At 70.3% G+C, this 53,544-nt stretch carries 42 protein-coding genes (1 of these 42 only partly in view); 17 read left to right on the top strand and 25 right to left on the bottom strand.

Going from position 1 to position 53,544, the window contains the following annotated elements; translation table 11 throughout:
- The 4 genes from tilS to E4F61_RS02840 form a co-directional block, all read right to left on the bottom strand.
- Positions 1–1,176, bottom strand: a 1,176-nt coding sequence (gene tilS, locus E4F61_RS02855; protein WP_133478150.1) for a tRNA lysidine(34) synthetase TilS, incomplete at its 3' end; no start/stop codon positions are given.
- A 108-nt stretch (positions 1,177–1,284) separates the two neighbouring features.
- Entirely contained in the window at positions 1,285–2,244 is a 960-nt protein-coding gene (locus E4F61_RS02850) for an acetyl-CoA carboxylase carboxyltransferase subunit alpha (protein WP_133478148.1), read from the bottom strand.
- An 83-nt stretch (positions 2,245–2,327) separates the two neighbouring features.
- The gene (gene dnaE, locus E4F61_RS02845) at positions 2,328–5,855 is read right to left on the bottom strand and encodes a DNA polymerase III subunit alpha (RefSeq protein WP_133478146.1); all 3,528 of its coding nucleotides are present in this window, start codon (positions 5,853–5,855) and stop codon (positions 2,328–2,330) included.
- A 94-nt stretch (positions 5,856–5,949) separates the two neighbouring features.
- Positions 5,950–6,585, bottom strand: a complete 636-nt coding sequence (locus E4F61_RS02840) for a hypothetical protein (protein WP_133478144.1) — start codon at positions 6,583–6,585, stop codon at positions 5,950–5,952.
- 141 nt (positions 6,586–6,726) lie between these two features.
- Here E4F61_RS02840 and E4F61_RS02835 point away from each other — a divergent pair, with 141 nt between their 5' ends.
- Together E4F61_RS02835 and E4F61_RS02830 are read left to right on the top strand one after the other, a co-directional pair.
- Positions 6,727–8,853: a tetratricopeptide repeat protein gene (locus E4F61_RS02835; protein WP_133478142.1), complete on the top strand. Its 2,127-nt coding sequence runs from the start codon at positions 6,727–6,729 to the stop codon at positions 8,851–8,853.
- On the top strand, positions 8,850–9,269 hold the full coding sequence (locus tag E4F61_RS02830) for a hypothetical protein (RefSeq protein ID WP_133478140.1): 420 nt from the start codon (positions 8,850–8,852) through the stop codon (positions 9,267–9,269). The genes E4F61_RS02835 and E4F61_RS02830 overlap by 4 nt, the downstream gene beginning before the upstream one ends.
- On the opposite strand, the gene E4F61_RS02825 is transcribed toward E4F61_RS02830, so the two are convergent.
- The 13 genes from E4F61_RS02825 to pyrH form a co-directional block, all read right to left on the bottom strand.
- Positions 9,234–9,884: a ribonuclease HII gene (locus E4F61_RS02825; RefSeq protein ID WP_133478138.1), complete on the bottom strand. Its 651-nt coding sequence runs from the start codon at positions 9,882–9,884 to the stop codon at positions 9,234–9,236. The genes E4F61_RS02830 and E4F61_RS02825 overlap by 36 nt on opposite strands.
- Positions 9,877–11,085, bottom strand: coding sequence for a lipid-A-disaccharide synthase (lpxB, locus tag E4F61_RS02820; protein ID WP_133478136.1), 1,209 nt, complete (start codon positions 11,083–11,085; stop codon positions 9,877–9,879). The genes E4F61_RS02825 and lpxB overlap by 8 nt, the downstream gene beginning before the upstream one ends.
- Positions 11,086–11,143: 58 nt before the next feature.
- Positions 11,144–11,929 (bottom strand): acyl-ACP--UDP-N-acetylglucosamine O-acyltransferase, encoded by a 786-nt coding sequence (gene lpxA / locus E4F61_RS02815; RefSeq protein WP_133478134.1) that lies wholly within the window; start codon positions 11,927–11,929, stop codon positions 11,144–11,146.
- Positions 11,930–11,931: 2 nt separating this feature from the next.
- Positions 11,932–12,399, bottom strand: a complete 468-nt coding sequence (gene fabZ / locus E4F61_RS02810; RefSeq protein WP_133478132.1) for a 3-hydroxyacyl-ACP dehydratase FabZ — start codon at positions 12,397–12,399, stop codon at positions 11,932–11,934.
- Between the two features lie 66 nt (positions 12,400–12,465).
- Positions 12,466–13,485, bottom strand: coding sequence for a UDP-3-O-(3-hydroxymyristoyl)glucosamine N-acyltransferase (lpxD, locus tag E4F61_RS02805; RefSeq protein ID WP_133478130.1), 1,020 nt, complete (start codon positions 13,483–13,485; stop codon positions 12,466–12,468).
- Between the two features lie 7 nt (positions 13,486–13,492).
- Positions 13,493–15,961 carry an outer membrane protein assembly factor BamA gene (gene bamA / locus E4F61_RS02800; protein WP_133478128.1) on the bottom strand — a complete coding sequence of 823 codons (2,469 nt, stop codon included), beginning with the start codon at positions 15,959–15,961 and terminating at the stop codon, positions 13,493–13,495.
- Positions 15,962–16,045: 84 nt separating this feature from the next.
- Positions 16,046–17,404 (bottom strand): RIP metalloprotease RseP, encoded by a 1,359-nt coding sequence (gene rseP / locus E4F61_RS02795; protein ID WP_133478126.1) that lies wholly within the window; start codon positions 17,402–17,404, stop codon positions 16,046–16,048.
- 121 nt (positions 17,405–17,525) lie between these two features.
- Positions 17,526–18,710, bottom strand: coding sequence for a 1-deoxy-D-xylulose-5-phosphate reductoisomerase (locus tag E4F61_RS02790; RefSeq protein ID WP_133478124.1), 1,185 nt, complete (start codon positions 18,708–18,710; stop codon positions 17,526–17,528).
- Positions 18,710–19,546: a phosphatidate cytidylyltransferase gene (locus E4F61_RS02785; protein ID WP_133478122.1), complete on the bottom strand. Its 837-nt coding sequence runs from the start codon at positions 19,544–19,546 to the stop codon at positions 18,710–18,712. The genes E4F61_RS02790 and E4F61_RS02785 overlap by 1 nt, the downstream gene beginning before the upstream one ends.
- On the bottom strand, positions 19,543–20,304 hold the full coding sequence (gene uppS / locus E4F61_RS02780) for a polyprenyl diphosphate synthase (RefSeq protein WP_425480096.1): 762 nt from the start codon (positions 20,302–20,304) through the stop codon (positions 19,543–19,545). The genes E4F61_RS02785 and uppS overlap by 4 nt, the downstream gene beginning before the upstream one ends.
- A gap of 66 nt (positions 20,305–20,370) precedes the next feature.
- Complete coding sequence (gene frr / locus E4F61_RS02775; RefSeq protein WP_133478121.1) at positions 20,371–20,928, bottom strand: ribosome recycling factor; 558 nt, start codon at positions 20,926–20,928, stop codon at positions 20,371–20,373.
- Between the two features lie 66 nt (positions 20,929–20,994).
- Positions 20,995–21,900, bottom strand: a complete 906-nt coding sequence (locus E4F61_RS02770; protein WP_133478119.1) for a cation diffusion facilitator family transporter — start codon at positions 21,898–21,900, stop codon at positions 20,995–20,997.
- A gap of 3 nt (positions 21,901–21,903) precedes the next feature.
- Positions 21,904–22,626: a UMP kinase gene (gene pyrH / locus E4F61_RS02765; protein WP_133478117.1), complete on the bottom strand. Its 723-nt coding sequence runs from the start codon at positions 22,624–22,626 to the stop codon at positions 21,904–21,906.
- Between the two features lie 230 nt (positions 22,627–22,856).
- Here pyrH and E4F61_RS02760 point away from each other — a divergent pair, with 230 nt between their 5' ends.
- The 3 genes from E4F61_RS02760 (at position 22,857) to E4F61_RS02750 (ending at position 29,049) form a co-directional block, all read left to right on the top strand.
- Positions 22,857–25,862 carry a TonB-dependent receptor gene (locus E4F61_RS02760; RefSeq protein ID WP_133478115.1) on the top strand — a complete coding sequence of 1,002 codons (3,006 nt, stop codon included), beginning with the start codon at positions 22,857–22,859 and terminating at the stop codon, positions 25,860–25,862.
- Positions 25,863–25,945: 83 nt separating this feature from the next.
- Positions 25,946–27,493, top strand: coding sequence for a tetratricopeptide repeat-containing sulfotransferase family protein (locus E4F61_RS02755; RefSeq protein ID WP_133478113.1), 1,548 nt, complete (start codon positions 25,946–25,948; stop codon positions 27,491–27,493).
- Complete coding sequence (locus tag E4F61_RS02750; RefSeq protein WP_162301376.1) at positions 27,490–29,049, top strand: tetratricopeptide repeat-containing sulfotransferase family protein; 1,560 nt, start codon at positions 27,490–27,492, stop codon at positions 29,047–29,049. The genes E4F61_RS02755 and E4F61_RS02750 overlap by 4 nt, the downstream gene beginning before the upstream one ends.
- Before the next feature lie 64 nt (positions 29,050–29,113).
- Here the strand turns inward: E4F61_RS02750 and tsf are convergent, their stop codons facing one another.
- Positions 29,114–29,983 (bottom strand): translation elongation factor Ts, encoded by an 870-nt coding sequence (tsf, locus tag E4F61_RS02745; protein ID WP_133478108.1) that lies wholly within the window; start codon positions 29,981–29,983, stop codon positions 29,114–29,116.
- A gap of 132 nt (positions 29,984–30,115) precedes the next feature.
- Positions 30,116–30,943: a 30S ribosomal protein S2 gene (gene rpsB / locus E4F61_RS02740; RefSeq protein ID WP_133478106.1), complete on the bottom strand. Its 828-nt coding sequence runs from the start codon at positions 30,941–30,943 to the stop codon at positions 30,116–30,118.
- 406 nt (positions 30,944–31,349) lie between these two features.
- Here rpsB and map point away from each other — a divergent pair, with 406 nt between their 5' ends.
- From map to E4F61_RS02705, 7 genes are all read left to right on the top strand, one after another.
- Positions 31,350–32,126, top strand: a complete 777-nt coding sequence (gene map / locus E4F61_RS02735; protein ID WP_133478104.1) for a type I methionyl aminopeptidase — start codon at positions 31,350–31,352, stop codon at positions 32,124–32,126.
- Positions 32,123–34,783: a [protein-PII] uridylyltransferase gene (gene glnD, locus E4F61_RS02730; protein WP_133478102.1), complete on the top strand. Its 2,661-nt coding sequence runs from the start codon at positions 32,123–32,125 to the stop codon at positions 34,781–34,783. Before map ends, glnD begins: the two co-directional genes overlap by 4 nt.
- The gene (gene dapD, locus E4F61_RS02725; RefSeq protein ID WP_133478100.1) at positions 34,780–35,703 is read left to right on the top strand and encodes a 2,3,4,5-tetrahydropyridine-2,6-dicarboxylate N-succinyltransferase; all 924 of its coding nucleotides are present in this window, start codon (positions 34,780–34,782) and stop codon (positions 35,701–35,703) included. The genes glnD and dapD overlap by 4 nt, the downstream gene beginning before the upstream one ends.
- A 1-nt stretch (position 35,704) precedes the next feature.
- The gene (locus E4F61_RS02720; RefSeq protein ID WP_133478098.1) at positions 35,705–36,064 is read left to right on the top strand and encodes a Spx/MgsR family RNA polymerase-binding regulatory protein; all 360 of its coding nucleotides are present in this window, start codon (positions 35,705–35,707) and stop codon (positions 36,062–36,064) included.
- 15 nt (positions 36,065–36,079) lie between these two features.
- Complete coding sequence (dapE, locus tag E4F61_RS02715) at positions 36,080–37,213, top strand: succinyl-diaminopimelate desuccinylase (protein ID WP_133478096.1); 1,134 nt, start codon at positions 36,080–36,082, stop codon at positions 37,211–37,213.
- Positions 37,214–37,253: 40 nt separating this feature from the next.
- Entirely contained in the window at positions 37,254–38,393 is a 1,140-nt protein-coding gene (xth, locus tag E4F61_RS02710) for an exodeoxyribonuclease III (RefSeq protein ID WP_133478094.1), read from the top strand.
- Between the two features lie 431 nt (positions 38,394–38,824).
- Positions 38,825–40,489 carry a M28 family metallopeptidase gene (locus tag E4F61_RS02705; RefSeq protein ID WP_133478092.1) on the top strand — a complete coding sequence of 555 codons (1,665 nt, stop codon included), beginning with the start codon at positions 38,825–38,827 and terminating at the stop codon, positions 40,487–40,489.
- An 85-nt stretch (positions 40,490–40,574) separates the two neighbouring features.
- Here E4F61_RS02705 and E4F61_RS02700 read toward each other — a convergent pair whose 3' ends face one another.
- Positions 40,575–41,219, bottom strand: coding sequence for a hypothetical protein (locus E4F61_RS02700; RefSeq protein WP_133478090.1), 645 nt, complete (start codon positions 41,217–41,219; stop codon positions 40,575–40,577).
- A gap of 133 nt (positions 41,220–41,352) precedes the next feature.
- Positions 41,353–43,578 carry a M3 family metallopeptidase gene (locus tag E4F61_RS02695; protein WP_133478088.1) on the bottom strand — a complete coding sequence of 742 codons (2,226 nt, stop codon included), beginning with the start codon at positions 43,576–43,578 and terminating at the stop codon, positions 41,353–41,355.
- Positions 43,579–43,735: 157 nt separating this feature from the next.
- Between E4F61_RS02695 and E4F61_RS02690 the strand changes: the two genes are divergently transcribed.
- Together E4F61_RS02690 and E4F61_RS02685 are read left to right on the top strand one after the other, a co-directional pair.
- A complete protein-coding gene (locus E4F61_RS02690; RefSeq protein WP_133478086.1) occupies positions 43,736–44,158 on the top strand; it encodes a CBS domain-containing protein in 423 nt (140 codons plus the stop codon).
- Positions 44,159–44,304: 146 nt separating this feature from the next.
- On the top strand, positions 44,305–46,344 hold the full coding sequence (locus tag E4F61_RS02685) for an amidohydrolase family protein (RefSeq protein ID WP_133478084.1): 2,040 nt from the start codon (positions 44,305–44,307) through the stop codon (positions 46,342–46,344).
- Between the two features lie 30 nt (positions 46,345–46,374).
- Here E4F61_RS02685 and E4F61_RS02680 read toward each other — a convergent pair whose 3' ends face one another.
- Positions 46,375–47,556, bottom strand: coding sequence for an acyltransferase family protein (locus E4F61_RS02680; protein WP_133478082.1), 1,182 nt, complete (start codon positions 47,554–47,556; stop codon positions 46,375–46,377).
- 153 nt (positions 47,557–47,709) lie between these two features.
- On the opposite strand from E4F61_RS02680, the gene E4F61_RS02675 reads away from it, so the two are divergent.
- The gene (locus E4F61_RS02675) at positions 47,710–48,597 is read left to right on the top strand and encodes a LytTR family DNA-binding domain-containing protein (protein ID WP_133478080.1); all 888 of its coding nucleotides are present in this window, start codon (positions 47,710–47,712) and stop codon (positions 48,595–48,597) included.
- A gap of 27 nt (positions 48,598–48,624) precedes the next feature.
- On the opposite strand, the gene E4F61_RS14600 is transcribed toward E4F61_RS02675, so the two are convergent.
- Positions 48,625–48,789, bottom strand: a complete 165-nt coding sequence (locus E4F61_RS14600; RefSeq protein ID WP_162301375.1) for a hypothetical protein — start codon at positions 48,787–48,789, stop codon at positions 48,625–48,627.
- A 166-nt stretch (positions 48,790–48,955) separates the two neighbouring features.
- Between E4F61_RS14600 and E4F61_RS02670 the strand changes: the two genes are divergently transcribed.
- Both E4F61_RS02670 and E4F61_RS02665 read left to right on the top strand, forming a co-directional pair.
- Positions 48,956–49,471, top strand: a complete 516-nt coding sequence (locus E4F61_RS02670) for a hypothetical protein (protein ID WP_133478078.1) — start codon at positions 48,956–48,958, stop codon at positions 49,469–49,471.
- 69 nt (positions 49,472–49,540) lie between these two features.
- Positions 49,541–51,538, top strand: a complete 1,998-nt coding sequence (locus tag E4F61_RS02665) for a GGDEF domain-containing protein (protein ID WP_133478076.1) — start codon at positions 49,541–49,543, stop codon at positions 51,536–51,538.
- Here the strand turns inward: E4F61_RS02665 and E4F61_RS02660 are convergent, their stop codons facing one another.
- Both E4F61_RS02660 and E4F61_RS02655 read right to left on the bottom strand, forming a co-directional pair.
- On the bottom strand, positions 51,539–52,333 hold the full coding sequence (locus E4F61_RS02660; protein ID WP_133478074.1) for a ferredoxin--NADP reductase: 795 nt from the start codon (positions 52,331–52,333) through the stop codon (positions 51,539–51,541).
- A 33-nt stretch (positions 52,334–52,366) separates the two neighbouring features.
- A protein-coding gene (locus E4F61_RS02655) for an App1 family protein phosphatidate phosphatase (RefSeq protein ID WP_133478072.1) crosses the window boundary here: on the bottom strand, positions 52,367–53,544 show its 3' portion. It continues 10 nt past the right edge of the window; 1,178 of the gene's 1,188 nt are visible here — the last part of the coding sequence; its start codon lies beyond the right edge, outside the window — the gene reads right to left on this strand; its stop codon occupies positions 52,367–52,369.

The following is a 53,544-nucleotide window of genomic DNA, read 5'->3' as shown; positions in this document are numbered from 1 at the left end:
CTCGCGCAGCCAGGGCGGCACGCCCGCGGACTGCAACGCATGCTTCAGGGAATGCGTGCGCTCGCGGCCCGGCAGGCGGATCCGCTCCCCGCCGGCACGCGCGCGCACTCGCGTGCCCGGCGGCAGCGCGACGGCGGGTGAGACCTCGAGCCGGCCGCCGTCCGGCAGCGCGAGCGGCGTGAGCCCGTTCCACGCGAGGTCGAGCGACGCCCCGAGCGGACGCAGTACGCGTCCGCCGTGCAGCCGGCCCCGCCAGGCCCGGATCGTGGCGCCGTGCCAGTCGAAGCGCGCGCCGGCGTCGTCGCGCAGTCCAGCCAGCATCGCCTCCACCGCACGGACGCCCTGCGCCGGCAGCGGCGCCAACCCGAGGCCCGCCACCCACAGGCGCAGCACGCGCGCGCGACGCGCGGGCGTGGCCTCCCGCAGCGTCGCGGCGTCGAGGTCGCCTTCGACCGTGCGCGCGGCGCGAAGCAGCGCGTCGTCGTCGTGAGCCAGCAGGTCCGCCGCATCGGCGCAGAGCTGCGCGCTGCGGGCCAGCGCGGCGTCGGCATGCGGCCAGCGCTCGCGCAGCAGCGGAAGCACGCGGGCGCGCAGGAAGTTTCGATCGAAGCGCGTGTCGACGTTCGAGGGGTCCTCGACCCACTCGAGGCGGTGTGCGCCGGCGTAGTGCGCGAGCCGCGCGCGGGGCGTCGCGAGCAGCGGCCGCCACAGCCAGCCGTGCCCGAACGCGCGCCAGTCGCGCATCGCACGCAGGCCGTCGGGGCCGGACGCGCGGAGCGCGCGCATCAGGAAGGTTTCGGCCTGGTCGTCGCGATGGTGCGCGAGCGCGAGGATGTCGCCGCGGTCAAGCGCCGACGCCAGCGCGGCATGGCGCGCGCGCCGGGCGGCGGCTTCGGGCCCGTCGCCGGCCGGCTCGACGCATACGCGGATCGACCGCAACGGCACGTCGAGAGATGCACAGAGCCGCTCGCACCGGGCCTGCCAATCGTCGGCATCCGCATGCAGCCCGTGGTGCACATGGACGGCCCGCAGGCCGCGATCGCGCGCGGCGGGAAGCGAGGCCAGCGCATGCAGCAGCACCGACGAGTCGAGCCCGCCGCTGAGCCCGACGACGAACGCCCCCGGCGTCGACGCGAGCAGCGAGAGATCGAGTTCGAGTTCGACGGGCGACGCCATGCGCGCATGCTAAGTCAGCGCGGGCGCGGTGATCCGCGTCGCGCTACCGCGGGGCCGAAAGCTGCGTGATCGACGCGGTGAGCAGGCGCCCGGCCCGCGGGCCGGGCCTCAGGCCGCTTCGTACGCGCCGTAGCCGCGCAGGCGTTCGTAACGGCGCTGCACCAGCTGGTCGGCCGGCAGCGCTTCGAGCGCGTCGAGCTCGTTGAGCAGCACGGTGCGCAGGCGCCTGGCCATCCGCCGCGGGCTGCGATGCGCGCCGCCGGTGGGCTCGCGCACGACCTTGTCGACCAGGCCGAGCGAATGCAGGCGGCGCGCGGTGAGTCCGAGCTGCTCGGCCGCATCCTTGGCCTTGTCCGCCGACTTCCACAGGATCGACGCGCAGCCTTCCGGCGAAATCACCGAGTAGGTGCTGTATTCGAGCATGAGCGTGCGGTCGCCCACACCAATCGCGAGCGCGCCGCCGGAACCGCCTTCGCCGATCACCGTGCAGACGATCGGCGTCTTCAGCTCCGCCATTTCCATCAGGTTGCGCGCGATCGCTTCCGACTGGCCGCGTTCCTCGGCGCCGACGCCCGGATATGCGCCCGGCGTGTCGATGAAGGTGAGCAGCGGCAGGCCGAAGCGCTCGGCCATCTTCATCAGGCGCAGCGCCTTGCGATAGCCCTCGGGGCGCGGCATGCCGAAGTTGCGGCGCACCTTGGACTTGGTGTCGCGGCCCTTCTGGTGGCCGATGATCATCACGCTGCGGCCGGCGATGCGGCCGATGCCGCCGACGATGGCCGCGTCGTCCGAATACGCGCGGTCGCCGTGCAGTTCGTGGAACTCGTCGCACATCGTTTCGATGTAGTCGAGCGTGTACGGACGCTGCGGATGGCGCGCCAGCTGCGACACCTGCCAGGGCGAGAGGTCGCGGAAGATCTGCGCGGTCCGCCTGCGCGCCTTGTCCTGCAGGGCCCGGATTTCGGGGGCGGCGTCGAGGGAATTTCCGTCGCTCGCCTGGCGCAGTTCGGCGATCTTCGCTTCAAGATCGGCGATGGGCTGCTCGAAATCGAGGTAGTTCGGGTTCATGCGCGACCGGCAGGGTGAAAGGCGGGCAGTGTAGCCGGTGACGGCCGGAATCCGCCCGTCGCCGGCGTATGGTGCCGCCGCGGTCAGTGCGCCCAGGGCTTGGACAGGGCCGGCTTGACGGCCAGCACGCCCGGTGTCGCGCGCAGGGTCTCCAGCAGTTCCTGGTCGACGCGTACGGCGTTCGGGCCGTCCAGCTCGACCATGCCGGCGGCGCCGTCCAGCAACAGGTGCAGGCGCAGCGGCGTGGACCCCGGCCGCCGGGCCGCGAGTAGGGCCTCGACGCGCTGCAGGGTGCCGGGCTGACGGAGGTCGAGCCGGATCGAGAGCTTCTGCGCATGCCTACCGCAGACCTGCGCGAAGTCCCAGCAACGCTGCGCCTTGAGCGCGAAGCCGCCGGAGAACGCGTCCTCGCGGAGACCGCCCTGGATGACCAGCAACCGGTCGCGGCCGATCAGCGACGCGTGCTCCGCATAGGTCTCGGCGAAGAAGGCGCATTCGAGCCGGCCGCGGCCGTCCTCGATCTGCACGAAGACCTGGGAGTCGCCCTTCTTGCGGAAGCCGACGACGAGGCCGGCGACCGTCGTCTCGAGTTCCTGGCGCCAGCCGCCGCGGCCGCCGGTATCCGGGCGCGAGGCCCAGATGCGATCGAGGTCGCCGAGGTCGAAGCCGACCAGTCCGTGCACGTCCTCGCGGTACGGATCGAACGGATGGCCGCTGAGGTAGTGCCCGAGCGTGTCGCGCTCGGCCTCGAGCAGGCGCGCCAGCGGCCATTCGTCGCTGTGCGGCAGGTCGAGGTGCAGCGCGGGAGCGGCGGTGTCGACGCCGCCGAACAGCGAGGCCTGGCCCGCCGCGAGTTCCTTCGATAGCTGGTCGGTCGCGCGTAAGACCTCCGGAACCTGCAGCATCAGGCTCGCGCGGTTCCGGCCGAGCGCATCGAGCGCGCCGGCCTGCGCGAGCGCTTCAAGCGAGCGGCGATTGAGCCGGTTGCCATCGACGCGCTGGCAGAGATCGAGCAGGTCCTTGAACGGGCCGGCGCGACGCGCTTCGACGATCGCCTCGCAGACGCCGCGCCCCACGCCTTTCACCGCGCCGAGGCCGTAGCGGATGGTCGACGGCGTGCGCGCCTCGAACATGTACGAGGACTCGTTGACGTCGGGACGCATCACCTCGAGGCCCATGACGCGCGCCTCGTCGAGGAAGCCCGTCACCTTGTCGGTGTTGTCCATGTCCGAGGACAGCACCGCGGCCATGAACTCGGCCGGGTAGTGCGCCTTGAGCCACGCCGTCTGGTACGAGACCAGCGCATACGCGGCCGCGTGCGACTTGTTGAAGCCGTAGCCCGCGAACTTCTCGAGCAGGTCGAAGATCGGGCCGGACACCTTCGGCTCGATGCCGTGGTGCTCCTTCGCACCGGCCTCGAACTTGACGCGCTCCTTTGCCATCTCCTCGGGCTTCTTCTTGCCCATCGCGCGGCGCAGCAGGTCCGCGCCGCCCAGCGAATAGCCGGCCAGGATCTGCGCGGTCTGCATGACCTGCTCCTGGTAGACCACGACGCCGTAGGTCGGCGCGAGCACCGGCTCCAGCAGCGGATGCGGATACACCACTTCCTGGCGGCCGTGCTTGCGCTCGATGAAGTCCGGGATCAGGTCCATGGGGCCCGGGCGGTACAGCGAGACCAGCGCGATGAGGTCGTCGAAGCGGTCGGGCTGCGCGCGCTTGAGCAGCTCGCGCATGCCGCGCGATTCGAACTGGAACACCGCGACGGTATCGCCGCGCGCGAACACCTCGTAGGCCTTCGGATCGTCGAGCGGCAGCGCGATGATCTCGAGCGGCTCCTCGCCCGTCGATGCGCGGCGCGCATTGATCGCCTTGACCGCCCAGTCGATGATCGTGAGCGTGCGCAGGCCGAGGAAGTCGAACTTCACCAGGCCGACGGCTTCCACGTCGTCCTTGTCGAACTGCGTGACCGGATTCCTGCCTCGGCCACCCTCGTCGTGTTCGGCGAACAGTGGGCAGAAGTCGCTCAGCGGCGACGGCGCGATGACCACGCCGCCCGCGTGCTTGCCGGCGTTGCGCGTGAGGTCTTCAAGCTGCAGCGCGAGGTCGACGAGGTCGCGAACGTCGTCCTCGGCGTTGTAGCGGGTGATGAAGTCGCCGATCGCGCGCTCGGGATCCTTCTTCGCGCGATCGCTGCGGCCCAGCACGTCCTCCAGCGAGAGCGGGTCGGCCGGTATCAGCGGGATCAGCTTGGAGATCGAATCGACGAAGCCGTAGCCGTGGCCCAGCACGCGGCCGCAGTCGCGCACCACCGCCTTCGCCGACATGGTGCCGTAGGTGATGATCTGCGACACGCGGTCGCGGCCGTACTTGCGCGCGACGTAGTCGATGACCTCGTCGCGGCGGTCCATGCAGAAGTCGATGTCGAAGTCGGGCATCGACACGCGTTCGGGATTGAGGAAGCGCTCGAACAGCAGGTCGTAGGGCAGGGGATCGAGGTCGGTGATGCCCAGCGCCCAGGCGACCAGCGAACCGGCACCCGAACCGCGGCCGGGTCCGACCGGAATGCCCTGCTGCTTACCCCAGTTGATGAAGTCCGCGACGATCAGGAAGTAGCCGGGGAAGCCCATCTTGATGATGACGTCGAGCTCGCGCTCCAGGCGCTGCGCGTAGTCGTCCTGCGTGCGCCCGCCCGACGGCGGCGCCTTCTCCAGCCGCTTCGCGAGCCCCTCGCGCGCGGTGCCGCGCAGCCAGGATTCGATCGTGTGATCGCTCGGCACCGGAAACGCCGGCAGCGCGTACTCGCCGAGCTTCATCTCGACGTTGCAGCGCAGCGCGAGCGAATGCGCGTTGTCGATCGCGTCCGGCACGTCGCAGAACAGCTCGTCCATGTCGTCGCAGGCCTTCAGGAACTGCTGCGGCGCGTACTCGCGCGGCCGCTTGGGATCGTCCAGCACGCGGCCGGTGGAAATGCAGACGCGGGCCTCGTGCGCCTCGAAGCCGTCCTCGTCGAGGAAGCGGACATCATTGGTGGCGACGACCGGGATGTCGCGCAGCGAGGCGGCGTGCAGCGCGAACGAGTTGAACGGCTCCTCGCCCTTGCGGCCGCTGCGCACGAGCTCGAGGTGCAGGCGGTCGTCGAAGACCTCCTTCCAGTCGACGAGCCAGGCCTCGGCGAGGTCGTGCCGCGCGCCGGCGGCGAGCTGGCCGGCCAGGCTGTCGCGCCCGGCGAGTGCGAACAGGCCGCCGTTGTCCTCGCGCAGCCAATCGGGGCGGAGCGCCACGCCGTCGTTGCGATGGCCTTCCATCCACATGCGCGTGAGCAGGCGCGACAGGGTCAGGTAGCCCTGCCGGTCGCGGCAGAGCAGCGTCATCCGCGAGGGCGTCTCGTTGCCGTCGGCCAGCGCGACGTCGGCGCCGAGGATGGGCTTGATCCCGGCGCCTTCGCAGGCCTTGTAGAACTTGACGGCTGCGAACAGGTTGTTGATGTCGGTGATCGCCACGGCCGGCTGGCCGAGCTGCACGCACCGCTTGACGAGCTCGCCGATGCGGATCGTGGAATCCGCAAGCGAATACTCGGTGTGCAGGTGGAGGTGGACGAATCGGGAGGACATGCGACGGCCGGTAGAGCGCGCGCCAGCGTATCAGCCGGCCGTCTCGCCACGCGCGTTGACGGCGCGGTCGGCTGAACGTCGTCCTCCCGGTCGTTCAGTGGATGGCGAACCGCGGCGCGGGCTCCGCGAGGTACGAGCTCTCGCGGCTGGTGCGCTCGTGGGCGAGCAGTCGAGCCTCGTCCTCGCGGGCGCGCTGCCACGCCTCGCGATCGAAGCGCGCGCGCTCGCCGCGCTCGCAGGCCAGCCGGCGCAGCCGGTGGAAGTCGGCGTAGGCGATCGTCTCGGACTGCAGGCGCGGCCACGCGGTCTCGACGAGCAACGCATCGTCGAGGTGGCCGACGCGCGGCAGGCCGCCCGGCAGCAGGTGCTCGCCGCGGCGAATCTGCTCGATCAGCGAACCGACGAGCACGACGACGTCGGCCGGCGCCTGCCAGGTGCGGTCGGCCGCCATCGCCTGCGCGGCCTTCACCCGGAACAAGCGAATCCGGATGCAGTCTGCCGTGGACCCGCGCGCGTCCGAGGACGACAGTTCGCGGGCCGCGGTCGCCAGGCGATCCGCGTCGAGCACGGGCGCGGTGTCGGCGTACTGCCGGAGCACGTGGTTGAACCGGTCCACCGCGACCGGATCGATGCGTACGCCGTCGACAAGATGGCGACGGTGCCGGCGTGGATCAGCCCCCTGGTACAGGCATCGGGGCAGAGGAAGTTCGGCGGTCAGCATGGCGTTCATGGCGTTACCTTTCGTGGCGAAGGTGCCGGCGAATCCGGCCCGTGACCATCGTCCCCGCAGCGCATGCCGGGGTCATGAGGCCCCTTCGATGTTTGTCGACGGCTATGCCGCGGATCGCGATGGAATCGCGAGGAAACCGTGATGGTCGCTGCCGCGCCCGACGCGCCGGCCCCGCCGGCGGTCTACCGTTTCAGCGACGTCTGCGTGGACACGCAGGCGCACGAGGTGCTTCGTGACGGCCGCCAACTGCCGCTGGAGCCCAAGGCCTACGCCGTCCTGCTGATGCTGCTGCAGCACCCCGGCGAGCTGGTGTCGCGCGACGATCTGCTCGACGCGGTCTGGGGCCATCGGCACGTGACGCCCGGCGTGCTGACGCGGTCGGTGGCGCAGCTGCGCCACGCGCTCGGCGACGATCCCCATGCGCCGCGCTACATCCGCACCCGCCACGCGCTGGGCTACGAGTTCGTGGGGGAACTGAAGGCCGAGGCGCCGGTCGTCGAGGCGCCGCCGCCGGCCCCGTCTCCGGCGGTCGAGCCCGCGCCCGCGCCGACTTCCACGCCGAACGCTCCAACGTCGAGCCCGGTGCCGACGACACCGCGCTGGCGTCGACTGGCGATCGGTGCGGCGGCGGTGGTGGCTCTGCTGCTCGCCGGCCTGCTCGCGCTGCGCGAGCGCGCGCGGGCGCCGCCCGCGCCCCCGGGCGATGCGTCGATCGTCGTGCTGCCCTTCGCGAGCGGCGACGCCGCCGGCGACGACTACTTCGCCCGGGGCGTCTCCCGCGAGCTGCACGACGCGATCGCGACGGTGCCGGGCGTCAAGATCGCGCCCGTGCCGCGACGCGTGCTCGGCGGTCGCGACCCGGCGCGGATCGGCCACCGCCTTGGCGTCGCCACGGTGCTCGATGGCCAGCTGCGCCGCGTCGGGGGGCGCGTGGAGCTGTCGGCCTGGCTGGTCGACGTCGCGTCCGGGGCGACGCGCTGGTCCGGTCGCTTCGAGCGCGAAGCGACGGGCATCTTCGATCTGGAAGCCAACGTCGCCGGGGAGGTCGTGGAAGCGCTCACCGGCCACGCCCCCGGGGACAGTCTCGCGCGGCGCCTGACGCCTACCCGCAGCCTCGTCGCGTACGACGCTTACCTGCGCGGGCTGCAGAGCCTTGACCGCAGCGAGGGCGAGGCACGCTATCGCGACGCCGTGGCCGCCTTCAGCGCCGCGCTGCGCGCCGATCCGAAGTTCTCGCGCGCGCAGGCCGGGCTCTGCCGCGCCGAGATCACCCGCTTCGAGGACGACATGGATGCCGCCGCCTACGGCCGCGCCGAGAACGCCTGCCGCGCGGCCGCCGCCATGGCCCCGGGCCTGCGCGAGGTCGACCTTGCGATGGGCGAGCTCTACCGCGCCAAGGGCCGCCCAGCCGACGCGATTCCGCCGCTCGAACGCGCCGCCGGCGATCCCGCGCTGCGACCCGCCGCGTATGCCGCGTTGGCGCGCGTGTATGCCGGACTCAGCCGCCCGGATCTGGCGCGCGCCTATTTCGACCGCGCACTGCGGCTGCAGCCGAACGATCCGGGCCTGCATCGCGAACGCGGTTTCGCCGCCTACCTCGCAGGCGATACCGACGGCGCCATCGCGGCGTTTCGCACCGCCACCGGGCTCGCACCCGGCGACGAGCGCCTGTGGAGCGGTCTCGGCGGCCTCTACCTCGCGGCCGGCCGACGTGCCGACGCGCGCCTCGCATTCGAGCGATCGCTTGCGCTGCGGCCGAACTACGCCGCGCTCAGCAATTTCGGCTCGCTGCGCTACGAGGACCGCGACTACGCCGGCGCGGTCAACCTCTACCGTCGCGCGCTGGCGATCGACGCACGCGACTTCCGGCTGTGGGGCAACCTCGGCGATGCGCTCGCTGCACTGCGCGGGCCGTCGGCCGACGTGGCGGCCGCGTACGCCGACGCGGAGCGCCGCGCGACGCGCTACACGTCGATCCGCGCCGACGACGCGCAGGCCTGGGCATTGCTCGGCTGGTACCGCGCGAACCTCGGCCGTGGCGACGCCGCTCGCGACGCGCTCGCGCGCGCCGAAGCACTCGGCAGCGAACCGGCGGAAGTCGCCTTCCTCGGCGCACAGGCCTACGCGCTGCTCGGCGACGGCAGCGCCGCCCGTGCGCGGCTCGACCGCGCGCGCGCCGGCGGCATTCCCACGCAGCGGATGCTCGCGTCGCCGGTGCTGCGGCCGCTGCTCTCAACGCTCATGTCCACACCGGAGGCAACGTCATGACCCGCCCACTCGTTCTCGCCGTTCCGATCGGCCTGCTGCTGGCCGCCTGTTCGCGCCCGCCCGGCGCGGGTGGCGCCGCGGCCGCCGTCCGCTGCGATGCCGCGGGCGCCGCGAATGCGGTGTTCATCGAGATCGCCTACGCGCCCGATGGCATGCCCGTCGCGACCCCCGACACGTGCAGCGTGGCCCGCGGCACCGACGTCGAATGGCGCGGGCCGGACGGCACGCCGCAGGCCTTCGAGATCCGCTTCAAGCGCGGCAATGCGATGCCCGCCAGTCCGGAAGGGCGTGTGCATTCGGCGGCGGCCGGTGCGCGGCAGGTGGCACGCGGTCGCGCGGACGCCGCACCGGGGCGCTACGACTATGCGATCAGGTCGGGCTCAAAGGAGCGCGACCCGGCGATCATCATCCGCTGACGCGAGCCGCTCGCGCACCGGCGCGAACGAGCGTCGATGCTCGGGGCAGGGGCCGTGCTCGGCGAGCGCAGCGAGATGCTGCGGCGTCGAATAGCCCTTGTGCTGGTCGAAGCCGTACTGCGGAAAGCGCGCGTGCAGTTCGACCATCAGCGCGTCGCGATGGGTCTTGGCGAGGATCGACGCCGCCATGATCGAGCGGCAGCGCGCGTCGCCGCCGATCCACGCCTCGCCGCGGCAGGGCAGGCCCTTGGGCACGACGTTGCCGTCGATCCGCGCGACGTCGACCGCGTCGCGCACGGCCTCGACGCATTCGCGCATGCCCAGCATCGTGGCGTGGAAAATGTTGAGCCGGTCGATCGTGCCGACGTCGATCACCGCGACATGCCAGGCCAGCGCGCGCTCGCGGATGCGCACGGCGAGCACGTCGCGGCGCTCCGCGCAGAGCTGCTTCGAATCGTTGAGCCCGTTGATCGGCGTGCGACCGGGCGCGAACACCACCGCCGCCACGACCACCGGACCGGCCAGCGGCCCGCGCCCGGCTTCGTCGACGCCGGCGACGCGCGGCTGCGGCGCGTCGGCGATGTCGAGTTCGAGTTCGGGCGCGAGGTCAGCCATGCCGCGAGGATACGACCTCGACGATCGCGTCCGCGGCCTGCGAGGACGCATCGCGACGCAGTTCCCGATGCAGGTTCATGAACCGGGGCTCGAGCGCCGCCACGGCGTCGGGCGAGCGGAGCCAGGTCAGCACCGCGTCGGCCAGGCGGTCGGGCGTGCAGTCCTGCTGCATGAGCTCCGGCACCACGTCGTCGCCGGCCAGTATGTTCGGCAATGCGTAGCGGTCGACCTTCAGCATGCCCAGACCCTTCACCAGCCGGTAGGTCGACGCCGCCACCTTGTAGGCCACCACCATCGGGCGCTTGGCGAGCATCGCCTCGAGCGTGGCCGTGCCCGACGCGAGCAGGATCACGTCGCTCGCGACCATCAGCGTGCGCGCGTTGCCGTCGATGACGGTCAGTGCATCGCCGAGCGCGGCGCGCGCGGGCGACTGCGCGAGGACGCGCTCGAACGTGGACCGGGCGCGGCGGTCGGCCATCGGCGCGACGATGCGAAGCGCGGGCAGCGGTGCCCGCACGCGCGCCGCGGCCGCGATGAAGTCCGCGCCGAGGCGCTCGATCTCGCCGGTGCGCGAACCCGGCAGCAGGGCCAGCACGGGCGCGTCCAGCGGCAGCTCGAGCGCGGTGCGCGCGGCCTCGCGATCCGGCTGCAGCGCCATCGCATCGGCGAGCGGGTGGCCGACGAAGCGCGCGTCGACGCCGTGTTTCGCATAGATCGCCGGCTCCATGGGGAACAGGCAGAGCACGCGGTCGGCCGAGCGTCCGATCTTCGCCGCGCGCCCTTCGCGCCATGCCCATACCGACGGGCTGACGTAATGCACGGTCGCGATACCGCGCGCCTTGAGCCAGCGCTCAACGCCGAGGTTGAAGTCCGGTGCGTCGATTCCGATGAACACGTCCGGGCGCCACGCCAGCACGCGCTCGCGCAGCGCGCGTCGCAGCCGCAGCAGGCGCGGCAGGTGCTTGAGCACTTCGGCGAGGCCCATGACCGCGAGTTCGCCGGCGTCGTGCCAGGCACCGAAGCCGGCCTCGCGCATGCGATCGCCGCCGACGCCGGCGAACTCGGCATCGGGCCAGCGCGCGCGCAGGGCCTCGATCAGGCCCGCGCCCAGCAGGTCGCCCGAGGCTTCGCCCGCCACGATGGCAACGCGTCGCGGCGCCGTCTCCGGGTGGAGTGTCGAGCACGCGGCGGTGGTGCTCATGCGTGCTGCATCCCAGGCATGGCGGGGCGGCGGTCGAATCGCATGCGCGGCGCGCGGGTCAGCGCAGGAGAGGGCGGTCGCCGCCGTTGACGAAGTCCAGCAGCAGGCGCACGTCGTCGCTGTCGCCGGCGATCTCCGCCAGCTTCGCGCGCGCCTCGTCCAGCGAGCCGCCGGCGACGTAGAGCGCCCGGTAGGCGCGCTTGATCGCCGCGATCCTCGCGGGGTCGAAGCCCCGTCGCTTCAGGCCTTCGGCGTTGATGCCGCGGGGGCGTCCGTAGTCTTCCTGCGCGACCATCACGAACGGCGGCACGTCGCCATTGACGAACGCGCCCATGCCGACGAACGCGTGCGCGCCGATGCGGCAGAACTGGTGCACGCCCACGAAGCCGCTGAGGATCGCGTGGTCGCCCACGCTCACGTGGCCGGCGAGGGTGGCGTTGTTGGAGAACACGCAGTGGTTGCCGACGTTGCAGTCGTGCGCGACGTGCACGTAGGCGAGAAGCCAGTTGCCGTTGCCGATGCGCGTCACGCCGCCGCCGTTTCCCGTGCCGCGATTGAGCGTCACGAACTCGCGGAACGTGTTGTCGTCGCCGATCAGCAACTCGCTGCGTTCGCCCGCGAACTTCTTGTCCTGCGGCTCGCCGCCGACGGCGCAGTGGCCGAGGAAACGGTTGCGGCGGCCGATGCGCGTGGGACCCATGACGCTGCAATGCGGCCCGAACTCGGTGCCGTCGCCGACCTCGACACCATCGCCGATGTAGCAGAACGGGCCGACCACCACGTCCTCGCCGAGCCTTGCGCCCGGCTCGACGATCGCGCCCGGATGGATCCGCGCGGCCGCCATGCTCAGCCCTGGGCCTCGGCGCAGAGGATCTCGGCGCAGGCGACCTGCTCGCCATCGACGCGCGCGATCGCCGCGTACATCGCCATGTTGCGGATCACGCGCTTGAGTTCGACGTCCAGCTCGAGGCGATCCCCCGGCACCACCTGGCGGGTGAACTTCGCGTTGTCGACCTTCACCAGGTAGAACAGCTTCTCGCCTTCGCGCTCGTCGCCCTCGGACTTCGCCGTCAGCGTGGTGAGCAGGCCGCCGGCCTGGGCGAGCGCTTCGATGATCAGCACGCCCGGCATCACCGGATTGCCGGGGAAATGGCCGGTGAAGAACGGCTCGTTGCAGGTGACGTTCTTGAAGGCGACGATGCGCTTGCGGGGCTCGAACTCGACGACGCGATCCACCAGCAGGAACGGATAGCGATGCGGCAGCATCTTCTCGATGGCGCGGACGTCGACGGGGAGCTGCACGGTCTGGTTCATTCGGGTCCTGCGGGCGGGCCGGGAAGGCCGCGGAGGAAGCGGGGACTGATACGGGGAGGCGCGGGTTCAGTCCCGGCGGCCGCGGAAAAGCCGATCGAGCTGGCGGAAGCGGGCGGCATTGCGGCGCCACGCCCGGTTGTCCATCAGCGGCGTGCCCGAGGAATACTCGCCCGGCTCACGCAGGGAATGTGTCACCAGGCTCATCGCGGTGATCACCACCCGGTCGCAGATCTCGATGTGGCCAACGACGCCCGCGCCGCCGCCGATGAGGCAGTAGCGCCCGATGCGCGCGCTGCCGGCGATCGCGGCACACCCGGCGACCGCGGTATGCGCACCGATGCGCACGTTGTGGCCAACCTGGATCTGGTTGTCGAGGCGGACGTCCTCCTCGAGCACGGTGTCGTCGATCGCGCCGCGGTCGATGGTCGTGTTCGCGCCGATCTCGCAGTCGTCGCCGACCACCACGCCGCCCAGCTGCGGCACCTTGAGCCATGCGCCGCGATCCATGGCGATGCCGAATCCGTCGGCGCCGAGCACGGCGCCGGGATGCACCAGCACGCGCGCGCCGAGGCGTACGCGGGTCACGAGCGTGACGCGTGCGACCAGGCGTGATCCCGCGCCGACGACGCAGTCCTCGCCGATCACGCAGCCCGCGCCGACCACCGCGCCGGCGTGCACCTGCGAGCGCGCACCCACACTCGCGTGCGGGCCGATGCTCGCGCTGGCGTCGAGGACGGCGGACGGATGGATCCACGCCGTCGGGTGGACGCCGGGATCCGCATCCGTCGCAGGCTCGAACAGCGCCGCGATGCGCGCGTACGCCGCGTAGGGATCGCGTGCGACGAGCGCCGCGCCCGGTGCTGCATCGGCATCGCCCTCGGCGAGCACGACGAGGCCCGCGCGCGTCTGCGCGAGCTGGCCGCGATACTTCGAATTCGAGAGGACGCTCAGGCGATCCGGGGCCCCGTCCGCGAGCGTCGCCACGCCGCGCACCACGGTCGCGGCATCGCCGCGCAGCTTCAGGCCGAACCGGCCGGCGAGCTCGCCGGCCGTGAACTCCGGTCGATGCTCGCCGGAACCGCTCATACGGCGATCAGAACACGCCGCCGAAGGTGAACTGCAGGCGCTCGAGCTGGTCGTCGTCCTGCTTGCGGATCGGGAACGCGTAGCTGATCGAGATCGGACCCATCGGCGAGCGCCACAGCACCGAGACGCCCGTCGACGCACGCAGCTCGCCGGCGTCGAAGTCGCCGCGACCCGCGAACACGTTGCCCACGTCCAGGAATGCGGAGATTCGCGCGCCCGGGCTGTTGATCAGCGTGGGGAAGAACATCTCGACCGAGCCGACCGTCTTCACCGCGCCGCCGATCGGCTGCAGGTAGGACGAGCCGGTCGCCGACGCGCGCGGGCCCAGCGTGTTGTCGGAGAAACCGCGCACCGAGCGCACGCCGCCGGCGTAGAAGTTCTCGAAGAACGGCAGGCCGCTGGCGGTGATCGTGCGGCGGTAGTCCGGCGAGTTGGTCAGGCACGGCTCGGTCGGCGCCGGGCCGGGCACGTAGACCGGCGGCGTCGTCGCGTTGTTGTCGGTGTCCTGGAACGAGCCCGCGGTGAAGCAGACGTTGCGGGTGAATTCCTTGCCGTAGCTGTCGCCGTAGCCGATCTCGGCGCGGGTGTTGAGCACGAGGTGTCGGTTGAGGCGCCAGAACTTCGAGATCTCGTAGTTGAGCTTGTAGTACTCGACCGTCGAGCCCGGCAGCGCCACTTCCGCGCTGAAGCGCTGCAGCATGCCGGTGTTCGGCGTCAGGAAGTTGTCCAGCGTGTTGCGGGACCAGCCGAGCTGGCCGCGCACGGTGTGGAACGTGCGGTTGCCCACCGCGTCGATGTAGTCGACCAGCGGGTCGGGCGCGCTGCCGCGGTACGCGAAGATCTCGTTCGAGTCGACGCCGAACATCGCGGTGATCGTGTCGGTCTCGGTGATCGGCACGCCCAGCACGACCTGCGCCGCGCCGCTCGTCGAGTTGTACTGCGCGGTGTTGTAGTTCGAGTTGTCGAACTCGCGCCACCACAGGTTGTAGCCCAGCGAAACGCCGCTGTCGGTGAAGTACGGATTGACGAACGAGAAGTCGTAGCGCTTGAGGAACGAGTTGCGGTTCGCCTGCACCGACACGCGGTTGCCCGTGCCGAGGAAGTTGTTCTGCGAGACCTGGATCTGCGTGGTCAGGCCGCTGAGCTGCGAGTAGCCGAGGCCGAACACGAAGCTGCCCGACGTCGTCTCCTTGACGTTGACCACGACGTCCACCTGGTCCGGCGTGCCCGGCACGGGCTGGGTGTCGACGTCGACGCTCTCGAAGAAGCCCAGGCCCTGCAGGCGGATCTTCGAGCGGTCCAGGGCGGCCTGCGAGTACCAGCTGCCTTCGAACTGGCGCATCTCGCGGCGCAGCACCTCGTCGGACGTGCGCGTGTTGCCCTTGAAGACGATGCGGCGCACGTTGACGCGCGGGCCCGGCACGACCTGCAGGTTGATGCCGACCGTCTTGTTCTCGCGGTCGATCTCCGGCGTGGTGTTCACATGCGCGAACGCGTAGCCGATGTTGCCGAGCGTCGCGGCGATCGCGTCGGAGGTGATCTCGAGCAGGCGCCGCGAGAACACTTGGCCGGAACGGACCAGCACGCGCTTCTCGATCTCGTCCTTCGGCAGCACCGTGTCGCCGGTGACCTCGACCTTCGAGACCTTGTACTGGTCACCCTCGGTCAGGCCCGCGGTGATGAACATGTCCTGGCGGTTCGGGCTGATCTCGACCTGCGTGCTGTCGACGTTGAAATCGATGTAGCCGCGATCGAGGTAGTACGAGTTGAGCTTCTCGAGGTCGCCGGAGAGCTTCTCGCGCGAGTACTGGTCGTCGCGCTTGTAGAAGCTCTTCCAGTTGCTCTCGCGCGATTCCCAAGAATCGCGCAGGTCTTCCTCGGCGAACTTCTCGTTGCCGACGAGGTTGATGTGGCGGATGCGCGCAGCGGCGCCTTCCTTGATCGCGATGGTGACGTCGACGCGGTTGCGATCCAGGCGCGAGACCGTCGGCGTGATCTCGACGTTGTACTTGCCGCGGTTGTTGTACTGGCGCGTCAGCTCCTGGGTCACGCGGTCGAGCGCGAGGCGGTCGAACGTGCCGCCTTCGGACAGGCCGATCTCGTTGAGGCCCTTGGTCAGGTCCTCGGTCTTGATGTCCTTGTTGCCGGTCAGCGTCAGCTTGTTGATCGCCGGGCGTTCGGTGACCTGCACCACGAGGATGTCGCCCTGCTTCTGGACGCGCACGTCCTCGAAGAAGCCCGTCTTGTAGAGCGCGCGGATGGCGTCGGCGACCTTCGACGAATCGACGGTGTCGCCACGCTCGATCGGCAGGTACGTGAACACCGTACCCGCGGCGATGCGCTGCAGGCCGTCGACACGGATGTCGGTGACGGTGAAGGGCTGGAAGGCTTCGGCCAGGGCGGCGGTCACCGGGGCCGCCGCGAGCGCGGACGCGAGGGCGAGGGCGAGCAGGCGGCGGGGCAGGGGTCGCGTCATCATCAGGTCCGGTTGGATCCAATCCGTCGGGGGAGTGCCGCAGGCGATCGGCGGTGCGTCTGGGACGGCCGGCCGGAGCCGCCGTCAGCGCACCAGGTTGTTCACGATGTCGTTGTAGAACGCCAGCCCCATCAGGCCGACGATGATCGCCAGACCGACGAACTGGCCGGCCGCCATGGCGCGTTCGCTCACCGGGCGGCCCTTGATCAGCTCGATAAGGTAATACAGCAGGTGACCGCCATCCAATATCGGGATCGGGAGCAGGTTCAGAATGGCCAGGCTCAGCGAGAGCATGGCGAGCATCGAGAGGTACCAGGCCGTGCCGTGCGAGGCGTAGGCGTTGGCGGCGCGCGCGATGGTGATCGGGCCGGCGACGGTGTTGCGGACGTCGACCCGACCCGAAAATGCGCGGCCGAGCATCGCCACGAGCTCGTGCGCCTGGTGCGCGGTTTCGCGCACGGCGGCGGGCACGGCCTCGAGCGGACCGTAGCGCAGCACCGCGTCCGGTTCCGCGGGCGTGACCGGCGCGGGTCCCGCGCCGAGCATCCAGCGCTCGCCCTCGGCGTCACGGTGGCGGACGGGTTCCATCGGGAATGCGAGGCGCTCGCCCGCGCGCTGGACCTCGACCATGCCCGACGCCCCGCTGCGGCCGAGCGATTCGACGAGCGGCGGCACGTCCTCCCAGCTGTGCACCGGCCGGCCGTCGATCGCGGTCACTACGTCCCCGGGCTGCAGCACGCCCGCGGCGGGCAGGCCCTCCACCAGCTTGCCGATGCGCGCGGGGATCACCCGATGGCGCGGCGCGAGGCCGATCGCCTCGACCGCGCGCAGCTCGTCGATCGTCGCGGGCAGCTGCGACAGCCGCAGGCGGCGCGTGGCGTCGTCGCCGGCGGGTGTGCGAACGCGTACCTCGACGTCGCGACGATCCAGCGCGGCCGGGATCAGGGCCATCTCCGCTTCGGTCCAGGTCGGCGTCTCGCGGGAGTCGACCGCGAGCACGGTGTCACCGGCCTGCAGCCCCGCGCTGGCGGCGATCCCCTCCACGTGCCCGATGGCCGGGACGAAATCCGGTCGTCCGATCACGAACATGCCCCACAGCAGCGCGACGCAGAGGACGAGATTCGCGACGGGGCCGGCGGCCACGATCGCCATGCGCTGCCAGACCGACTTGCGATTGAACGCGAGGTGCATCGCCTCGGGGGCGACCGGCCCCTCGCGCTCGTCGAGCATCTTCACGTAGCCGCCGAGCGGTAGCGCGGCCACGGCGTATTCGGTGCCGTCACGGCCGATGCGCGACCACAGCGGCTTGCCGAAGCCGATCGAGAAGCGCAGCACGCGCACGCCGCAGCGCCGCGCGACCCAGTAGTGGCCGAACTCGTGGAACGACACCAGGATCCCGAGGCTGACCGCGAGCCACCAGACCGATCCGATCAACTCGTTCAATGCGTTCTCCCGCGGGCCGCGCCTGCGGCCGCTGATGCAGACCCCCGGGCGGGCCGAAGGTTCAGTGCCGCGCGCATCGTCGCCGATCCGGACGTCGCGACGGTGAACGGCGGCAGGACGCTCATCCGGCGCGCTCCAAGCGGCGGCCCGCATCGGCGCGCGCGCGACGGTCGGCATCGCGCAGGGCTTCGAGGTCGTGCGCGTCGAGGCCGGCCAGCGCGTCCAGAGTGCCCGCCACCACCGCGGCGATGTCGAGGAATCCGATCCGGCCGGCCAGGAACGCCTCCACCGCGACCTCGTTGGCCGCGTTGAGCACCCCGGGCGCGGCGCCACCGGCGCGCAGCGCGTCGAACGCCAGCCGCAGGCACGGGAACGCGTCGAGGTCGGGCGCTTCGAAGTCGAGACGGCCGCCCTGGGCGACGAGATCGAGCCCGCCGACGCCCGATTCCAGGCGGTCCGGCCAGCCCAGGCCGACGGCCAGCGCGGTGCGCATGTCGGGCAGGCCGAGCTGCGCGAGCGTCGAGCCGTCGACGAACTCGACCAGCGAATGCACGAGGCTCTGCGGATGCACCAGCACGTCGATGGCGGAGGGTGGAACGCCGAAGAGGTGGTGCGCCTCGATCACCTCGAGGCCCTTGTTCATCAGCGTGGCGGAATCGACGGAGATCTTCGGGCCCATCGACCATTTGGGATGCGCGACCGCCTGCGCGGGGGTGACGTCGGCGAGCGACGCACGGCTGCGTCCGCGGAACGGCCCGCCCGACGCGGTGAGCACGAGGCGGCGCAGCCCGCGCGTCTCGCGCTCGGCGCGGCCATCGCGCGGCGGCAGGCACTGGAAGATCGCGTTGTGCTCGCTGTCAACCGGAACGATCTCGGCGCCGGCCTCGCGCGCGGCGCGCATGACGAGCGCGCCGGCGAGCACCAGCGATTCCTTGTTGGCCAGCGCGATGCGCTTGCCGGCCCGCGCGGCGGCGAGCGTCGAATCCAGTCCCGCGGCGCCGACGATGGCGGCCACCACGGTGTCGCAGGCGTCGCCCGCGGCGAGCGCGTCGATCGCGGCCATGCCCGCGTGCGCCTGCGTCGCCAGACCGGCCGATGCGAGGCCATCGCGCAGCGCGCCGTGCAGCCTCGGGTCAGCGATGACGGCGTGCTCCGGGCGATGCCGCATGCACAGCTCGACGAGCGCGTCCACGTTTCGGCCCGCCGCGAGGACGGTCGCGCTCAGCCGGTCGGGGTGCCGCGAGACGACGTCGAGTGCCGACGCGCCGATCGATCCCGTCGCGCCGAGGACGGCGACCCGGCGCATCACAGGCCGAACAGCGCCTTGCCGAGCGCGAAGACCGGCAACGCCGCGAGCACCGCATCGATGCGGTCGAGCGCGCCGCCATGGCCGGGAATCAGCGTTCCCGAGTCCTTCTTGCCCGCGTGTCGCTTGAGCAGGCTCTCGAACAGGTCGCCGACGACCGAGACCAGGATCGACGCGGCGGCGATCACCGCGACCTTCGGCAGGTCGCGCGGATCGGCGTCGGCGAGCAGCGAGAACGCGAGCGCGACGAGGGTGCCGACGACGACGCCGCCGAGCAGGCCCTCCCACGTCTTGTTGGGGCTGACGCGCGGCGCGAGCTTGTGCTTGCCGAGATGGCGACCGGCGAAGTACGCGCCGGTATCCGCGGCCCAGACGGCGGCGAGCGACGTGAGCAACCACTTGTGGCCGTTGGGGCCGTCCGCGTGCAGCCACGTGAGCGCGCACCACGCCGGCACCACCGCGAGCGTGCCGGCCGCGAGCTTGAGCGCCCGCGCCCACGACTGGTGGTTGCTGCCGAATTCGAAGCGCGAGAGCCAGAGCAGCGCCACGGCCCACCACACGATGCCGACGATCGCACCGACCTGGTAGAGCACCAGCGTGCCGCCCTCGCGCGAATGCGATGCCCACACGATGGCGACCATCAGGCCGAGGTTGGCGATCAGCAGCACCCACTTGTGCAGGCTGTCGTCGACATCGGCGAGGTCGAACCACTCCCACAGGCCGGCGAGGAATACGGCCGCGGCGGCGACCATCATCCAGGGCGTGGGGAGCAGCAGGATCGCGGCGATCGCGACGGGGGTCATCACCAGGGCGGCGACTACGCGGGTACGGGTCATTCGGACATCTCGGAATTGCCGCCGACCTGGGCCCCGGTCAGGCCGAAACGGCGTTCACGGCGCGCGTAGTCGTCCAGCGCAGCCTGCAGTGTCGCCGCATCAACGTCGGGCCACAACAAATCGGTGAACCAGAGCTCGGTGTAGGCGAGCTGCCAGAGCAGGAAGTTGCTGATGCGCAGCTCGCCGCCGGTGCGGATGAACAGGTCGGGCGGGGGCAGGTCGGCCAGTGCCACGTGCGCACCGAAGCGGGCCTCGTCGATGGCGTCGACCTCGATCCGGCCGGCGGCCACGTCCGCCGCCAGCGTGCGCGCCGCCTGCACGATGTCCCAGCGGCCGCCGTAGCTCACGGCGACGGCGAGGTCGAGGCGATCGTTGTGCGCGGTGCGGGCCTCGGCCTGCGCCATGCGGTCGCGGATGCCTGCGGCGAATCGCGAACGCTCGCCGATGAAGCGCACGCGCACGCCGCGGCGGTCGAGCTCGTCGACCTCGCGTTCGAGCGCGCCCGCGAACAGCTTCATCAGCCCGCCGACCTCGTCCTGCGGACGGTCCCAGTTCTCGCTCGAGAACGCGAACAGCGTCAGCGCGCGAACGCCGCGCTCGAGGCAGAAGTCGATGCAGGTATTGACCGCGCGGGCGCCGGCGCGATGGCCGATCAGGCGCGGACGCCGGCGCTTTTGCGCCCAGCGCCCGTTGCCATCCATGATGATGGCGATGTGGCGCGGGATCCGCGCGCGGGTCGGGGGTGCGGGGTCGGTCACGTCGGACTGCCGGGGTCGATGCGCGGTTCCGTTCGCGGGAGCCGCCGGAAAGCACGCATCCGGACCTCAGACCGCCATCAGTTCCTGTTCCTTGGCGCGAACCACCTCGTCGACGTTCTTGATCGCCTCGTCGGTGAGCTTCTGGATGTCCTGCTCGGCGCGCGCTGCGTCGTCCTCGGTGATCTGCTTCTCCTTGAGAAGTTCCTTCACCTGGTGGTTCGCGTCGCGGCGGATGTTGCGGATCGCGACCTTCGCGTCCTCGCCACCCGAATGCACGACCTTGGCGAGGTCCTTGCGGCGCTCCTCGGTGAGCGGCGGCAGGTTGAGGCGGATCACCATGCCGGCGGTGTTCGGCGTCAGGCCGAGGTCGGAGGCCAGGATCGCCTTCTCGACCGCGCCCACCATCGGCTTTTCCCACGGGGTGATCGTCAGCGAGCGGGCATCGCTCACCGCGACGCTGGCGACCTGCGACAGCGGTACGTCGGAGCCGTAGTAGTTGACCTTGATGTGGTCGACGAGCGTGGTCGTAGCGCGGCCCGTGCGGATCTTGACGAGGTCGTGGCGGAACGCCTCGACGCTCTTGGCCATGCGCGCCTTGGTGTCGTTCTTGATCTCGTTGAGCATCGCGGGCTCCGTCTCGGGTTCGTCGGTCGGCCGCGGATTATAGGGCAGCGCGTCGGCGCGGCCGCTCTAGTGGTGCGGTGCCCGGTCGTGCAGGTCGTGGTCGCAGGCGTCCCCGTGCTCGACCTGCAGCGTCGGATGGTTGATGCCGAAGCGATGGTCGAGCTCGTGGCTCACGCGGTCCAGGAATGCGTCGTGCCCGTCGGTGCCGGGCCGCACGAGATGCGCGGTCATGGCGACTTCGCCGGCGCCGAGCGGCCAGATGTGCAGGTGGTGGACGGCGGTCACGCCGTCCTGCGCGCCGAGGTAGGCCTCGACCTCCGCGTGGTCGATGCCCGGCGGCACCGCGTCCATCGCCGCGTTGAAGCTCTCACGCAGCAGCCCGAACGCGCTCACCGTGACGACCGCGCTGACCAGCAGGCCGGTGATCGGGTCCAGCCACTGCCAGCCCAGGGCCCACATGCCGAGGCCGGCGACCACGGCCGCCAGCGAAACCGCGGCGTCGGCCATCAGGTGCAGGAACGCGGCGCGGCGGTTGAGGTCGCGTTCGCGGCCGGCATGCATCATCCACGCGGCCGAGAGGTTCACGCCGATCCCGATCGCCGCGACGGCCATGATCGGCAGTGCAGGCACGGGCGGCGGGGCGTGCAGCCGCTGGATCGCCTCCCAGACCAGCGCGCCGGCGAAGCCCACCAGCAGCAGGGCGTTGGCCAGCGGCGAGAGCAGGGTGGCGCGGCGCCAGCCGTAGGTGTGGCGTGTCGTGGGCGCGCGGCGCGCGAGCGTGGCCGCCAGCCACGCCAGCGCGAGGCCTGCGACGTCGCCGAGGTTGTGCAACGCGTCCGACAGCAGCGCCAGTGAATTGGTCGCGAAGCCGTACCAGGCCTCGATGCCCGTGTAGGCGAGGTTGAGCAGCGTCGCGACCGCGAACGCGCGGGTCGGGTGCCCGTGCCCGTGGTGGGCGTGACCGCCGCCCATGCCTCAGGCGGCGCTGCGGACGAGGGTGCCGATCGCCTCGCCGCGCAGGATCCGCAGCAGCTGGCCCGGCTGGCTCATGTCGAAGATGCGGATGGGCAGCGAGGCGTCGCGGCACAGTGCGAACGCCGCGGTGTCCATCACCTGCAGGTCGCGGCTGAGCACGTCGTCGTAGGAAAGTGACTCGAAACGGACGGCATCGGCGTGCTTCTTCGGGTCCTTGTCGTAAACGCCGTCGACCTTCGTCGCCTTGAGCAGGAGGTCCGCACCGATCTCGATCGCCCGCAGCGCGGCGCCGGAGTCGGTCGTGAAGAAGGGATTGCCGGTGCCCGCAGCGCAGATGACGATCCGGCCCTTCTCGAGGTGCCGCACCGCCCGCCGCCGGATGTAGTCCTCGCACACCTGGTTGATCTTGAGAGCGCTCATCACCCGGCAGCGGGCACCGAGCTTTTCCAGCGCGTCCTGCATGGCGAGCGCGTTGATGATCGTCGCGAGCATGCCCATGTGGTCGCCCGTCACGCGGTCCATGCCCGCGGCCGCCAGGCCGGCGCCGCGGAAGATGTTGCCGCCCCCGATCACCAGCGCCACCTCCGCGCCGGCCTGCTGGGCCTCGATGACCTCATGGGCCAGCCGGGTGATGACCTTCGGGTCGATGCCGTAGTCCTCGTCCCCCATCAATGCCTCGCCCGAGAGTTTCAGGAGGACGCGGCGGTAGGCGAGGTCTGACATTGAAGGCTCCAGGAGTGCGTTCGCGGAATTGTAGGGCACGGCCGCCCGGCGCCACGAGAATGGTGCGCCGCAAAAAAGGTTTAGGCGGGCGCAAGAGCCGGAAGAATTCCAAATGTGATGAACATCTCAAATTAATATAAATTTTCTCTTAACGGTTGACCTTGACGCCCTTGTGAAAGGAATGTTCCGGGGTCGCCAAGCGGGCGGTTACCAACCAAGGGGAGTATTTCGTGTCGAAGAGACAGCAGGTGAACCTCGTATTGCGCCGCAGCGCGCTCACGGTCGCGCTTGGCATGTGCTTTACGGGTCCGGTCCTGGCGCAGAGCGCCTCCGGTAACGTCTTCGGCCAAGCGGCCGCGGGCTCGACCGTGTTGGTCGAAAGTCCCGAGACCGGCTTCCGTCGCGAAGTCACGGTGTCCTCGGACGGCACGTTCCGCCTGACCGCCCTCCAGCCGGGCACCTACCGCGTCACCGTGCGTGGCGCCGATGGACAGACGACCGTCCGCGAGCGCGTCGTCGTGAATGCCGGCGTCGGTACGTCGGTCGACTTCGCCGCACCCGCGGGCGGCGGCACGACGACGACCGAGGGCAATACCCTCGACACGGTGCGCGTGCGTGGTGTCCGCGCCGTCAACCCGATCGACGTTTCCTCGACGGAGTCGGTCACGATCCTCACGGCCGAGCAGATCGCCCGTATCCCGGTGCCGCGCGATACCACGAGCGTCGCGCTGCTCGCGCCGGGCACCGTGCGCGGCGACGCCGCGTTCGGCAACCTGGCCTCGTTCGGCGGTTCGTCCGTCGCCGAGAACCAGTACTTCGTCAACGGCTTCAACATCACCAACTCGTTCCGCAGCCTGAACTTCTCGCAGGTGCCGTTCGAGGCGATCGCCGAGCAGCAGGTCAAGACCGGCGGCTACGGCGCCGAGTTCGGCCGTTCGCTGGGCGGTGTAGTCAGCCAGACGACGAAGCGCGGTACGAACGACTTCCACGCGGGCGGCAATGTCTTCTGGTCGCCTTCCGACCTGCGCGCCGATCGTCGTGACGTCTACCTGCGCAACGGCACGCTGCGCGAGGACAACTCGCATGACGAGGCCGGCAACTACAGCGCGGCCGTGTGGGCGGGTGGCGCCCTGGTCAAGGACCGTCTGTTCGCATACGGGCTGGTCCAGTACAACCACTCGGACGCCGAAACCTGGGGCAGCATCCTCTCGTCGTCCAACACGAGCCAGAAGTCCAAGTCGCCGACCTACCTGCTCAAGCTCGACTGGAACATCAACGACTCCAACCTGCTGGAGTTCACGACGTTCTCGGACAAGCGCGACATCGAGACCGCCGTGTATCGCAACAGGCCGGGCGTCATCGAGCGCGGTGCGCTGATCGGCACCAACTACGGCGAGTCGGGCGGTGACAACTACGTCCTCCGCTACACCGGCTATTTCACCGACGACCTGACGCTGTCGGCGCTCTATGGCCACGGCAAGTACTCGCGCAGCCAGCGCCTGCGTACGGCCAACGGCGTCGACGTGCGCTACGGCGGTGACCTGAGCCAGCCGGCGACCGGCTGCCCGGTCATCGTCGACGCCCGCCCTGCCGCGCGCCGCGCCGCCACCGGCACGTATTCGAGCCAGTGCAACATCACCGGCGGCTCGATCGATCGCGAGGATTCCGGCGATACGCGCGACCAGTTCCGTGTCGACGGCGACTGGACGATCGGCGATCACTCGATCGGCTTCGGTCTCGATATCGACAACTACGAGTCCATCGCCGGCACCTCGATCGAGGGCGGCCGCACCTGGCGCTATTCGACGCTGTCGAACGGCACCGACGTCGTGCGCGAGCAGATCGTCAACCAGGGCGCAACCGTCAAGGTCAAGCAGCGCGCCCTGTACGTCGAGGACAACTGGCACGTCACCGACAACTTCATCGCCTACATCGGCGGCCGCTGGGACACGTTCGAGAACCTCAACGGCTTCGGCGAGACGTACGTCAAGGTCAGCAACCAGTTCGGTCCGCGCCTCGGCTTCACCTGGGACGTGAACGGTGACTCCACGTTCAAGGTCTACGGCAACGCGGGTCGCTATGCGCTGCCGTTGACGCCGAGCGTCGCTGTCCGCGGTGCGTCCGCATCGCTCTTCACCCGCCAGCAGTTCACCTTCACCGGCGTTGACCCGGTTACGGGCGCTCCGATCGGCATCGTGCCCCGCGCCGGCTCGACGGGTCGCCTCACGTACATCAACGGCGAGTTCGGTGAAGCGAAGAACCCGGCCACGATCGCGACGAACAACCTTGAGCCGATGTACCAGGACGAGTACATCCTCGGCTTCCAGAAGGCGATCTCGCAGAACATCAACCTCGGCGCCCGCGGCATCTTCCGTGACCTGAAGACCGCGATTGACGACAACTGCGATTACGCTGCGGTGCTCGAGGCCGCGGGCTTCGACGCGAACTTCCAGCGCAACGGTCGTACCGCTGAGCTGCCGAACAGTGGCTTCCCGTACTGCCGCATGTTCAACCCCGGCCAGGACGCGACCGTGCTCACCGACTTCTTCGGTGACGGCGTGCTCGAGAGCACGACGGTCCCGGGTGATCGCCTGTCGCCGAAGGCCAAGCGCACGTACAAGGCCCTCGAGCTGTTCATGGACGGCACGTGGGAGAAGTTCTTCGTGCAGGCCTCGTACACCTGGGCGCAGAGCAAGGGCAACACCGAAGGCGGCGTGAAGTCCGACATCGGTCAGGCCGATACGAGCGTGACGCAGGACTTCGACTACAAGGAGCTGACGGTCGATACCTACGGCTTCCTGCCGAACGATCGCCGCCACAGCCTAAAGGTGTTCGGCAACTACGAGTTCTCGGACGAGTGGTCGATGGGCGCCAACCTGCTCGTGCAGTCGGGCCGTCCGATCAACTGCTTCGGCGTGCTCCAGCTGCCGAACGGCTCGCTGCACCCCTACGGCGCCTCGTTCATGCGCTGCAACAACCAGCCGCGCCCGCGTGGCACGAGCGGCCGCCTGCCGTGGACCACGACCCTCGACTGGAACGTGGCCTACCGCCCGGCGTTCGTGAAGGGTCTGCAGTTCAAGATGGACGTCTTCAACCTGCTCAATACCCAGAAGGTCACCAGCGTCAGCGAAATCGCCGAGGACGGTGCCACGGGCACGGCCCTGGAGACCTACCTGATGCCGACGTCGTACCAGGCGCCTCGCCAGGTCCGCTTCATGGTGCAGTACGACTTCTGATCCCGCGCTCCACTCTCTCTCGTAACTCTTCAAAGGCCGCCGCAAGGCGGCCTTTTTTTATACGATCGATGCCGGGGTGACCGATGCGACCTGAGCGTTTCTGGCGACGACTGGACGAATACCGCGCTGCCGGCCAATGGGCGGCGGCGCGGACGATCTGTCACACCTATCTACAGGACGCGGACGACGCCGGGGCGTGGCTGGCACTTTCGTCGATCGAGCAGGCCTCGGGTGCTTACCGGCGCTCGCGCGCGGCTGCCGAAGGTGCCGCGGTCTCCCTGCGGGCGCCGGCCAACGCGACCCAGCTCGCCCGCGTCGCGCTCCGGCTGCTCGAGTTCAACGAGGTTGAACGCGCCCGCGCGACGATCGTCGCGGCCGACTGGAATGCACCGGACGTGCTGCGGCAGTCGCCGGCGCTGGTGCAGCAACTGTGGCTCGCGGGCGACGACGAGGCGGCGCTGCGGCTGGCGGAACACGCCCGCGACCGCATCGCGCCCAATGCGCGTCTGGAATACGCCTGTGGCCTGGTGTGCCGCGACACGGGCGCGATCGCGGCGGCGCAGGCGGCGTTCGAACACGCCGTCCGGATCGACCCGACGTTCGCCGCGACGCACTGGTCGCTCGCGTACATGGCCCCGAAGGGGGCGGCACGCATCGAGCGGATACGCGACGTGCTGTCGAAACCTGTAGCGGACGTCGGCAGCGCCATCGACCTGCAGTACGCGCTGTTCAAGGAACACGAGGCGGCGGGCGATACGGAGTCGGCCTGGAACGCGCTGGCTTCCGGTGCCCGCATGAAACACGGGACGCTCGCGCCCGGGCTGCGCGACCGCGACTACGCGACGCTCGCCGAGGCGCCGGGGCGGGCGCTACCCGCGCCGGACGCCAGTGGCATCCGGCCGATCGTGTTCATCGTCGGCATGCCGCGGACCGGAACGACCGTGGTCGAGCGGATCCTCGGCAACCACAGCGCGATGCAGGCCGCCGGAGAGCTGCAGGACTTCCATGCGGCGCTGTGCTTCCATCACGACCGTTTCCTCGACCTGCCGATGCTGTGCCGCGGCTACGAGGATCTGCGGGCGCACGAGGACGTGGGTGCGCGTTACCGCGCGTCCGTGCGGCGCTTCGGCGCCGACGGCAAGGGGCTGATCGACAAGAACCCCGCCAACTTCGTCTATGCGGGACTGATCGCCGAGTCGCTGCCGGAGGCGCGGATCATCTGCCTCGTGCGTGATCCGATGGACGCCTGCTTCTCCAATCTCAAGGAGCTCTTCAGCGGCGACGCCTATCCGTACAGCTACGATCTCCGCCAGCTCGCCGACTACTACGGCTGGTTCGAGCGCACGCGGCAGCGGTTCGAGGCCGCGCTCCCCGGGCGCTTCATGAGCGTCGACTACCGTGGACTCGTGGCCGATCCCGCGGCCGCCGCCGCGCGCATCCTCGAGTTTTGCGGTCTGCCGCACGAGCCCGGATGCGACCGGATCGAGCGCAACCGCAGCCGCGTGTCGACGGCGAGCAGCGCGCAGGTGCGGGAACCGATCCACGAGCGCTTCGTGGACGCGTGGACACGCTATCGCGAGCCGCTCTGGCCCTTGCAGGTTCGCCTCATGGCGCACGGGCTCGCCGCATGAACGCCGCAGCGAACGCAACGGACCTGCGCCGCCGCGCCGAGGCATTCGCCGAAGCGCGCGATTGGGCGCAGGCGATCGCCTGCTTCGAGGAAATCCGGCGCCTCACGCCGGGGGACGCCGACGTCGCCTTGCAGTTGTCGTACCTGCATTCGCTGGCGGGTCGCTACCGGCGCGCCCGCGAGCATGCGCTCGAGGCCTACCGGCTCAAGCCCAGTCGTCCGGCGGTGCTCAAGGAACTCGTCGCGCGGCTCCGCACGTTCAATGAAGCCGAGGCGCTGCTGGCATGCGTGCGCGGGCTCGGCGCGCTCAGCCGGATCGAGATCCCGCTGCTGCTCGCCATCGCGGCGCAGCTGAGCTACCTCAATCTGCAGGAGGACGCCCTGCGCTTCCTCGACGAAGCGCGGCGCGGCGATCCCGACTATCCGCCGACGCTGATGTCGCGCGCGCAGGTGCTCATCTACCTGGGCCGCTTCGACGAGGCCGAATCGGAGCTGCAGCGTTGCCGCACGCGGGCGCCGCAGCTGCCCAAGCTCTACTGGTTGCTGGCGACGCTGGGCCGCGCGCCGCGGGACGGCTCGCTCGCCCAGGCGATGGTCCGGCTGCTCCAGCGCCCCGGCCTGGCCGCCGAAGACGCCGCCATGCTGGGCTTCGCGCTGCATCTCGAGCTCGATCGCGCGGGCCGCCATGCGGAGGCCTGGCAGGCGCTGATGTTCGGCTGCCGTGCCAAGCGCGCGCAGGTCGACTACGCGCCTGCCGAGATGCGCGCGACGGTCGAGGCGCTGCGCCGATTGCCGATCGGGCGCGGCGCAGAGCGGGGCGGCGACGTAAGGCCGCGGCCGATCTTCATCGTGGGCATGCACCGCTCGGGGACGACGCTGCTGGAACAACTGCTCGACGCGAACCCGCAGGTGCGAAGCATCGGCGAGCTGTACGACTTCACGTCCGCGATGCGCTTCGAGACGGACCACCACTGCCGTGGCGTCGTCGACCTGACCGTCGTCGAGCGCGCGCGCGAGGCCGACTTCGCGGCGGTGGGGCAGCGCTACCTGGACGGGCTCGCGTGGCGCATCGGTGACGCGGCGTATTTCACCGACAAGCTTCCGTCGAATTTCCTCAATATCGGCTTCATCTCGCAGGCGCTGCCGAACGCGCGGATCCTGCACCTGGTGCGCGATCCGGTCGAGACCTGCTTCTCCAACCTGCGCGAGCTGTTTTCCGACGCCAACGCGTTCTCGTATGACCTCGGCGAACTTGCGGACTATTTCGGCCTGTATCGCGGGCTCATGGCGCATTGGCATGCCGCGCTGCCGGGCCGCATCCTCGACGTGCCGTATGCGGGGCTGGTCGACGACACCGAATCGACCATGCGGCGGGTCGCCGCGTTCTGCGGGCTGGAGTTCCTGCCGGCGATGACGGATCCGCAGTCGTCGGGGCGCGCCGTGGCGACGGCGAGCGCCGTGCAGGTGCGGCAGGGCATCCGGCGGCCGTCGCAGCCGAAGTGGAAGCCGTACGAGGCGGAACTGGCGCCGCTCATCCAGCGACTGCCACTGGTGTAACGGTGCAGCACAGACATGAAAAAGGCCGCTTTCGCGGCCTTTTCCGGTACATCGTGGCGATGGATCAGGCCAGGCCGGCCTGCTTCATCACTTCAGCCGCGAAATCGTCGGTCTGCTTCTCGATGCCTTCGCCGACGGCGAGGCGGACGAAGTTGACGACCTCGGCATTCGCCGCCTTCAGGGCCTGCTCGACCGACTGGTTGGTGTCGAGCACGTAGGCCTGGCCGGTCAGGCAGAGCTCGTTGACCGTCTTGCTGACCTTGCCCGAGATCATCTTCTCGAGGATTTCCTGCGGCTTGCCGGTGTCCTTGACCTGGGCCAGCGCGATTTCCTTTTCCTTCGCGACGAACTCGGCCGGGACGTGCGCCGGCGAGATGTACGGCGGGTTCATCGCCGCGATGTGCATCGCCAGGCCACGGGCCAGCTCGGCGTTGCCGCCCTTGAGCTCGACGATCACGCCGATGCGGCCGCCGTGGACGTAGGCGGCGAGGGTGTTCGCCGTCTCGATGCGGGCCATGCGACGGACCTGCACGTTCTCGCCGACCTTGGCGATGACGGCGGCGCGCGCTTCCTCGACCGTCTCGCCCGACGGGAGCTTGGTGGCCTTGAGCGACTCGACGTCCGCAGCGGCGAGGGCGGCCTGGCCGACCTGCTCCACGAACGTCAGGAAGTTGGTGTCCTTGGCGACGAAGTCCGTCTCCGAGTTCACCTCGACCAGCACCGCCGTGTTGGCGTTCTGCGCGGCGACGATGCGGCCTTCCGCGGCGATGCGGCTGGCCTTCTTGTCGGCCTTGGCCAGGCCGGTCTTGCGCAGCCAGTCGGCCGCGGCCTCGACGTCGCCGTTGTTCTCGGTGAGCGCCTTCTTGCACTCCATCATGCCGGCGCCGGTGCGCTCGCGCAGTTCCTTGACCAGGGAAGCAGTGATCTCTGCCATGGACGTAAGCCTCGATTCGTATGGGGAAGGTGTCCCGCGGGGCGGGACGACGTGGGGTCGCGGACTGCGAGCCCCACGCGCGGATCTGGAACCGCGGTGGCCATGCGGGTGCATGGCCACCGGGTGGAACGCTTACTCGGCGGCCGGTGCGTCGGCGCGGCGCGGCGCGCCCTTCTTGGCCGGTGCGCGACGCGGACCCTTGCGGTCGTCCTTCTCGCCCGCCTCGGCGCCTTCGGCGGCGGCGAAGTCGTCCTCGCGGACCGACGCGGCCTGCGGCATCGCGGCCTTGCCCTCGAGCACGGCTTCAGCGGCGGCGTTCGCGTACAGCTGCACGGCGCGGATCGCGTCGTCGTTGCCCGGGATCGCGTAGTCGACCAGCTCCGGGTCGTAGTTGGTATCGACGACGGCGACCACCGGGATGCCGAGCTTCTTGGCTTCCTTGATGGCGATGTCCTCGTGGCCGATGTCGATCACGAAGATCGCGTCGGGCAGGCGGTTCATCTCCTTGATGCCGCCCAGCGACGCTTCGAGCTTGTCGCGCTCACGGCGCAGGCCCAGCACTTCGTGCTTGACCAGCTTCTGGAACGTGCCGTCGGTCTCGGCGGCCTCGAGCTCCTTCAGGCGCTGCACCGACTGCTTGACCGTGCGGAAGTTGGTCAGCGTGCCGCCCAGCCAACGCTGGTTCATGTACGGCATGCCGCACAGCTCGGCCGCTTCCTTGATCGCCTCGCGCGCGCTGCGCTTGGTGCCGAGGAACAGGATCATGCCGCGGCGCTGCGCGACGCCCGAGAGGAAGTTCATCGCGTCGTTGAAGAGCGGAACGGTCTTCTCGAGGTTGATGATGTGGATCTTGCCGCGGGCGCCGAAGATGTACGGACCCATCTTCGGATTCCAGTAGCGGGTCTGGTGGCCGAAATGAACGCCGGCCTCCAGCATCTGGCGCATGGTGATCTGGGGCATTGCGGTAACTCCAAGGCAGTGGAACCCGGCCGCGGAAATGGGCGGCCGCCCGCTGGGCGGGCATGGATTCCGGGGTTGGGCCTCCCTGCCGCTTCCGTGGCCGAACCTCTTGCGAGGCACCCCGGCACGGGCGGTGGCGACAGGTGTGTATTCGCCCGGGACCGCGATCGGCGGTGCCCTGCGCCCGGCGTGGGCGGTTCGCGGTGGTCTGCGAAGCCGGGAATTGTAAGCGGGACGGGCACTTGGGGCAACCGACGGTGCCGGCGCCGCGAAGGGTTCCGGGCCATCGAGGAGGCGGGGCCGCCGCCGACGGCGTCCCGTGCCGTGGAACAGGGTGACGCCGCGGGCGACGGCGCGTCCCATTGCGGCGCGGCTGTGAGCACAGGTGGCGCGGCATAATGTCGGGATGCCGATCACCCTCAAGACCCCTGAAGACATCGAGAAGATGCGCGTCGCCGGCCGCCTGGCCGCCGAGGTGCTGCAGATCGTCGCGCCCCACGTGAAGCCGGGCGTGACCACCGAGGAACTCGACCGCATCTGCCACGACCACATCGTCAGGGTGCAGGGCGCGATCCCCGCGAACGTCGGCTACAAGGGCTTTCCCAAGACCGTCTGCACGTCGGTCAACAACGTGATCTGCCACGGCATCCCGAGCGTGGGCAAGGTGCTGAAGGACGGCGACATCGTGAACATCGACGTCACCGTCATCAAGGACGGCTGGCACGGCGATACGAGCCGCATGTATTTCGTCGGCACGCCGTCTGTGATGGCCAAGCGCCTCGTCGACGTGACCCGCGAGGCGATGTTCCGCGGCATCCGGACGGTGAAGCCGGGCGCGACGCTCGGCGACATCGGCCACGCGATCCAGCAGTACGCCGAGGGTGAGCGCTTCAGCGTGGTGCGCGAGTACTGCGGACACGGCATCGGCCGCATCTACCACGAGGATCCGCAGGTGCTGCATTACGGCCAGCCGGGGCAGGGGCTCGTGCTGAAGCCGGGCATGACGTTCACCATCGAGCCGATGATCAACGAGGGCACGCGCCACACCAAGGTGCTGCCGGACGGCTGGACCGTGGTGACCAAGGATCGCAAGCTCTCCGCGCAGTGGGAGCACACCGTCGCGGTCACCGATGACGGCGTGGAGATCCTCACCCGCCTGCCGGGCGACGACAACGATCTATGAGCGACGCCGCGGCCGACGCCGCCGCGTGGCCCGTTTCCGATGAGGCGACCGACGCCGCGTGGATCGCGGCGGCGCGCGCGCGGCTGGCGTCCACCGCGAACTCGCTCGCCGCCGCCTTCGATGCGGGCGGTGCCGACGTCGATGTAAGGCCGCTCATCGCGCGTCGCTGCGCGGATGTCGACGGCATCGTCGCGGCCGCGTGGCGGCGGGCGATGGGAGCGGTCGACGGCGAGGGCGACGCGACGCCGGCGCTGTTCGCGGTCGGGGGATACGGCCGCGGCGAGCTTTTTCCACAGTCCGACGTCGACCTGCTCGTGCTGCTGGGCGACGAGGCGCAGGGTCGGCTGGCGCCGGCGATCGCGCGCTTCGTCGCATTGCTGTGGGACGCCGGCCTGCCGGTCGGCCATGCGCTCCGCTCCGCGCAGCAGACGACGGTGGCCGCACGGGCCGACATCACCGTCCTGACGTCGCTGCTCGAAGCGCGACCGCTCGCCGCGTCCGCCGATGCCTTCGCGCGGCTCATCGAGGCGATCGACCCGGCACATGTCTGGCCGCCCGCCGAATTCTTCCGCGCCAAGCGCGACGAACTGCGCGCGCGCCACGCCCGCTTCGGCGACACGGCCGACAACCTCGAGCCCAATCTCAAGGAAGGGCCCGGCGGCCTGCGCGACCTGCAGACGTTGCGCTGGATGGCGCTGCGCGTGCTGGGCACAGGCGACTTCGCGTCGTTGATCGCGCTGGGCCAGCTCGGCGCCGACGAGCAGGCGACGCTCGATCGCCAGTACGACGTGCTCGCGCGGCTGCGTTTCGGCCTGCACCTCGTCGCGGGACGTCGCGAGGAGCGGCTGCGCTTCGATCACCAGAAGGCGCTCGCTGCCCGGCTCGGGCTGGTCGATGCGCCCGGCGCGCTCGCGGTCGAGCAGATGATGCAGACGTTCTACCGGAGCGCGGGGCTGGTGCAGCGCATCGGCGACCGCCTGCTGCAGCGGTTCGAGGAGCAGCTGGAAGGCGAGGGCGACGTGGCGCCGGTGGATGCCGCGTTCGAGCTGCGGCGCGGTTACCTCGCCGCGCGCGACGCCGGCTGGCCGCGTGACGCCCGCGACGTGGTCGCACTGTTCGCCGCGTGGGCCGCGTGCGATCCCGCCGCAGTGCGCGGCCTGCATTCGCAGACGGCGCGCCTGCTCGCCGAGTTCCTGCCGCGCATCCCGGCCTATCAGGAAGCGAATGTCGACCTGCGCGACGCCTTCATGGCGCTGCTGCGCGGCCCGCGCGCCGTGCGCACGCTTACCCGGATGGCGCGCCTCGGCGTGCTCGGCCGCTGGATTCCCGCGTTCGCGAACGTGTCGGGGCGGATGCAGTTTGACCTCTTCCACGTCTACACCGTCGACCAGCACACGCTGGCGGTGCTCGCCAACATCGAGGCGTTCGAGCGCGGCGGCGACGAGCGCTTCTCCGTCGCGCACGAGGTGATCCCGCGCCTGCGCAAGCCGGAGCTGCTGCTGCTCGCGGCGCTGTTCCACGACATCGCCAAGGGCCGCGGGGGCGACCACTCGGAACTGGGCGCCGTCGATGCGCGCGCGTTCAGCGAAGCGATGGGACTGCCGCCGGGCGATGTCGCTACCGTGGAATGGCTGGTGGCGCAGCACCTGCTGATGTCGATCACCGCGCAGAAGCAGGACATCGCCGATCCCGACGTGATCCACCGCTTCGCGGCCAAGGTGGGCGATCGCGAGCGCCTGGAGCTTCTGTACCTGCTGACCTGCGCGGACATCGCCGGCACGTCGCCGAAGTTGTGGAATGCGTGGAAGGACCGCCTGCTCGCCGACCTGTACATGGCGACGCGCCTCGCGCTGCGCCGGGGGCTCGAGAACCCGCTCGCGGCCGCCGAGCGCGCGGCCGAGACCCGCGCGGCCGCCGTCGCGCTGCTGCGCGAGGCGGGCATCGACGCGCCCGTGATCGACGACGTGCTCGCCCGCATGCCCGACATCGGCTTCCAGCGCGCGCGTCCCGACCAGATCGCCTGGCAGGCGCAGGCGCTGCTGGCGCTGGGTGCGCGCGATACCTGCGTGGCGGTGAGGCCACTCGCCGATGCCGGCGCGCTCGAAGTGTTCGTGCACTCGCCGGACCGCGACGGGTTGTTCGCGGCCATCGTGATCACGCTCGACCGCCTCGGCCTCGCGATCGCGCAGGCCCGCGTGCTCGACGGCCCGGGCGGTCGCGTCTTCGACAGTTTCCAGGTGGTGCCGGCGGATGCGCGCCGGCAATCCGCTGCGGACGCGGTGGCGCATCGGCTGACCCAGGTGCTCGACGGCCCCCTCGACGCGCTGCGTCCCGCGCGCCGCGCGCAGCCGACCCACCTCCGGCATTTCCGCATCGTGCCGCGCATCGGCTTCGACGACGTCGCCACGCCTCCACGGACGCTGCTCAGCCTCGTCTGCACCGACCGCCCGGGCCTGCTCGCGGACGTCGCGCTGGTGCTGCGCGAACAGCGCATGCGCGTGCACGATGCGCGCGTGGCCACCTTCGGCGAGCGCGCCGAGGACGTGTTCCAGATCACCCGCGTCGATGCCGACGGCAACGACGAGCCGCTTGACGAACCCCACCAGCAGGCGCTGCACGATGCGCTGCGCGCCTGCCTCGACGGAGACTGCCCATGAGCCCGCCGGCCAAGAAGACCGCCGCGAAGAAGACCGCTGCCAAGAAGAGCGCGCGCCGCAAGGCTGCGCCCGCGCCGAGCGGCCCCGGCCACGACGAGCTGAAGTTCACCATCGACAGCGCCTGGGAGCGCCGCTCGATGCTGACGCTCGACGAGATCGAGGGCTCGACGCGCCCGATGGTCAACCTCGTCATCGACCGCATCGAGTCGGGCGAATACCGCGTCGCCGAGCCGGACGGCAAGGGCGGCTGGAAGGTCAACGAGTGGCTCAAGAAGGCCGTGCTGCTGTACTTCCGCACGCAGGACATGGAAGTGGTCGAAGCGGATCCCGCGCCGTTCTGGGACAAGGTGCCCGCGCGCTTCCGCGATTTCGACGAGGCGGCCTTCCGCAAGGCCGGCATCCGCGTCGTGCCCGGCGCGATCGCGCGTCGCGGCTGCCACATCGCGAAGGATGTCGTCCTGATGCCGAGCTTCGTGAACATCGGCGCCTACGTGGGCGAGGGCACGATGGTCGACACCTGGGCGACGGTCGGATCGTGCGCGCAGATCGGCAAGCACTGCCACCTCTCCGGGGGCGCCGGTATCGGCGGCGTGCTGGAGCCGCTGCAGGCCACGCCGACGATCATCGAGGACCACTGCTTCATCGGCGCGCGCTCCGAAGTCGTCGAAGGCGTGATCGTCGGCCACCACTCGGTGATCGGCATGGGTGTCTTCCTCGGGCAGAGCACGCGCATCTACAACCGCATGACCGGCGAGATCAGCTACGGCTACGTGCCACCGGGGAGCGTCGTGGTATCCGGCCAGTTGCCCGCCGCCGACGGCTCGCATTCGCTGTACTGCGCGGTCATCGTGAAGCAGGTGGACGAGAAGACGCGCGGCAAGACCTCGATCAACGACCTGCTGCGCGGGCTGGCCGACTGACATGGCGACCACGCTCTACGGCCTGGCCAACTGCGACACGTGCCGGAAGGCGCGCAACTGGCTCAAGCGCTTCGACGTCGCGCACGACTTCGTCGACTACCGCGACGTGCGGCAGTCGCCGGAGACGCTGGTGGCGTGGAAGGACGCGCTCGGCGGCTGGGACGCGATGGTGAACAAGTCGTCGACCACGTGGCGCGGCCTGCCGCCGGCACGTAAGACTCCGGGCTCTGATGCGGAGTGGAAGCTGCTGCTTCGCGAGCATCCGCAGCTGATCCGTCGACCGGTGGTGGTCACCGATGACGGTGCGGTTTCCCAGGGTTTCACCGACAACGGCTTCAAGAAGCGCTTCGGCATCGGCTGAGGCGCGGGAGACTCCATGAGCGACGTCCTCGACCTGACCCGCGCGCTGATCGAGCAGCGCTCGCTCACGCCGGACGACGCCGGCTGCCAGGCGCTCATCGCCGCGCGCCTCGGGGCCGCCGGCTTCCACTGCGAATCGATGCGCTTCGGCGACGTCGACAACCTGTGGGCCGTGCACGTCGGCGACGAGACGGGGCCGACGCTGGTCCTGCTGGGGCATACCGACGTGGTACCGCCCGGGCCGGTCGAGGCCTGGTCCAGCGACCCGTTCACGCCCGACATCCGCGGCGGACTGCTGTACGGCCGTGGCGCGGCCGACATGAAGGGCAGCGTGGCCGCATTCGTGGTCGCGCTCGAGCGGTTCGCGCGCGAGCACCCCGCACATCGCGGCCGCGTCGCACTGCTGCTGACGTCCGACGAGGAAGGCGTGGCGATCGACGGCGTGCGTAAGGTGGCGGACGCGTTCCGCGCGCGCGGCGAGCGCATCGACTGGTGCATCACCGGGGAGCCGTCGTCGAAGGCCGTGCTCGGCGACCTGCTGCGCGTGGGGCGCCGCGGATCGCTGTCGGCCACGCTCACGGTGCGCGGCGTGCAGGGGCATGTCGCGTATCCGGAGAAGGCGCGCAATCCGGTGCACGAGGCGATGCCCGCGCTCGCCGAACTCACGTCGCGCAGGTGGGACGACGGCTACGAGACGTTTCCGCCGACGAGCCTGCAGGTCAGCAACGTGCTGGCGGGCACCGGTGCGAACAACGTCATTCCCGGCGAACTGCAGGTGCTGTTCAACCTCCGCTACAACCCGCACTGGACGGCGGCGCGGCTGGAGCACGAGTGCAATGCGATGCTGGCGCGCTACTGCCAGGACTACACGATCGACTGGCACCGCAGCGGCGAACCTTTCTACACGCCGGATGGTGAACTGCGCCGCGCGGCGCGCGAGGTGCTGGCCGAGTTCGCCGGCGCGCCGCCGGAGGAGAGCACCGGCGGCGGCACGTCCGATGCGCGCTTCATCGCGCCGCTGGGCACGCACTGCGTGGAGATCGGGCCGGTGAACGCGAGCATCCACAAGGTCGACGAGCACATCGCGGTCGCCGATCTCGAGCGCCTTCCGGACCTCTACTTCGCGCTGATGCAACGCCTGCTCGGCTGACCTCACCGGGCCTGCACGGATCGGCCCTAGCATCGGTCGCATGGCCCGGTTGAAGATCGCGACGTTCAACATCAACGGCATCCGCGCGCGCCTGGGCGCGCTGCTCGAGTGGCTCGAGCGTGAGAAGCCCGACATCGCCTGCCTGCAGGAGCTGAAGGCACCCGACGAGGCGTTTCCGCAGGCGGACGTCGAGCGCCTGGGCTACGGCGCGCTCTGGCACGGGCAGAAGTCGTGGAACGGCGTGGCGATCCTCGCGCGCGGGACGCAGCCCGAGGAACGCCAGCGTGGGCTTCCGGACGATCCGGACGGCACCCAGAGCCGGTACCTCGAAGCCGACGTCCACGGTCTTCGCGTGGCCTGCCTGTACCTGCCCAACGGCAATCCGTGGCCCGGTCCGAAGTTCGAGTACAAGCTGCGTTGGTTCGCGGAGCTGCAGCGCCGCGCGAAGACGCTGCTCGACGGCGGCGCGCCCACCGTGATGTGCGGCGACTTCAACGTGGTGCCGACCGATGAGCTCGACATCTACAACCCGGCCTCGTGGCGCAAGGACGCGCTGCTGCAGCCCGAGAGCCGCGAGGCCTGGTTCGAGCTCCTCGCGCAGGGCTGGACCGACTCGATCCGCGCCGTGCACGGCGACGCACGCATCTACACGTTCTGGGACTACTTCCGTAAGCACTGGGAGCGCGATGCGGGCCTGCGCATCGACCACCTGCTGCTCAGCCCGACGCTCGCGCCGCTGCTGAAGGACGCGGGCGTCGACCGCTGGGTCCGCGGCCAGCCGGGTGCCAGCGACCATGCGCCGACCTGGGTCGTGCTCGACACGGGCGGTGCGGGCACAGCGGCCGCGAAGCGCGCGGCGCGGAAGACCGCCGCCCCGTCGGCGGGCGGCGGTCGAGCGCCGGGTCTGGGCGCCCGCAAGACCGCCGCGAAAGGCAAGGACGCGGCCAGTTCCGGCGCCCGAGGCGCGGTGGCGGGCGCCAGCCCGACCTCGACCGGGAAAACGGCGAAGCAGCCGCGCGCGAAGAAGGCGATCGCCAAGAAGGCGGTGGCGAAGAAGGCGGTGGCGAAGAAGGCGGTGGGAAAGAAGACCGCGCCGTCCGGGGCCAAGCGAAAACCGGCGGCCTCCGCAGCGCGCAAGGCATCGCTGCAGCGCGCCGGATCGAAACGGACCGCCCACTAGAGCCCAACGTCGTCTGCGTGATGGCGAACCTGACCGTCGCGTTCATTCATCCGTTCAGCAAGCCGCATTCAGGCGGCCCAAGCGGCCGTATCGTCGCCCCGGATGAGACCCCCGGGCGACAGACTAGGCGGCTCCCCCGCAGCACGCCGTCTCCCCATGTCCCAGAGTTCCCGCAGCAGCAACCCCCGTCTTCCGCCCCGCCCACCGGCCGTGCCCGCCTCGGATGCCGACCGCCTGCGCGAGGGTCTTCCGCTCGAATCCGGCGAAGCGTTGCCGCCGCCGCGGCGTCCCCTCCACTGACGGGCGCTGCGGCCGGACCGAAGCGTTCATCGAACCGGAGGCGTTCGCGGCGAAATACGGCCGCGACCGCGTGGGCGGGGTCTAGCCGCTTGCTACCATCGGCCGGTTGTCCACCCCTGAAGAGGTCTGCCTTGTCCAGGTTGCTCAGCGTTTCCGTCCTCACCGTCGCGCTCGGCCTCGCGCTGCAGCCCGCGCACGCCGCCAAGTCGCCCGACATCAGCCCGCAGCGGCTCTCGTCGATCGTCCGCACGCTCTCGTCCGACGCGTTCGAAGGCCGTGGTCCCGCCACCGCCGGCGAGACGAAGACGGTCGATTACCTCCTCGCGCAGATGAAGGCCGCCGGCCTGCAGCCGGGCGGCGACCTGAAGGACGGCAAGCGCACGTGGACGCAGCCGGTGCCGCTTCTGCGCGCGTCGATCAAGGGCGCGCCGCAGCTCGCGTTGAACGCGGGCGGGCAGTCGCAATCGCTGACGCAGGGCGAGCAGATCGCCGTGCGCGCCGCGATGAACGGCGACAAGTCCGTGTCGATCCAGAACGCACCGCTGGTGTTCCTCGGCTACGGTGTGAACGCGCCGGAGCGCAACTGGAACGACTTCGCGGGCCTGGACCTCAAGGGCAAGGTCGGCGTCGTGCTGATCAACGATCCCGATTTCGAGACGGGCCAGGGCGACTTCGGCGGCAAGGCCATGACCTACTACGGCCGCTGGACCTACAAGTACGAGGAAGCGGCGCGCCAGGGCCTGGCGGGCCTGCTGATCGTCCACGAGTCCGAGCCGGCGTCGTACGGCTGGGCGACGGTCAAGAACTCGAACACGAACACGATGTTCGACGTGGTGCGCGACGATCCCAAGGCCTCGCATCCGGCGCTCGAGGCGTGGATCCAGCGCGACGTCGCGGTCGACCTGTTCAAGCGCAGCGGCCTCGACTTCGATGCATTGAAGAAGCAGGCGCAGGCGCGCGGCTTCAAGCCGGTACCGCTCAAGGACGCCACGTTCTCGGCGAAGTACGACGTCGACAGCCAGGTGATCACCTCGCAGAACGTGGTCGGCCGGCTGGTCGGCAAGAAGCGCCCCGACGAGACCGTGATCTACAGCGGTCACTGGGACCACCTCGGCGTCGGCGAGCCGGATGCCAAGGGCGACCGCATCTACAACGGCGCCGTCGACAACGCGACGGGCATCGCCTCGCTGCTGGAGCTCGGCCGTGCGTTCGCGAAAGCGCCGCGCACCGATCGCTCGGTCGTGTTCCTCGCGGTGACCGCGGAAGAGAAGGGCCTGCTCGGGTCCGAGTACTACGCGTCCAAGCCGGTGTATCCGCTGGGCAAGACGGTGGGCGTCATCAACATGGACGCGCTCGATCCGCACGGCCTGTCGAAGAACTTCACGACGTCGGGCAGCGCGAAGGTGGAGTTGCTCGACCGGCTCACCGCGAAGGCGAAGGCCTGGGGCCTGGCCTACAGCCCCGATCCGCATCCGGAGGCCGGCCACTTCTTCCGCTCCGACCACTTCCCGTTCGCCAAGCGCGGCGTGCCGGCCATCTCCTACGGCTCGGGCAACGACTGGGTGGAAGGCGGCGTCGCGGCCGCGGAAGCGTCGGACAAGGCCTACACCGCCGATCGTTACCACCAGCCCGCCGACCAATGGGAAGCCAGCTGGACGTTCAAGGGCATGGCGCGCGACCTGCAGATGCTCTATTCGCTCGGCCGCGACCTCGCCAACTCGAACCAGTGGCCGAACTGGGGCCAGGAGTCGGAGTTCCGCGCGGCGCGCGACGCGAGCGCCGCCGACCGTCGCTGACCGACCGTCGACGAGCGCGAGAACGGGGCCTTCGGGCCCCGTTTTCGTTTGCGCGACCGTCGGCCACGCCGCGCCGCCCTGCCCGTTACTTCGGCGTCATCGCCACGTCGATCCGCTCGATGTGCCAGCGACGCTGGGCCTCGGTCGAGCCGGGCACGTCGTTGACGCGGCGCACGACGACTTCGCCCATGCGCGGACGCGGGTTGGCGACGCTCGCTGCCGGAACGAACCGCACCGGGACGGTCACGTACATCGAGCCCGCCGCGCCCTCGATGCCGCCCGGCGCGTCCACTTCGGTGTGGTACTCGCCGAGCGCCTTGAAGTCGCGGCGGAACGCGGCCGCCTTCGCCGCATCCCCCCACCTGGCGTCGGCATCGGCGGTACGGTCGGCGTCGAGCAGCGCGAAGTACGTTTCGACCGCCGTGGCGGCCGCCTGCGGCGAGTTGATCGGCGCCGGGCCGGGCTCGGGCAGCGACTCGCGCGGCGCCGGCGCTGCGTCGCGCGATGCGCCGTCGTCCGACGCGGGCGGGGCCGGGGCGGGCGCGGGCGTGTCGGACGCGGTCGCGGTCGCGCTCGGCTCGCCCGCCGCCGGCGGCGGTGTCGCATCCGCATGCTCAGCAGGGGGCGCGGATGGGGCGCAGGCGGCCAGCAGGAGGCTCGCCGCGAGACCGCAGAGCCCGAGGCGCGCGGGCGCAAGGGGACGGGGCGTCGATCGGTTACGAGCGGTCATCGTCGTCATCTCCACGGAACGGATGGCCGAGATTGCCGCATTCGGCGGCGGTGCCCGGTGAGCGCCGTCCGCGGATGAAGAAAAACCGCCCGGATCGCTCCGGGCGGTTTCGTTGAACGCGACGCCGCGACGCTTACTTCGTCGGCGCGGTGACCGGCGGCGTGGTGTCGGCCGGCGCCTTGCTGTCGTCGGTGGTGGTGTCGAGGCCGCGGCGCTTCAGCAGCGGCTCGATCCACGGATCGCGGCCGGTGTAGTTGCGGAACAGCACCATGGCGTCCTGGCTGCCGCCCTGCGACAGCAGCGTGTCGCGGAAGTGGTCGCCGTTCTTGCGCGTCAGGCCGCCGTTCTGCTTGAACCACTCGACGCTGTCGGCATCGAGCACTTCCGACCAGATGTAGGCGTAGTAGCCGGCCGCGTAGCCGCCCATGATGTGGCTGAAGTACGGCGTGCGGTAACGCGGCGGTACGGCGTAGAAGTCGACGCCGTCCTTCGCGAGCGCGGCGGCCTCGAACGGCATCACGCCCTTCGCGTCCGGCACCTGCGCGGCGGGCATCTGGTGCCAGCGCTGGTCGAGCAGGGCGGCGCCGAGGTACTCGGTCGTCGTGAAGCCCTGGTTGAACTTGCTGCTGGCCAGCACCTTGTCGAGCAGTTCCTTCGGCATCGGCGCGCCGGTCTGGTAGTGCTTGGCATAGTTCGCCAGCACTTCCGGCCAATCGGCCCACATCTCGTTGACCTGCGACGGGTACTCGACGAAGTCGCGCGGCACGCTGGTGCCCGAGAAGTACGGGTACTTCACGTTCGAGAACATGCCGTGCAGCGCGTGGCCGAACTCGTGGAACATCGTGGTCACTTCATCCCACGACAGCAGCGTCGGCTGGCCTTCCGGCGGCTTCGGGATGTTGAGGTGATTGGCGATGACCGGCAGGTAGCCCGTGAGCGCCGACTGGTCGACGTACGAGTTCATCCACGCACCGCCGTTCTTGCTCGGACGCGCGTACATGTCGGACAGGAAGATCGCGAGCTGCTTGCCGTCCTTGTCGAACACGTCGAACACGCGCACGTCGGGCTCGTACACCGGCAGGTCCTTGCGCTCCTTGAACGTCAGCCCGTACAGCTTGTTGGCGGCGAAGAAGACGCCGTTCTGCTGCACGTTGTCGAGCTCGAGGTAGGGCTTGAGCTGCGACTCGTCGAAGTTGTACTTCGCCTGGCGCACCTTCTCGGCGTAGTACGCCCAGTCCCACGGCTCGAGCTTGAAGGTCGGCTGGCCCTTGGCCTTCTGTTCCTTGTCGATCATCCCCTGCAGGTCGGCGGCCTCGCGCTTGGCGTTGGCCACCGCGGGCGGCGCCAGCTTGGCGAGCATGTCGTTGACGGCTTCCGGCGTCTTGGCGGTCTGGTCTTCGAGCGCGTAGGCGGCGTAGGTCGGGTAACCCAGCAGCGCGGCCTTCTCGGCGCGCAGCTTGGCCATCTGCGACACAATGCCCGTGTTGTCCCACTTGTTGCCGCGGCTGCCGCGCGAGATCGACGCCTTGAAGATCTTCTCGCGCAGGGCGCGGTTGTCGAGGTAGGTCAGCGGCGGCTGGATCGTCGTGTTCTGCAGCTCGATGACGTACTTGCCCTCGAGCTTGCGGTCCTTCGCGGCCTTGGCGGCGGCGGCGATGGCCTCGTCCGGCAGCCCGGCGAGCTCGGCCTTGCTGTCGACCACGACGGCGAGGTCATTGCGCTCGGCCAGCACGTTCTGGCTGAACTGCGTGCCGAGCTTGGCCATCTGCGCGTTGATCGACTTCAGCTGCACCTTCTGCGCGTCGGTCAGCTTGGCGCCGGCGCGGACGAAGTCCTGGTAGTACTTCTCGACCAGGCGCAGGCCCTGCGCATCGAGGCCCAGCGACGCACGCTGGTTGTAGAGCGTCTCGACGCGGGCGAACAGCTTCGGGTTGAGGAAGATCGCGTCGTTATGAGCGGCGAGCTTCGGCGAGTACTCGGTATCGAGCTTGTTGCGCGCGTCGTTGGTATCGGCGCCGACCAGGTTGCCGAACACGGTCAGCGCGCGACGCAGCACCTGGCCGCTCTTCTCCATCGGAATGATGGTGTTGTCGAAGGTCGGCTTCGCCTTGTTGTTGGCGATCGCGTCGATTTCCCTGAGCTGCTCCGCCATGCCGCGGTCGAAGGCCGGGGCGAAGTCGGTGTCCTTGATCTTGTCGAACTGCGGGTAGTGGAGCGGCAGCGGGCTCGGCGCGAGGAAGGGATTCACGTTGGACTTCTGGCTCTTGGCGGGCGCGGGGGCTTTCGCGGCATGCGAGACCGCCGGGGCGGCCATCGTCGTCAGGGCGATCGCGAGCGCAAGGGCGAGAGGATGCTTCATGGGGGAGCCTCGACGGAGTGAATGCGGCAGGTTAACCGACGGTCGCTTTACCCGCCCATGACGAAAGCCATACGGTTGCCGAACGCGTGCGACTTCACGCTTGGGCGACCGACCGGCCCGCACCTTGGCCGCCTTCACTTCGAGAGAGGAGCCTTCGATGGACATCCGCAGCGTCATGACCCCCGACCCGGCGAGCTGCCAGGCCGCCACGCCCGTGCGCGAGGTCGCCCGCCTGATGCTCGAGAACGACTGCGGCCTGGTGCCGGTCATCGACGCGGCCGGCCGGCCGGTGGGCACCGTGACCGATCGCGACGTCGCGCTGCGCGTGGTCGCCGAAGGGCGCGACCCGCAGCAGTGCACCGCACAGGACTGCATGACCAGCCCGGTCACCACGCTGGGCGTGGACAGCAGCCTGGCCGATGCGATCCAGCTGATGGAGAACGAGCAGATCCGCCGGCTGCTGGTGGTCGACGCGGACGGTCGTCTCTGCGGCGTGGTGGCGCAGGCCGACATCGCGCTGAGCGGCCGCGACCGCAAGACCGCCGAGCTCGTGCGCGGGGTGTCCGAACCGAAGCACTGAGCGCGCGCGTCCGTCGTACCGGCATGCCGCCTCCGGGCGGCATGTTTTTTTGCGCCGCGGCGGGCGGCGCGACGACCGGCGACGGCGGTCCGCCGCGTGCGCGCTAGGCTCGGCGGGCGCCGCGCCGGCGCCGAGGAGATACGCCGATGAAACCGCTCGCCCGCCGCCTGGCACTCGCGCTGCTGCTGCTCCCCGCTGTTCCCGCGTGGTGCGCCGAGACGCAGCGCTGGGTGGTGCTGGTCGACAACGGCAAGCAGGCCGGCCAGCAGGTCACCACGCGCGGCGACGATGGCGTCGTCCGCAGCGAATTCGTGTTCAAGGACAACGGCCGCGGCCCGGAGATGAAGGAGGAGTTCGAGCTCGCGCCCGACGGCACCTTCGCGCGCTACCGGGTGACCGGCACCTCGACGTTCGGGGCGAAGGTCGACGAGTCGTACCGCCGCACCGGCGACCGCGTCGAATGGAAGACGACCGCGGACCGCGGAAGCCGCACGGTCAGCGGCGTCGCCGAGTACGCGCCCCTCGCGGGCACGCCCGCCGCGACGGAGGCGACGGTCGCGGCGCTGGCGAGGCGGACGGACGGCCGCCTGCCGCTCGTGCCGGGCGGCGTGCTGACGATGCGCGAGGTCGCGCGCGAGACGGTCGCGAACGGCGACCACCGCAGGACGGTGCGGCTGCTCGCGCTGACCGGGCAGGGCCTGACTCCGAACTTCGGCTGGTTCACCGACGACGCGGTGCCGCGCCTCTTCGCCTTCATCGCGCCGGGCTTCCTGCAGATGCTGCCGGAAGGCTGGGAAGCCAGCGGCGCCCAGCTCGAAGCCCGGCAGAAGAAGGCCGAAGGCGAGATGCTGGCCGCGCTGCAATCGCAGCTGGCCAGGCCGATGCCCGGCACCACGCTGATCCGCAACGTGCGCGTGTTCGACAGCGTGGCCGCGACGCTCCTGCCGCCGCGCGACGTGCTGCTGCGCGACGGGCGCGTCGTTGCGATCACCCCAGCGTCGAACGCCCGGGCGGATGCGGATCGCAGCATCGACGGCGGCGGCCGCGTGATGCTTCCGGGCCTCTGGGACATGCATGCGCACGTCACGCGCTGGGACGGCGGGCTCAACCTCGCGGCGGGCGTGACCAGCGTTCGCGACATGGGCAACGACAACGCGTCGCTGCAGCAGATCATCGCCGAGGAGAAGGCCGGCACGCTGCTGATGCCGCGCATCGTGCCCGCGGGCTTCATCGAAGGCGAAAGCGCGATGTCGGCGCGCAACGGTTTCGTCATCAAGGATCTCGACGAGGCCAAGAAGGCGGTCGACTGGTACGCCGCGCACGGCTACCCGCAGATCAAGATCTACAACTCGTTCCCGAAGGCGGTGCTGAAGGACACCGTCGCCTACGCGCAGTCGAAAGGGCTGCGCGTGAGCGGGCACATCCCGGCGTTCCTGCGCGCACGCGACGCGATCGACGACGGCTACGACGAGGTCCAGCACATCAACCAGCTGATGCTCAACTTCCTCGTCGACGACACGACCGACACGCGCACGCTGGAGCGCTTCTACCTGCCGGCGAAGAAGGTGGCCGACCTCGACTTCGACAGCCAGCCGGTGCAGGACTTCATCCGCCTGATGGCGGAGAAGAAGATCGCCAGCGATCCGACGCTGGCGACGTTCGAGTTCATCCACCAGCGCGACGGCACGATGTCGCCGATCATCGCGCCGGTCGCGGACCACCTGCCGCCCGACGTGACGCGCAGCCGCATGGCCGCGGAGATGGACATTCCGGACGACGCCACGTTCCAGCGCTACGACAAGTCCTTCAACAAGATGGTCGAGTTCGTGGGTCGCCTGTACAAGGCGGGCGTGCCGATCCTCGCGGGCACCGACGAGATGCCCGGCTTCACGCTGCAGCGCGAGCTGGAGCTCTACGTGCAGGCCGGGCTGACGCCGTCGCAGGCGCTGCAGGTGGCGACCTTCAATGCCGCGACCGTCGCGCGTGCCACCGATCGCGGCGTGATCGCGCCGGGCAGGACCGCCGACCTCGTGCTCGTGGACGGCGACCCGACCGCGAACATCGCCGACCTGCGCAAGGTCGCCCTGGTGATCAAGGGTGAGACGGCCTATTACCCCGCCGAGATCGACCGGGCGCTCGGCATCTCACCGTTCGCCGAGCCCGTGCGGATCCCGTCCGCGAAGTAGCGCCAGCACGTTTCGCGGGCGCCGGTCGCTTCATGCGGCGACCGGCGCGACGGCCGGCCGCGGCGAGGCGTCGCGCGGCGCCCATTTCAGCCCGAACAGCGGCCGCAGCGGCGGCAGTCGGCGGATCAGCGCGAAGCCCAGCCAGCAACCGGCCACGGTGCCGGCCAGCACGGCCAGCGCCTCGAGCCCGGCGGGCAGGTGCAGCGGGATGAGCCAGTAGGCGAGCAGCACGATCAGGCTCTGGTGCAGTACGTACCACGGGTAGACGGCTTCGTTGGCCCAGCCGAGCCACGGGAAGGGGCGATCGAGCCAGGCCTTCGACCAGCCGAGCACCGCGGCGATGGCCGCCCAGACGTAGAAGCTGCGCAGCGTCCACACGATCGACTGCCAGACCGTGCCCGGATCGTCCGGCAGCGACAGCGCGAGGCCGAGGTAGGCGACGCACAGACCCGCCGCCCAGCCGAGCGCACGCCGGCGAAGCCGCGCCAGCTCGTCCCAGACCGCGACGTCGCGGGCGAGCCAGAACCCGTAGAGGAAGACGGTGAAGTAGAGCGCGTTGCGGTAGCCGTCGTGCACGAGATCGCCTGTGTCCTCGAAGCGGCCCTGCAGGGTGACCGTCTCGATCGCGATCGGAAGGGCGGGCAGCAGGAGCAGCGCCCATCCGCGCAGGCACGTCAGGCGGCGTTGCAGCCACAGGCCGCCGTTCGAGCGCAGCAGCGGAAGGGCGAGCGCCAGCACGACCGTGTACGTCCACAGGTAGGCGAGGTACCAGAGGTGGTTCCACGTGAGGCCGCTGGTGTCGCCGTCGAACGCACCCGCGGGCCAGGGGCGGAACTGGTAGTAGCGGGCGAGGAAGTCCAGGTAGCCCGGCGTCACGTAGCCCGTGCCGATGCCCTGCACGTACGGCTGCACCGGCACGATCACCAGCATCCCGAACACGAGCGGCAGCAGCAGGCGCCACGTGCGCTTGCCGAGGAACGACAGGCCGCCGCCGCGTGCCAGCAGGAAGCCGGCGGATGCCCCGGAGATCAGGAAGATCAGCGACATCCGCCAGCGGTTCACCGCCAGCATCGGGATCTGCAGCCAGTCGGTGGTGTGGGGGCTCTTGATGTGCCAGTCCCAGTCGCCGACGTACAGCATTCCCCAGTGGTAGAGGATGAGCAGCGCGAAGGCGAGGGCGCGCAGGGCGTCGATGTCGTGGCGTCGGGTCATGCCGGAGGTCCGGAGTGGCGGTGAGCCAGCCTGCGTCGCGGTCGTCCGCGGCAAGCCGTCGGATGTGACCGCCCGGGGCGTCCCGGGGACGAGCGGTGGACCCGCGGGACGGGCGCGTCGGCCCGCTGCGGCGCGCCGGGTGACAATGCGCGGATGAACGAGGCCACCCGACCCGCCGCGTCCGACTGGACGCGCTTCCAGCCCTGGCGACCGTGGATCGAATACGGCTTCTGGATCGGGCTGTTCCTCGTCAATGCGGTGGCCAACAGCATCACCGTCAACATGGACGTGCGCCGGGTGCACCTCGCGATCGAGCCGTGGCAGCCGGCCGTGTGGGAGATCAGCAGCAACCTCGTCAGCCTGTTGCTGGTCCCGCTGGTGGTGGCCTTCACCCGGGCCCGCCCGATCCAGTTCGACGGCTGGAAGCGGCGGCTGGGCGAATACGCCTTGGTCAGCGTGGTCTGGTCCGCGCTGCACGTCGCCGGCATGGTCGCCCTGCGCGAGGCCGCCTACGCCGCCGTGGGCGGCGATTACGACTTCGGCAACTGGCTCGTGCAGGGCGCCTACGAGTACCTCAAGGACGTGCGCGGCTTCGCCTCGACCGTGCTCACCATCGAGGCCTACCGCCTGTTCCTGCGCCGCCTGCAGGGCGAGGCCAGCCTCCTCGCGCCGCCCGACGATGCGCCGGCGAACGACTCGACGGCCCGCCCGGAGCGCTTCCTGGTACGCAAGCTCGGCAAGGAATTCCTCGTGCCGGCGGCCGACATCGAGTGGCTGCAGGCGGCCGGCAACTACGTCAACCTGCATGTGCGGGGCCGCGACTACCCGCTGCGCTGCACGATGGCGCAGATCGAGGAGAAGCTGGACCCGACGCGGTTCCGGCGCGTGCACCGCAGCTGGATGGTCAACCTCGACCGCATCGACCGCATCGAACCGATCGACTCGGGCGACGCACGCATCGTCATGGACGATGGCACGACCGTGCCGTGCAGCCGCCGCTACCGGGCGGCGCTGCGCGGCGAAGCGGCGGCCGCGGCCTGAGCCACGGCGCCGGGGACTGGCCGTCGGTCAATGATGGCGTTCGGCGGGCTTTCGCTTGCCGGTGGCAGGGCGGGGTGCATGCTGCGGCTCGGGGTGCCGCTGCCGCTCCGGATCGGCCTGCTTCATGGCCTTGCGCCCGGCCTCGTAGTTCCGTTTCTGCTCGAGCTCGTCGTGACTGTAGGGCTTGTTCATGCGCCTGGCCTCCGTGGCCGCGTCATCGGGACCGGACGGCGACCCTAGCGCCGCGCAGGTTAACCGCGCGAGGTGGCCGCAGCCCCCGCGGCGAGCGGCACGGCGTCCGCTGCGGCTCTGTTTCGGCGTAAGAGCTGCGGCTCTGTTTCGGCGTAAGACGAGGGCCATGAGCAGAAGGCGCCTTCCGCGGATCGTCCTCGCCAGCTTCGTGGTGGCGTTCGCTTCCGCGCGCCTGCTGGTGCTGCTGATCATGCAGAGGGCGATCCCCGACCTTTACCTGCATCTCGGCGGCACCCACGTCCACCACCTGAACTACGGGATCTTCCTGCTCTCGTTCGTGGGCGCCGTGCTGCTGTTCGCGCCCCCCGTCGCGGGGCGCCGGCTCGACCTGCTGGCCGCGCTCTACGGCGTGGGCCTGGCGCTGACGTTCGACGAGTTCGGCATGTGGCTGCATCTGGGCGGAAGCTACTGGCAGCGTGCGAGCTTCGACGCCATCACCGTCGTGGGCGCGTTGCTCGCACTCGCGGCGTTCGCGCCGCCGATCCATACCTGGCATCGGCGGCGGGCGTTCTGGGCGGTGATCATCGTGGCGGTGGTGGCCCTGTTCTTCTGGCAGCTTTCGATGACGCTCGCGCGCGTCGAACCCGAACTGCAGCGTATGGAGGTACGCGGCCCGCACTAGCGCGGGCGACCGCAAGGTTGGCGGCGCCACCGCGCTCAAGCCGGGCGTTTCCGGGCCGATAGCCGTTCCATGAAAGCGTCCGCGCTCGTCCTTCTGCTGGTCATGCCCGCCGTCGCCATTGCCGGCGAACGCGTCGACGACGTGCTGCGCGACCAGCGCCAGCACGGATTCCGTTCGGCCGCGGAAGCGATCGAGCGACTCGAGGCCGCCAGCGACCGCCCGGGCAGCTCGGCGCCGCTCGCCCAACGCGAGCGCTACCACGTCGCGATCGCCACGCTCGCCGTCAGCTCGCGCCAACCGGGGATGGTGGCGGCGGCGAGCCGCGCGCTCGCGGAGCTGGACGCCATGGCGCGCGCCGAACGCTGCCGGCCGTGCGCGATCGACGCCACGCTGCTGCGTGCGCAGGACGCGCTGACCCGGCGCGATCCCGACGAGGCCGAGCGCCTGCTGCGCGATGTCGAGGCCGCGCTGCCCGCATCGTCGGCGGACGTCGCGCAGACGTTCCGTTACGCCCAGGCGCGGCTGTACAACATCCGCGGCAACTTCGCCGCCGGCATCGCCGAAGCGCTGGCCTCGTCCGACCTCGCCGAGAAGGCCGGCGACGAGGCCGGCCGGCTGCGCGCGCAGGCCCTGCTGGTCGCGATGACCACCAGCCTGTCGGACTACGGCCGCGCCGAAACCATCGCGCGACGTGCCTACGCGGACGCGCGCCGCATCGGTTTCACCTACGCGATGGCGTCGCTGCGCCTCAACGAGGCCAACGCGCTCGGACGCGCAGGCAAGAGCGCGCTGCAGGCGGCCGCGCTCGACGAGGCGCTCCGCTTGTCGCGCGGCCAGCGCGGCATGGAGGAGTTCGAGGCGGTCAGCCTGTCGAACCTCGCCGACCACTGGCTCATGGAGCACGACTACGCCCGCGCGCTCGACTACGCACAGCAGGCCGAACGACTCGCCGCCGCCAGCGGCGACAGCCGCAGCCGCTCGTATGCGCTGACCAACGCGGGCGTGGCCACGGCGCACCTCGGCGACGTCGAGGGCGGGCTGCGAATGGTGCGGGAGGCGGTGGACATCGCCGAGCACCTGCACGCGGGCGGCGACGTGATCGGCATGACCGGCGAACTGGTCGGCATCTACAAGCTCGCCGGGCGCTACCGCGAGGCGCTGGAGGCGCTGGAGACGGTGGCCAGCCTGCAGCAGGAGCTGACCCGGCAGGAGCGCGACAAGACGCTCGTGGAGATGCAGGAGCGCTACGACGCGCAGGCGCGCCAGCGCGCGATCGACCGGCTCGCGGCGGCCAACCGCATCAAGCAGGCCGAGCTGTCGGCGCGCACGTGGCAGCAACGCCTGTGGGCCGCGCTCGCGGTGATGCTGGCACTCGCGGTGGTGCCGCTGGTGCGGTGGATGAAGCGCGTGCGCACCGACAACCGCAGGCTGTCGGACGACGTCGCGGTGCTGTCGGAGCAATCGATGGTCGATCCGCTGACCGGCGCGGCGAACCGGCGCTGGTGCGAGGCCGCGATGGCGCGCCACCGCGGCGCGCCGGTGGGGCTGATGCTGCTCGACATCGACTTCTTCAAGCGCGTCAACGACACCTGGGGCCATGCAGCGGGCGACCGCGTGCTGGTCGAGGTGGCCACCCGCCTGCGCGCGCTGCTGCGCCAGCACGACTCGGTGGTGCGCTGGGGCGGCGAGGAATTCGCGCTGATCCTGCCCGACGTGGGCGCCGATGCGCTGTCCGCACTCGCGGACCGCGTGATGCAGTGCATTGCCGGGCGTCCCATCGACATCGGCGGGCAGGCGGTCGGCATATCGGTGTCGATCGGCGCGGTGATGTCGCCGCTGCGCCCGGGCGTCGAATGGCAGCACGCGATGCACGTGGCCGACCTCGCGCTGTACATGTCCAAGGGCGGCGGTCGCAACTGCGCCACCTGCGTGCTCGAGGTGGCACCCGACACCGACGTCGCCGGGCTCGTGCACGATCTCGCCTCGGCCAGCGCGCGCGGCGAGGTGCGGCTGGAGATGGTCGACGGGCCGACGCCGGCACGCATGCCGGCGACGACGCCGGCCTGATCACTTCTCGACGAACGCGCGCTCGAAGACGTACTGACCGGCGGTGCCGATGCGCGGCGCGGCGGTGAAGCCGCGCGAATCCAGCAGCGCGCGGAAATCGGCGAGCATCTGCGGGCTGCCGCAGATCATCGCGCGGTCATGTTCGGCGTCGAGCGGCTCGATGCCGAGCTGCTCCATCATCGCGCCGCTCGCCATCAGGTCGGTGAGGCGGCCGCGGTGGTCGTGGCCGCCGAAGTCGAAGGGCTCGCGCGACACCGCCGGGTAATACAGCAGCTTCTGCGCGATCTGCTCACCGAGGAACTCGTGGCGCGGCAGCTCGTTGACGATGTAGTCCCGATAGGCGAGGTCGGCCGCCGAGCGCACGCCGTGGCACAGGATCACGCGTTCGAAACGCTCGTAGGTTTCCGGATCCTTGATGATCGACAGCCACGGCGCGAAACCCGTGCCGGTGCCCAGCAGGTAGAGATTGCGGCCGGGGTGCAGATCGCTGATCAGCAGGGTGCCGGTCGGCTTCCGGCCGATCAGCACGGTGTCGCCCGGCCTGATGTGCTGCAGGCGCGAGGTCAGCGGGCCGTTCTGCACCTTGATGCTGAAGAACTCGAGCTGCTCTTCCCAGTTGGCGCTCGCGATCGAATACGCGCGCATCAACGGACGGCCATCGACCTCCAGTCCGATCATCACGAACTGCCCGTTGTCGAAACGGAAGCCGTCGTCGCGGGTGGTGGTGAAGCTGAAGTAGGCGTCCGTCCAGTGGCGGACGTCGAGCACGGTCTCGGTGCCGAAAGGCGAGGACATCGGCAGGCAATGCAGCGAAGGGAGCCGGCGATTTTAGCCGACCGGCGCGTCCGGGCCGCGTTCGCCCGCCACGGCCGCCTCGGTGGCGGCCTCGGCCAGGGTCGGCCGGCCCGCGTCGCGCATCACCTCGCGCTCGATCGGGCCGAGCCAGTCCGGGCGGATCAGGCCGATGGACGCGGCGTGGTCGGCGATCGCCCGGCTGTCGCGCGTGCGCAACATCGGCACGCGGGTGCCGGCGACGCGCGCGATCTGCGCATCGACGGCGGTATCGAGCGGGGAGTCGCGGTCGGGGTCGACGTCGCGGATGTAGATCGCGGCGATGCGCTCGCCGAATTCGTGCGCGGCCTCGGCATAGAGTTCGGCATCCGCCTGCCCGGAATCGCCCAGCAGCACCCAGCGCAGCCGCGGGAAGCGCGCGATCAGCTGGCGCGCGCGTTCGAGCTTGTGCCCGTGGCCGGGCGACTTGATGAACATCCCCGCGTCCAGGCCTAGGTCGCGCAGGCACATCGGCCCGGGTGGCAGGCCGTTGAGCGCCATGAACTCCTCGAGCAGGTCGTACAGGTTCCAGGGCGAGCTCGACACGTAGAACACCGGCACGCGCCCGCGGCCGTCCATGCCCTGTTGCAGCGCCTGGTAGAGCAGGGCGGCGCCCACCAGCGGTTTGCGAGTGCGGGCGTTGTGCAGGAAGGTGAGCTGGGCGGCCGTCTTCCAGTCGGTGATCGAACTGTCGAGCACCGTGTCGTCGATGTCCGAAATGACGCCGACGCCCGCGTCCGCATGCACGTACAGCACCGGCTGCGGCGTCTCCAGGCGGCCGTCGTCGAGCGACACCGTCGCCGCGCCCCACAGCCCGTCCGGCGCACGCATGCCGGGCAGCGTGGCGGCGTAGTAGCCCTCGCCGTCAGTGACCGCCAAGGCGTCGTGGGCGTCCAGTCGCAGCCGCAGTGCCTGCCGTCGCACCTCGTCGGTGGTGAATCGCTGGACCGAATGGCGCAGGTTGCGCCAGCGCGAGTCGTTCTCGCCCGGGCCGCCCTGCGGCGCGTCGGCCAGCACCCGGCCGATCAGGTCCACGCGTGCGTCGTCGCCCCAGCCGCGGTAGGCCGCGATGTGGCCGGGACGGCGCGGCAGCAGGCGATCGCGGACGGCGTCGATGCCGTCCTCCAGGCGCGACAGCGCGGCGAGCAACGGGCGACGGGGCGGTGGGGCAGGCG

Origin of the sequence: Cognatilysobacter segetis (assembly GCF_004359965.1) — a bacterium.
GTDB lineage: Bacteria > Pseudomonadota > Gammaproteobacteria > Xanthomonadales > Xanthomonadaceae > Cognatilysobacter > Cognatilysobacter segetis.
This window is presented reverse-complemented; position numbering and strand designations above follow the sequence as displayed.

What these genes read in the sequence shown, in the direction of transcription:
- E4F61_RS02850 (WP_133478148.1), bottom strand. Translation starts at nt 2,244, where the DNA reads ATGAACCCGAACTACCTCGATTTCGAGCAGCCCATCGCCGATCTTGAA.
- dnaE (WP_133478146.1), bottom strand. Translation starts at nt 5,855, where the DNA reads ATGTCCTCCCGATTCGTCCACCTCCACCTGCACACCGAGTATTCGCTT.
- E4F61_RS02840 (WP_133478144.1), bottom strand. Translation starts at nt 6,585, where the DNA reads ATGAACGCCATGCTGACCGCCGAACTTCCTCTGCCCCGATGCCTGTAC.
- E4F61_RS02835 (WP_133478142.1), top strand. Translation starts at nt 6,727, where the DNA reads ATGGTCGCTGCCGCGCCCGACGCGCCGGCCCCGCCGGCGGTCTACCGT.
- E4F61_RS02830 (WP_133478140.1), top strand. Translation starts at nt 8,850, where the DNA reads ATGACCCGCCCACTCGTTCTCGCCGTTCCGATCGGCCTGCTGCTGGCC.
- E4F61_RS02825 (WP_133478138.1), bottom strand. Translation starts at nt 9,884, where the DNA reads ATGGCTGACCTCGCGCCCGAACTCGAACTCGACATCGCCGACGCGCCG.
- lpxB (WP_133478136.1), bottom strand. Translation starts at nt 11,085, where the DNA reads ATGAGCACCACCGCCGCGTGCTCGACACTCCACCCGGAGACGGCGCCG.
- lpxA (WP_133478134.1), bottom strand. Translation starts at nt 11,929, where the DNA reads ATGGCGGCCGCGCGGATCCATCCGGGCGCGATCGTCGAGCCGGGCGCA.
- fabZ (WP_133478132.1), bottom strand. Translation starts at nt 12,399, where the DNA reads ATGAACCAGACCGTGCAGCTCCCCGTCGACGTCCGCGCCATCGAGAAG.
- lpxD (WP_133478130.1), bottom strand. Translation starts at nt 13,485, where the DNA reads ATGAGCGGTTCCGGCGAGCATCGACCGGAGTTCACGGCCGGCGAGCTC.
- bamA (WP_133478128.1), bottom strand. Translation starts at nt 15,961, where the DNA reads ATGACGCGACCCCTGCCCCGCCGCCTGCTCGCCCTCGCCCTCGCGTCC.
- E4F61_RS02790 (WP_133478124.1), bottom strand. Translation starts at nt 18,710, where the DNA reads ATGCGCCGGGTCGCCGTCCTCGGCGCGACGGGATCGATCGGCGCGTCG.
- E4F61_RS02785 (WP_133478122.1), bottom strand. Translation starts at nt 19,546, where the DNA reads ATGACCCGTACCCGCGTAGTCGCCGCCCTGGTGATGACCCCCGTCGCG.
- frr (WP_133478121.1), bottom strand. Translation starts at nt 20,928, where the DNA reads ATGCTCAACGAGATCAAGAACGACACCAAGGCGCGCATGGCCAAGAGC.
- E4F61_RS02770 (WP_133478119.1), bottom strand. Translation starts at nt 21,900, where the DNA reads ATGGGCGGCGGTCACGCCCACCACGGGCACGGGCACCCGACCCGCGCG.
- pyrH (WP_133478117.1), bottom strand. Translation starts at nt 22,626, where the DNA reads ATGTCAGACCTCGCCTACCGCCGCGTCCTCCTGAAACTCTCGGGCGAG.
- E4F61_RS02755 (WP_133478113.1), top strand. Translation starts at nt 25,946, where the DNA reads ATGCGACCTGAGCGTTTCTGGCGACGACTGGACGAATACCGCGCTGCC.
- E4F61_RS02750 (WP_162301376.1), top strand. Translation starts at nt 27,490, where the DNA reads ATGAACGCCGCAGCGAACGCAACGGACCTGCGCCGCCGCGCCGAGGCA.
- tsf (WP_133478108.1), bottom strand. Translation starts at nt 29,983, where the DNA reads ATGGCAGAGATCACTGCTTCCCTGGTCAAGGAACTGCGCGAGCGCACC.
- rpsB (WP_133478106.1), bottom strand. Translation starts at nt 30,943, where the DNA reads ATGCCCCAGATCACCATGCGCCAGATGCTGGAGGCCGGCGTTCATTTC.
- map (WP_133478104.1), top strand. Translation starts at nt 31,350, where the DNA reads ATGCCGATCACCCTCAAGACCCCTGAAGACATCGAGAAGATGCGCGTC.
- glnD (WP_133478102.1), top strand. Translation starts at nt 32,123, where the DNA reads ATGAGCGACGCCGCGGCCGACGCCGCCGCGTGGCCCGTTTCCGATGAG.
- dapD (WP_133478100.1), top strand. Translation starts at nt 34,780, where the DNA reads ATGAGCCCGCCGGCCAAGAAGACCGCCGCGAAGAAGACCGCTGCCAAG.
- E4F61_RS02720 (WP_133478098.1), top strand. Translation starts at nt 35,705, where the DNA reads ATGGCGACCACGCTCTACGGCCTGGCCAACTGCGACACGTGCCGGAAG.
- dapE (WP_133478096.1), top strand. Translation starts at nt 36,080, where the DNA reads ATGAGCGACGTCCTCGACCTGACCCGCGCGCTGATCGAGCAGCGCTCG.
- xth (WP_133478094.1), top strand. Translation starts at nt 37,254, where the DNA reads ATGGCCCGGTTGAAGATCGCGACGTTCAACATCAACGGCATCCGCGCG.
- E4F61_RS02700 (WP_133478090.1), bottom strand. Translation starts at nt 41,219, where the DNA reads ATGACCGCTCGTAACCGATCGACGCCCCGTCCCCTTGCGCCCGCGCGC.
- E4F61_RS02695 (WP_133478088.1), bottom strand. Translation starts at nt 43,578, where the DNA reads ATGAAGCATCCTCTCGCCCTTGCGCTCGCGATCGCCCTGACGACGATG.
- E4F61_RS02690 (WP_133478086.1), top strand. Translation starts at nt 43,736, where the DNA reads ATGGACATCCGCAGCGTCATGACCCCCGACCCGGCGAGCTGCCAGGCC.
- E4F61_RS02685 (WP_133478084.1), top strand. Translation starts at nt 44,305, where the DNA reads ATGAAACCGCTCGCCCGCCGCCTGGCACTCGCGCTGCTGCTGCTCCCC.
- E4F61_RS02680 (WP_133478082.1), bottom strand. Translation starts at nt 47,556, where the DNA reads ATGACCCGACGCCACGACATCGACGCCCTGCGCGCCCTCGCCTTCGCG.
- E4F61_RS02675 (WP_133478080.1), top strand. Translation starts at nt 47,710, where the DNA reads ATGAACGAGGCCACCCGACCCGCCGCGTCCGACTGGACGCGCTTCCAG.
- E4F61_RS14600 (WP_162301375.1), bottom strand. Translation starts at nt 48,789, where the DNA reads ATGAACAAGCCCTACAGTCACGACGAGCTCGAGCAGAAACGGAACTAC.
- E4F61_RS02670 (WP_133478078.1), top strand. Translation starts at nt 48,956, where the DNA reads ATGAGCAGAAGGCGCCTTCCGCGGATCGTCCTCGCCAGCTTCGTGGTG.
- E4F61_RS02665 (WP_133478076.1), top strand. Translation starts at nt 49,541, where the DNA reads ATGAAAGCGTCCGCGCTCGTCCTTCTGCTGGTCATGCCCGCCGTCGCC.
- E4F61_RS02660 (WP_133478074.1), bottom strand. Translation starts at nt 52,333, where the DNA reads ATGTCCTCGCCTTTCGGCACCGAGACCGTGCTCGACGTCCGCCACTGG.